General features: G+C 73.1%; 49 protein-coding genes and 3 pseudogenes (1 of these 52 running past the window's edge). 25 read left to right on the top strand and 27 right to left on the bottom strand.

The genetic code is table 11. From position 1 onward, the window contains the following. On the top strand, positions 1-270 hold the final stretch of the coding sequence (locus ABZ464_RS25605) for a ubiquinol-cytochrome c reductase cytochrome b subunit (protein ID WP_359280270.1). The gene continues 1,191 nt to the left of window position 1, outside the view; 270 of the gene's 1,461 nt are visible here — the last part of the coding sequence; its start codon lies beyond the left edge, outside the window; it ends in the stop codon at positions 268-270. Here the strand turns inward: ABZ464_RS25605 and ABZ464_RS25600 are convergent. The 3 genes and pseudogenes from ABZ464_RS25600 to ABZ464_RS25590 form a co-directional block, all read right to left on the bottom strand. Then, on the bottom strand, positions 188-592 hold the full coding sequence (locus ABZ464_RS25600) for a cytochrome c oxidase subunit 4 (RefSeq protein WP_359280106.1): 405 nt from the start codon (positions 590-592) through the stop codon (positions 188-190). The two genes, ABZ464_RS25605 and ABZ464_RS25600, sit on opposite strands and share 83 nt — an antisense overlap. Further along, positions 589-2,169, bottom strand: a complete 1,581-nt coding sequence (locus ABZ464_RS25595; RefSeq protein WP_359280268.1) for a cbb3-type cytochrome c oxidase subunit I — start codon at positions 2,167-2,169, stop codon at positions 589-591. Before ABZ464_RS25595 ends, ABZ464_RS25600 begins: the two co-directional genes overlap by 4 nt. 313 nt (positions 2,170-2,482) lie before the next feature. Beyond that, positions 2,483-2,863: pseudogene (locus ABZ464_RS25590) on the bottom strand (iron-containing redox enzyme family protein); the annotation flags it as partial. Positions 2,864-3,099: 236 nt separating this feature from the next. Here ABZ464_RS25590 and ABZ464_RS25585 point away from each other — a divergent pair. After that, positions 3,100-3,683 (top strand): annotated as a pseudogene (locus ABZ464_RS25585) (YihY/virulence factor BrkB family protein); the annotation flags it as partial. On the opposite strand, the gene ABZ464_RS25580 reads toward ABZ464_RS25585, so the two are convergent. Together ABZ464_RS25580 and ABZ464_RS25575 are read right to left on the bottom strand one after the other, a co-directional pair. Then, positions 3,587-3,883, bottom strand: coding sequence for an FAD-dependent oxidoreductase (locus ABZ464_RS25580; protein WP_359280266.1), 297 nt, complete (start codon positions 3,881-3,883; stop codon positions 3,587-3,589). The pseudogene ABZ464_RS25585 and the gene ABZ464_RS25580 sit on opposite strands and share 97 nt — an antisense overlap. 87 nt (positions 3,884-3,970) lie before the next feature. After that, positions 3,971-4,675 carry a GNAT family N-acetyltransferase gene (locus tag ABZ464_RS25575; RefSeq protein ID WP_359280105.1) on the bottom strand — a complete coding sequence of 235 codons (705 nt, stop codon included), beginning with the start codon at positions 4,673-4,675 and terminating at the stop codon, positions 3,971-3,973. A gap of 187 nt (positions 4,676-4,862) precedes the next feature. Between ABZ464_RS25575 and ABZ464_RS25570 the strand changes: the two genes are divergently transcribed. Both ABZ464_RS25570 and ABZ464_RS25565 read left to right on the top strand, forming a co-directional pair. Next, entirely contained in the window at positions 4,863-5,393 is a 531-nt protein-coding gene (locus ABZ464_RS25570; RefSeq protein WP_359280104.1) for a DinB family protein, read from the top strand. Between the two features lie 17 nt (positions 5,394-5,410). Beyond that, positions 5,411-5,710 (top strand): sulfurtransferase TusA family protein, encoded by a 300-nt coding sequence (locus ABZ464_RS25565; protein WP_359280103.1) that lies wholly within the window; start codon positions 5,411-5,413, stop codon positions 5,708-5,710. 18 nt (positions 5,711-5,728) lie between these two features. Here the strand turns inward: ABZ464_RS25565 and ABZ464_RS25560 are convergent, their stop codons facing one another. The 3 genes from ABZ464_RS25560 to ABZ464_RS25550 are packed head-to-tail and all read right to left on the bottom strand — an operon-like array spanning position 5,729 to position 11,333. Next, entirely contained in the window at positions 5,729-8,623 is a 2,895-nt protein-coding gene (locus tag ABZ464_RS25560) for a hypothetical protein (RefSeq protein WP_359280101.1), read from the bottom strand. 17 nt (positions 8,624-8,640) lie between these two features. After that, on the bottom strand, positions 8,641-9,954 hold the full coding sequence (locus ABZ464_RS25555; RefSeq protein WP_359280099.1) for a hypothetical protein: 1,314 nt from the start codon (positions 9,952-9,954) through the stop codon (positions 8,641-8,643). Continuing rightward, positions 9,954-11,333 (bottom strand): hypothetical protein, encoded by a 1,380-nt coding sequence (locus tag ABZ464_RS25550; RefSeq protein ID WP_359280098.1) that lies wholly within the window; start codon positions 11,331-11,333, stop codon positions 9,954-9,956. Before ABZ464_RS25550 ends, ABZ464_RS25555 begins: the two co-directional genes overlap by 1 nt. A gap of 135 nt (positions 11,334-11,468) precedes the next feature. Between ABZ464_RS25550 and ABZ464_RS25545 the strand changes: the two genes are divergently transcribed. Further along, positions 11,469-11,894 carry a hypothetical protein gene (locus ABZ464_RS25545; protein ID WP_359280097.1) on the top strand — a complete coding sequence of 142 codons (426 nt, stop codon included), beginning with the start codon at positions 11,469-11,471 and terminating at the stop codon, positions 11,892-11,894. 34 nt (positions 11,895-11,928) lie between these two features. Continuing rightward, positions 11,929-13,356 carry a hypothetical protein gene (locus ABZ464_RS25540; protein WP_359280096.1) on the top strand — a complete coding sequence of 476 codons (1,428 nt, stop codon included), beginning with the start codon at positions 11,929-11,931 and terminating at the stop codon, positions 13,354-13,356. 8 nt (positions 13,357-13,364) lie between these two features. Here ABZ464_RS25540 and ABZ464_RS25535 read toward each other — a convergent pair. Further along, positions 13,365-14,822: pseudogene (locus tag ABZ464_RS25535) on the bottom strand (glycosyltransferase family 39 protein); the annotation flags it as partial. 127 nt (positions 14,823-14,949) lie between these two features. On the opposite strand from ABZ464_RS25535, the gene ABZ464_RS25530 reads away from it, so the two are divergent. After that, on the top strand, positions 14,950-15,630 hold the full coding sequence (locus tag ABZ464_RS25530; protein ID WP_359280095.1) for a response regulator transcription factor: 681 nt from the start codon (positions 14,950-14,952) through the stop codon (positions 15,628-15,630). After that, the gene (locus ABZ464_RS25525) at positions 15,617-17,080 is read left to right on the top strand and encodes a HAMP domain-containing sensor histidine kinase (protein ID WP_359280094.1); all 1,464 of its coding nucleotides are present in this window, start codon (positions 15,617-15,619) and stop codon (positions 17,078-17,080) included. Before ABZ464_RS25530 ends, ABZ464_RS25525 begins: the two co-directional genes overlap by 14 nt. 27 nt (positions 17,081-17,107) lie before the next feature. Here ABZ464_RS25525 and ABZ464_RS25520 read toward each other — a convergent pair whose 3' ends face one another. Then, positions 17,108-18,247 carry a magnesium and cobalt transport protein CorA gene (locus tag ABZ464_RS25520; protein WP_359280093.1) on the bottom strand — a complete coding sequence of 380 codons (1,140 nt, stop codon included), beginning with the start codon at positions 18,245-18,247 and terminating at the stop codon, positions 17,108-17,110. Between the two features lie 153 nt (positions 18,248-18,400). Between ABZ464_RS25520 and ABZ464_RS25515 the strand changes: the two genes are divergently transcribed. Continuing rightward, a complete protein-coding gene (locus ABZ464_RS25515; protein WP_359280091.1) occupies positions 18,401-19,516 on the top strand; it encodes a winged helix DNA-binding domain-containing protein in 1,116 nt (371 codons plus the stop codon). A 117-nt stretch (positions 19,517-19,633) separates the two neighbouring features. Here the strand turns inward: ABZ464_RS25515 and ABZ464_RS25510 are convergent, their stop codons facing one another. From ABZ464_RS25510 to ABZ464_RS25500, 3 genes are all read right to left on the bottom strand, one after another. Then, positions 19,634-20,425, bottom strand: coding sequence for a serine protease (locus ABZ464_RS25510; RefSeq protein ID WP_359280089.1), 792 nt, complete (start codon positions 20,423-20,425; stop codon positions 19,634-19,636). 236 nt (positions 20,426-20,661) lie between these two features. Next, a complete protein-coding gene (locus ABZ464_RS25505; RefSeq protein WP_359280088.1) occupies positions 20,662-23,481 on the bottom strand; it encodes an AAA family ATPase in 2,820 nt (939 codons plus the stop codon). 266 nt (positions 23,482-23,747) lie between these two features. Next, positions 23,748-24,587 carry a helix-turn-helix transcriptional regulator gene (locus ABZ464_RS25500; protein WP_359280087.1) on the bottom strand — a complete coding sequence of 280 codons (840 nt, stop codon included), beginning with the start codon at positions 24,585-24,587 and terminating at the stop codon, positions 23,748-23,750. A 150-nt stretch (positions 24,588-24,737) separates the two neighbouring features. On the opposite strand from ABZ464_RS25500, the gene ABZ464_RS25495 reads away from it, so the two are divergent. Further along, positions 24,738-26,408 carry an AMP-binding protein gene (locus tag ABZ464_RS25495; RefSeq protein ID WP_359280085.1) on the top strand — a complete coding sequence of 557 codons (1,671 nt, stop codon included), beginning with the start codon at positions 24,738-24,740 and terminating at the stop codon, positions 26,406-26,408. Further along, positions 26,405-27,991, top strand: coding sequence for an AMP-binding protein (locus ABZ464_RS25490; RefSeq protein ID WP_359280083.1), 1,587 nt, complete (start codon positions 26,405-26,407; stop codon positions 27,989-27,991). Before ABZ464_RS25495 ends, ABZ464_RS25490 begins: the two co-directional genes overlap by 4 nt. A gap of 21 nt (positions 27,992-28,012) precedes the next feature. Here ABZ464_RS25490 and ABZ464_RS25485 read toward each other — a convergent pair whose 3' ends face one another. Continuing rightward, positions 28,013-28,783 carry a hypothetical protein gene (locus ABZ464_RS25485; protein WP_359280082.1) on the bottom strand — a complete coding sequence of 257 codons (771 nt, stop codon included), beginning with the start codon at positions 28,781-28,783 and terminating at the stop codon, positions 28,013-28,015. A 127-nt stretch (positions 28,784-28,910) separates the two neighbouring features. On the opposite strand from ABZ464_RS25485, the gene gcl reads away from it, so the two are divergent. Next, entirely contained in the window at positions 28,911-30,695 is a 1,785-nt protein-coding gene (gcl, locus tag ABZ464_RS25480; RefSeq protein WP_359280080.1) for a glyoxylate carboligase, read from the top strand. Between the two features lie 181 nt (positions 30,696-30,876). Here gcl and ABZ464_RS25475 read toward each other — a convergent pair whose 3' ends face one another. The 3 genes from ABZ464_RS25475 to ABZ464_RS25465 all read right to left on the bottom strand — a co-directional run bounded on the left by ABZ464_RS25475 (position 30,877) and on the right by ABZ464_RS25465 (position 33,328). Further along, positions 30,877-31,122 (bottom strand): hypothetical protein, encoded by a 246-nt coding sequence (locus ABZ464_RS25475; RefSeq protein WP_359280079.1) that lies wholly within the window; start codon positions 31,120-31,122, stop codon positions 30,877-30,879. Between the two features lie 445 nt (positions 31,123-31,567). Then, positions 31,568-32,464 (bottom strand): 2-hydroxy-3-oxopropionate reductase, encoded by an 897-nt coding sequence (locus ABZ464_RS25470; RefSeq protein WP_359280077.1) that lies wholly within the window; start codon positions 32,462-32,464, stop codon positions 31,568-31,570. A 24-nt stretch (positions 32,465-32,488) separates the two neighbouring features. Next, positions 32,489-33,328, bottom strand: a complete 840-nt coding sequence (locus tag ABZ464_RS25465) for a TIM barrel protein (protein WP_359280076.1) — start codon at positions 33,326-33,328, stop codon at positions 32,489-32,491. Between the two features lie 173 nt (positions 33,329-33,501). Between ABZ464_RS25465 and ABZ464_RS25460 the strand changes: the two genes are divergently transcribed. From ABZ464_RS25460 to ABZ464_RS25435, 6 genes are all read left to right on the top strand, one after another. Continuing rightward, complete coding sequence (locus ABZ464_RS25460; protein WP_359280075.1) at positions 33,502-33,765, top strand: hypothetical protein; 264 nt, start codon at positions 33,502-33,504, stop codon at positions 33,763-33,765. Beyond that, positions 33,762-34,127: a helix-turn-helix domain-containing protein gene (locus tag ABZ464_RS25455; RefSeq protein WP_359280073.1), complete on the top strand. Its 366-nt coding sequence runs from the start codon at positions 33,762-33,764 to the stop codon at positions 34,125-34,127. The genes ABZ464_RS25460 and ABZ464_RS25455 overlap by 4 nt, the downstream gene beginning before the upstream one ends. Positions 34,128-34,188: 61 nt before the next feature. Continuing rightward, positions 34,189-34,698 (top strand): 2-oxo-4-hydroxy-4-carboxy-5-ureidoimidazoline decarboxylase, encoded by a 510-nt coding sequence (gene uraD / locus ABZ464_RS25450; RefSeq protein WP_359280072.1) that lies wholly within the window; start codon positions 34,189-34,191, stop codon positions 34,696-34,698. A 7-nt stretch (positions 34,699-34,705) separates the two neighbouring features. Beyond that, the gene (gene uraH / locus ABZ464_RS25445; protein WP_359280071.1) at positions 34,706-35,119 is read left to right on the top strand and encodes a hydroxyisourate hydrolase; all 414 of its coding nucleotides are present in this window, start codon (positions 34,706-34,708) and stop codon (positions 35,117-35,119) included. Between the two features lie 6 nt (positions 35,120-35,125). Then, positions 35,126-36,022 carry a factor-independent urate hydroxylase gene (gene pucL, locus ABZ464_RS25440; protein WP_359280069.1) on the top strand — a complete coding sequence of 299 codons (897 nt, stop codon included), beginning with the start codon at positions 35,126-35,128 and terminating at the stop codon, positions 36,020-36,022. 10 nt (positions 36,023-36,032) lie between these two features. After that, positions 36,033-37,415 (top strand): 8-oxoguanine deaminase, encoded by a 1,383-nt coding sequence (locus ABZ464_RS25435; RefSeq protein ID WP_359280067.1) that lies wholly within the window; start codon positions 36,033-36,035, stop codon positions 37,413-37,415. Between the two features lie 121 nt (positions 37,416-37,536). On the opposite strand, the gene ABZ464_RS25430 is transcribed toward ABZ464_RS25435, so the two are convergent. From ABZ464_RS25430 to ABZ464_RS25415, 4 genes are all read right to left on the bottom strand, one after another. Next, positions 37,537-38,352, bottom strand: coding sequence for a chitosanase (locus ABZ464_RS25430; protein WP_359280065.1), 816 nt, complete (start codon positions 38,350-38,352; stop codon positions 37,537-37,539). Positions 38,353-38,466: 114 nt separating this feature from the next. Further along, positions 38,467-38,889 carry an acyl-CoA thioesterase gene (locus tag ABZ464_RS25425; RefSeq protein ID WP_359280064.1) on the bottom strand — a complete coding sequence of 141 codons (423 nt, stop codon included), beginning with the start codon at positions 38,887-38,889 and terminating at the stop codon, positions 38,467-38,469. A gap of 63 nt (positions 38,890-38,952) precedes the next feature. Next, complete coding sequence (locus tag ABZ464_RS25420; protein WP_359280063.1) at positions 38,953-39,582, bottom strand: hypothetical protein; 630 nt, start codon at positions 39,580-39,582, stop codon at positions 38,953-38,955. A gap of 49 nt (positions 39,583-39,631) precedes the next feature. Then, positions 39,632-40,225, bottom strand: coding sequence for a histidine phosphatase family protein (locus tag ABZ464_RS25415; protein WP_359280061.1), 594 nt, complete (start codon positions 40,223-40,225; stop codon positions 39,632-39,634). Between the two features lie 164 nt (positions 40,226-40,389). Between ABZ464_RS25415 and ABZ464_RS25410 the strand changes: the two genes are divergently transcribed. Then, positions 40,390-43,236: a hypothetical protein gene (locus ABZ464_RS25410; protein ID WP_359280059.1), complete on the top strand. Its 2,847-nt coding sequence runs from the start codon at positions 40,390-40,392 to the stop codon at positions 43,234-43,236. A gap of 9 nt (positions 43,237-43,245) precedes the next feature. Here ABZ464_RS25410 and ABZ464_RS25405 read toward each other — a convergent pair whose 3' ends face one another. Then, a complete protein-coding gene (locus tag ABZ464_RS25405; RefSeq protein WP_359280058.1) occupies positions 43,246-44,454 on the bottom strand; it encodes a pyridoxal phosphate-dependent aminotransferase in 1,209 nt (402 codons plus the stop codon). 87 nt (positions 44,455-44,541) lie between these two features. Here ABZ464_RS25405 and ABZ464_RS25400 point away from each other — a divergent pair, with 87 nt between their 5' ends. Then, positions 44,542-45,195 carry a winged helix-turn-helix transcriptional regulator gene (locus tag ABZ464_RS25400; RefSeq protein WP_359280056.1) on the top strand — a complete coding sequence of 218 codons (654 nt, stop codon included), beginning with the start codon at positions 44,542-44,544 and terminating at the stop codon, positions 45,193-45,195. Between the two features lie 57 nt (positions 45,196-45,252). Here the strand turns inward: ABZ464_RS25400 and ABZ464_RS25395 are convergent, their stop codons facing one another. From ABZ464_RS25395 to ABZ464_RS25385, 3 genes are all read right to left on the bottom strand, one after another. Continuing rightward, a complete protein-coding gene (locus ABZ464_RS25395) occupies positions 45,253-46,056 on the bottom strand; it encodes a hypothetical protein (protein WP_359280264.1) in 804 nt (267 codons plus the stop codon). A 29-nt stretch (positions 46,057-46,085) separates the two neighbouring features. Next, complete coding sequence (locus tag ABZ464_RS25390; protein ID WP_359280055.1) at positions 46,086-47,348, bottom strand: VWA domain-containing protein; 1,263 nt, start codon at positions 47,346-47,348, stop codon at positions 46,086-46,088. Positions 47,349-47,465: 117 nt separating this feature from the next. Then, on the bottom strand, positions 47,466-48,992 hold the full coding sequence (locus tag ABZ464_RS25385) for an IucA/IucC family siderophore biosynthesis protein (RefSeq protein ID WP_359280053.1): 1,527 nt from the start codon (positions 48,990-48,992) through the stop codon (positions 47,466-47,468). A 113-nt stretch (positions 48,993-49,105) separates the two neighbouring features. Here ABZ464_RS25385 and ABZ464_RS25380 point away from each other — a divergent pair, with 113 nt between their 5' ends. The 3 genes from ABZ464_RS25380 to ABZ464_RS25370 are packed head-to-tail and all read left to right on the top strand — an operon-like array spanning position 49,106 to position 51,869. After that, positions 49,106-50,626, top strand: coding sequence for an IucA/IucC family protein (locus ABZ464_RS25380; RefSeq protein WP_359280262.1), 1,521 nt, complete (start codon positions 49,106-49,108; stop codon positions 50,624-50,626). A gap of 20 nt (positions 50,627-50,646) precedes the next feature. Continuing rightward, positions 50,647-51,561: a HipA family kinase gene (locus tag ABZ464_RS25375; RefSeq protein WP_359280051.1), complete on the top strand. Its 915-nt coding sequence runs from the start codon at positions 50,647-50,649 to the stop codon at positions 51,559-51,561. Next, positions 51,558-51,869: a SelT/SelW/SelH family protein gene (locus tag ABZ464_RS25370; RefSeq protein WP_359280049.1), complete on the top strand. Its 312-nt coding sequence runs from the start codon at positions 51,558-51,560 to the stop codon at positions 51,867-51,869. Before ABZ464_RS25375 ends, ABZ464_RS25370 begins: the two co-directional genes overlap by 4 nt. A gap of 3 nt (positions 51,870-51,872) precedes the next feature. Here the strand turns inward: ABZ464_RS25370 and aceB are convergent, their stop codons facing one another. Together aceB and ABZ464_RS25360 are read right to left on the bottom strand one after the other, a co-directional pair. Further along, the gene (gene aceB / locus ABZ464_RS25365) at positions 51,873-53,498 is read right to left on the bottom strand and encodes a malate synthase A (protein ID WP_359280047.1); all 1,626 of its coding nucleotides are present in this window, start codon (positions 53,496-53,498) and stop codon (positions 51,873-51,875) included. Positions 53,499-53,591: 93 nt separating this feature from the next. Continuing rightward, complete coding sequence (locus tag ABZ464_RS25360; RefSeq protein ID WP_359280045.1) at positions 53,592-54,212, bottom strand: nucleotidyltransferase family protein; 621 nt, start codon at positions 54,210-54,212, stop codon at positions 53,592-53,594. A 182-nt stretch (positions 54,213-54,394) separates the two neighbouring features. Here ABZ464_RS25360 and ABZ464_RS25355 point away from each other — a divergent pair, with 182 nt between their 5' ends. Together ABZ464_RS25355 and ABZ464_RS25350 are read left to right on the top strand one after the other, a co-directional pair. Further along, positions 54,395-54,709, top strand: a complete 315-nt coding sequence (locus ABZ464_RS25355) for a DUF5955 family protein (RefSeq protein WP_359280044.1) — start codon at positions 54,395-54,397, stop codon at positions 54,707-54,709. A 145-nt stretch (positions 54,710-54,854) separates the two neighbouring features. Then, complete coding sequence (locus ABZ464_RS25350; RefSeq protein WP_359280042.1) at positions 54,855-56,546, top strand: hypothetical protein; 1,692 nt, start codon at positions 54,855-54,857, stop codon at positions 56,544-56,546. Positions 56,547-56,636 lie beyond the last annotated feature (90 nt).

Here is a 56,636-nt window from a genome sequence, read left to right as displayed (position 1 = left end):
CTGGTCGTCGGCCCCGTCCTCGCCTTCTTCGTCACCCGTGCGCTGTGCCGCGCCCTGCTGCGCGCCGAACAGGAGCGGCTGGCCGAGGGCGAGGAGACCGGGGAGGTGCGGCAGAACCTCGCCGGCGGCTACGAGAGCGACCACCGCCCGGTGACGTCGTTCCGGCCGGGCGCCCCGCGCACCCCGCTCAGTCCCCCTGACCGGCCCCCCGGTTCACGTACTGGAACACCAGCCCGGCGACCCCCCGGGCCAGAACACCGAAGCCGATGAGGAACAGCCACAGCCCGAACACCACCCCGGTCGCCGCGACGGCGAACCCCAGGGCCGTCACGATCGGCCACAGGCTGTGCGGCGGGAAGAACTCCAGCGGCCCGGCGCCCGCCACGACCTCGGCGTCCGTACGGTCCTGAGGACGCGGTCCGTGCCGTACGTACTGGACCGCGCAGAAGAACGACACCAGCGCCGCCATCCCGAACGCGACGACGAGCGCCGTCGTACCCGTCGGATCGGCGTGCGACCACACCCCGTAGAGCACGGCGGTGGCGCCGAAGAAGACGGCCACACCCCCGAAGAGCACTGCCTCGGCCTTCACCGCGGACCCTCCCCTTCCACCCCTTCCACCGTTTCCACCTCTTCCCTCGCGGCGCGCACGATCTCCGGATGGTGCAGGTCGAAGGCCGGGGACTCCGACCGCACCCGGGGCAGCGCCACGAAGTTGTGCCGCGGCGGCGGGCAGGAGGTCGCCCACTCCAGGGCGCGCCCGTACCCCCACGGGTCGTCCCGCTCGACCCGCCGCCCCCGTTGGGCCGTCAGCCACACGTTGTAGAGGAACGGCAGCGTCGAGACGCCGAGCAGGAACGCGCCCGCCGTCGACAGCGTGTTGAGCAGGGTGAACCCGTCGCCCGGCAGATAGTCGGCGTACCGGCGGGGCATCCCCTGCTCACCGAGCCAGTGCTGCACCAGGAACGTCAGCTGGAACGCGGGGAAGAGCAGCCAGAAGTGCAGCTTGCCGAGCCCCTCGTCGAGCAGCCGGCCGGTGAACTTGGGCCACCAGAAGTAGAACCCGGCGAACATCGCGAAGACCACCGTGCCGAAGAGCACGTAGTGCAGATGGGCGACGACGAAGTACGAGTCGGTGAGATGGAAGTCGAGCGGCGGCGAGGCGACCAGCACCCCGCTCAGCCCGCCCAGCAGGAACGTCACCAGAAAGCCCACCGACCACAGCATCGGGGTCTCGAACGAGAGCGAGCCGCGCAGCATGGTCCCGGTCCACGCGAAGAACTTGATGCCCGTGGGCACCGCGATCAGGAACGACATCAGCGAGAAGAACGGCAGCAGCACCGCGCCCGTCGCGAACATGTGGTGCGCCCACACCACCGCCGACAGCATGGTGATCGCGATCGTCGCCCCGATCATCGGCAGATAGCCGAACAGCGGCTTGCGCGAGAACACCGGGAGGATCTCGGAGACGATCCCGAAGAACGGCAGCGCGACGATGTACACCTCGGGATGCCCGAAGAACCAGAACAGGTGCTGCCACAGCAGCGCGCCGCCGTTCGCCGCGTCGAAGACGTGCGAGCCGAACTTGCGGTCCGACTCCAGGGCGAGCAGCGCGGCGGTCAGCACCGGGAACGCGGGCAGCACCAGGATCGACGTGAACAGCACGTTCCAGGTGAAGATCGGCATCCGGAACATGGTCATGCCCGGGGCGCGCAGACACAGGATCGTGGTGATGAAGTTGACCGCGCCCAGCGTGGTCGACACACCGGTGACCACCAGCCCCATGACCCACAGATCACCGCCCGCGCCCGGGGAGTGGTACGAACTGTTGAGCGGTGCGTAGGCGAACCAGCCGAAGGCCGCCGCGCCGCCCGGCACCAGGAACCCGGAGACCACCATCAGACCGCCGAACAGATACATCCAGTACGACAGCGCGTTGAGCCGGGGGAACGCCACGTCCGGGGCGCCGATCTGCAACGGCATCACGGCGTTGGCGAACCCGGCGAACATCGGGGTCGCGAACAGCAGCATCATGATCGTGCCGTGGACGGTGACGAACTGGTTGTAGCCGAGGTCGCTGAGGAACTGCAGCCCCGGCCGGGCCAGTTCGGCCCGCATGCCCAGGGCCAGCAGCCCGCCGAGGAGGAAGAAACAGAACGCCGTCACCATGTACAGCCGGCCGATCACCTTGTGGTCGGTGGTGCCGGCCCAGGCCAGGAGTTTCCGTCCCAGTGGCGGAGCGGGAGCGGCGGTGGGCGCCGAGGTGTCGCCGACGCGGTGCGACAGATCGCTCAATGATCCTCCTCAGCGTGCCGAGCGCGCACAGCGCCTCGCGGATGCCCTGTCCGCCGCCCGGTGACGCTACCGGCGCCCCGGCCCGCGCCCGGTCCGCCACGCCTCGCACCCCGGCATTCGACGCCGGGTGGCGGGTACCCGGCGCCCTGCGCACGACATCCACGCCGTCGCACGCCGTCCGCCCCGCTCACCGCGTGCGCAGCACCCGGTCCGCGAGCCGGTCCTCCAGCCGGCCGGTGGTCCGGATCCCGAACACCACGTCGGCGTCCAGCCACGGCTCGCGGGCCGGCAGGCCGGCGACGACCTCGTGCCGTACGACCTGCTCGCGCACCGCGTCCGCCTCCACGTGCTCGGTGTGGAACCGGACGGCCGCCGGGCCCGCGCCCAGCCGGCGGGAGGCCGGGGAGGAGGTGACCTCGACGGCCGCGAAGTGCCCGACCAGCGCCCCGCGCAGGGCCCGGTGCAGCCCCGGCAGGGACATCGGGTTGACGGTGGCCAGCGCCGCGTCCAGATAGTGGCCGTACGAGGTGTTCAGGCGGCCCAGGTCCGCCATGAGGCGGGCGAACAGCTCCACGGCCACCATGGCGGCCTTGGCCCGCCCGCGCAGGAAACACGACAGGCCGCCGCTGTCGCCGCCGTCGTCGCCGACCGGTTCGCGCTGGAGCTCGTCCAGCGTCCGCTCTACTCCGGCTCCTTCGGCGTCTCCGGCTTCTTCAGCTTCTCGGCGGACGGGTACCCCTGGGCAGCCGACGTACGACCTTTCCGGCGCGTTACAGGTGCCGTCGGGCCGGATACCCGGGGGCCATGGTGCGAACAGAGAAACGGCAGGGGCGCCCCGCCGGGCGCGGACCGGCCGACCAAGAGGACGAGACCGTCCGGGGCCCGGAGACCGGCCCGGACGAACAGGCGGAGCGACGAGCCCCGGACAGTCCGACGGACCTGTCGAAAGGCTCCTGGGGGGCGGCGCTCAGAGGCACCGTGAAGTGCTCAAGAGAGACGAGCTGACCGATCGTGCGGCGGCCCTGACCTACTACGGGATCCTGGCGTTGTTCCCCGCGCTGCTCGCGCTGGTGTCGCTGCTGGGCGTCGTCGGACGGTCGGCCACCCAGCAGGTGCTGGACAACATCGAGACCCTCGCCCCGGGCCCCGCGCAGGACATCCTGCGCGACGCGGTGCGCCAGATGCAGGGCCGGGCCGGGCTCGGCTCGGCCATGGCGGTCGTCGGCCTCGTGCTCGCGGTGTGGTCGGCCTCCGGCTATGTCGCCGCGTTCATCCGCAGCGCCAACGCCGTCTACGACGTCCCCGAGGGCCGGCCGCTGTGGAAGGTGCTGCCGGTGCGGGTCGGGATGACCGTGGTGCTCATGGTGATGGCCGTGATCAGCGCGCTGACGGCGGCGATCCGGTCTGCCTCCAGCACGGCCACCTCATGGCCGCGCCGGGCCGGCTCCCGGGCGGTGCCGAGCCCCGCGACACCGCCGCCGACCACCGCGACCTCGACGGAGAGGTCCCTGGAGGGCGGGGGCGCGGGGGCACTGCCCGGCGCGGTCTCGATCCGGTACGGTCCGCGGATTCCTCGCTCGGCGTTCATGGCCGCCGGGTTCCCCCCGCCACCCCGTGACACGCACGAGGGCGCGGACGGCCCGGGTCCTCGCGCGGGGCCCCGGCGCCGCAGCCGTCACGGGGTGCGGAACCCGCGGAACGTCACCTGCTTCCGGCTGTCGAAACCGAGCCGCTCGTAGAGGGCGATCGCGGCGGTGTTCGTCTCGGCCACATGCAGGAACGGGCGTTCGTTCCGGGCCAGGACGCGGGCGACTAGGGCGCCGACCAGACGGATGCCGTGGCCCCGCCCGCGTGCCTCGGGGGCCGTGCAGACGGCGCTGATCTCGGTCCAGCCCGGGGGCCGCAGCCGTTCGCCCGCCATGGCCACCAGCCTGCCGTCGGCGCGGACGCCGAGGTAGGTGCCGAGCTCGTGGGTGCGCGGCCAGAACGGGCCGGGGCGGGTCCGTCCGACGAGGTCGAGCATCTCGGGCACATCGGCCGGCCCCAGCTCGACCACGTCGGCGTCGTGCGCGGCCGGTGCCCGACCGGGACCGCGGCCGGCGGGAAGGATCATCTGCCGGCCTTCGAGGACGAACACCTGTTCCCAGTCCGGCGGCGGGGTCGCCGCAGAGCTGAACAGGTCGGCGAACCCGCCCGGGCCGAGCAGCCGCGCCAGGTCGGCCCAGTCCTCCGGGGCCGGATCGGTGGGGACGGCCGAGAAGGTCGCGACGTCCGGCAGATAGGTGGCGGCCCGGCCGAGCCGGCGGGCGAGCGCCGCGTGGTGCCCCCGCAGCGACCGGCCCACGGGGTCGTCGAGCACGGCGGTGTCACCGCTCGTCATCGTCGTGTGGCTCCTTCTCGTCGTGCGGCTCCTGCCCGCGGGCCCGGGCCATAACGGCTCCCTATGCCGTCATTCGCCATGATTCTCTACCGCGGGCACCCGGGACACCCTACGGTTCGAGCGGAACCAGGCACTGGGGCGCCGACCGACGCCAGGGCGGCACCCCGAGCACAGATGAGGCGACCGCATGCACGAGATAGCGGCACTGCTGCGCGAGTACGACCGCGCCCGCGCCTACACCGACGACCTCTGGAAGGACCTCACGCCGGACGAGGTGATCTGGCGCCCGCACGAGAGCTCCAGCGCCATCGGCTGGCACCTGGGGCACCAGGCCCATGTCGCCCACTTCATGATCCGCAACCTCACCGCGGCCGAACCCAGCCCCGACCCGGAGCTGGACGCGCTGATGGACTCGGCGAACCCCGAGCGCTTCCGGGGAGCCCTGCCCACCGTCGAGCGGCTCACCGCCTTCCGCGACACCGTCGCCGAACGCGTCCACGCCCGGATGGGCGACATCGCCGCCGGCCGGGTCAAAGCGCCCGCCCAGCTCACCGTCGTCGCGACCCACCTGCTCACCACGCTCGTCAACCACGAGTACCAGCACGACCAGTGGATCGGCGAGGTCCGCGCCGGCGACCTCGGCCACGCGCTCCCGCCGGACCCCGACGGCGAACTCGTACGCCGTGTCGACGGCTATCTCGTCGTCGACTGCCTGTAACCGGCCCCGGAGACCGCATGCCCCCTCGGCCCGAGGCGGAGCGCCGCGTCCTCACCGTCGACGGCACCGGCCTGCTCTGCGTCACCCTCCTGCTGCGCCTGCGCAAGGCCGTCGACGGGGCGGCGCCGGGCACCGTCGTCCACGTCGTGGCGACCGACCCCGCCGCCCCGCTCGACCTGCCCGCCTGGTGCCACCTGACCGGCCACCGGTACCTGGGCCCCGTCTCCGGCACCGACCGCGACGTGTACGCCCTGCGCCTCGCCGCCGACGCCCACCCCACCCGCCCCGACACGCCGTGGCGACGGGCGGACCGCTGAGCCGCGACTGCGCCGTCCTCACACGACGATGCAGGTCATGGCCGCCCAGAGGAGGGGTGCGTGCTCGATCCGGCCGTCGGCACGCCAGCGGTCCAGGCGCTCGCGCTGCCAGCGGCCGAGTCGTCGCACGGGGTCGTCGTCCTCATGGGCGGCGTCGACGGCGACGATCGCCTCCGACAGCGGCCGTACCTGCTCGGGCAGGCCGGCCAGCCGGTGGAAGGCGAAGCTGGTCGGCAGCGCCCAGCGGGTGGCGGTGACCAGCTCGGCACCGTTGTGGAGCATCGCCGTGGCCAGGCCGAACGACTCGGCGAACCGCAGATCGCCGCCGCTCTCGCAGCCGATCAGGGCGACACGCGGGGGCGCGGGCCAGATCCGCGACCCCGGCTCGCCGTCGCCGCGCAAGGGCAGCGTGCCCAGCAGGAGATCCTTCGCCGAGAGCGGCCGATGGGTGCGGACCGGCTCGGTCAGGCCGGCGGTCTGCGCACCGCAGCACAGGTGGAGGGCGCCGTCCTCGCTCTGCCCGCCTTCGACCGGTGCGCCGCTCACGTGCCCGACGTACATCAGCCGGCGTGCCCCGTTGCGCAGCACGTCGCTCAGCCAGTCCCGGTTCAGGTCGGTGCGGCGGAACGCCTCCGCCGGGGCGGCGAGGGACGGTTCCACGGCGCCCGCGCCCAGGTGGCGCTCGACCAGGCAGAGCAGGTCCGGATCCGAGCCGGGCGGCCCCAGGACCGAACCGAGCGGGGAGGCGGCCCGAAAACCGGGCACGCGGGGGTCGAGCAGGAGGACGACGGGGCCGGAGGCGCCGGGACGATCGGAAGTGCCCGGACGGTCGGGCGTGTTCCGTCGCCGCAGCGAGGTCGGCGCGGTGGTCGCCACGTCCGCCAGATCGATCAGCCGGGTGTCGCCGTCGTCGACGGCCAGCAGCTCCCAGGGGACCTGGGCGACCCGGGGCGAGGGCTGGATGCGGACCAGCGGCCGGCCCGCGCGCGCCGACACCTGCCGTAGCTGCGCCGTCAGCCCGTCCGGCCACAGCGCCTCGCCCAGCGTCCGCGCGAGCCGTCGCTCGGCCCCTCGGTCGGCCAGCGCACCCGACGCGAACGCGCGGCGCATCCCGGTCGCCCCCTCATCCGCCCCGGGCAGCGCCGCGGCCAACTCCCGCACGGAAGCGTCGACTTCGGCAGCGGGACCGTGTCCGGTGCCGAACCCCCGGGCGCCGCCGACCCAGGTCCACGTCATGAACAGGTCGCCCGCGTCGGCCAGCCGGACCTGGACCACCGGTCGGCCGGTCGGCTCGTCGGCGTTCCAGAACGGCACCTCCTCCTCGGCGACGATCCGTCGGCCGTAGCGGAACTCGGCCGCCGCGACGAACTCCTGGAGCGCGACCCGGCCGGATTCCGCGGACATCCGCACCTTCGGCGGCGGCGCGACGCGCAGACCGGCGGACACGGCGGCCTCCGCGGCCACACTCCCGAGCGCCGTGGTCCCGCCGTCGCCCTCGCTGTAGGCCTTCATGGCCGGGTCCGGGAAGACCGGCGCCCCGACCACGCGGGAGGAGCCCTGCGTACCGTCCAGGGCCAGGGTGGCGCCAGCGCAGCGGTGTTCCACCAGTTCGAAGAGGAGCCCCTGGTCCTGACGGCGTACGGCGAGACGGAAGGCCAGCCGCATGGCGTCGTCGGCCAGTTCCAGCCACTGACTGCGGGCGTGGGCGGTGACGAAGTCGTGGCGTGCGGCGGCCAGGGCCAGCGCGGCGGGGAGGGCGAGGGAGAGCGCGGTGTCGACGGACGCCGTCTCGTGGTCGCCGTGGTCCGTCCGGTTCAGGTTGTCCTCGAGGGCTCTCGCGAGCATGAGGTCGACCTGCGCGCACCGCTCGTGGATCCCCCGTTCCCGGTAGACGTCCCGGGCCTCCTGGGCCAGCCGCCGCATCTCCTCGATGTCGCCCCGTTCGTAGGCGTGTTGAGCGCCCAGCAGCAGGGTGTCGGCGGCGGCGACCGAGGCGCCGAGCCGTACGAAGCGTTCCCTGCTCGCCGTCATGAGGTCGTGCGCGTGCGCCGTCTCCCCGCGCAGCCCGGCGAGATGGCTGCGGGCCTGCTCGCAGACCGCCAGGTCTCCGTACCGCCGCTGTCGTTCGAAGAGGGCGGAGGCCTCGGCGAACAGGCGCTCCGCGTGGTCGGGTTCACCCCGGTGCAGCGCGAGGAACGCCCGGTGCGCGATCAGTGTCTGCCGCTCACCGGTGTCGCCCAGCGCCCGGAAGCCGTCCTCCGCGCGGGCGAAGTGGTCCTCGGCCGGGTCGTACCGCCCGGTCGCGGAACAGATCGAGCCCAGCGCGACCAGCAGGCGCGGAAGGGCCTCCGCCGCGGTCGCCGGGGTGGTGGACAGCAGGAGCGTGGCGTGTTCCTCGGCGGTTCCCCACTCACCGCGCTCCATCAGCAGGAGCACCCGGTTCAGGCCGAGTTCGGCGGCGCGCAGCCCGTCGGGGTCGTCGAACCCGGGCAGTGTGGCCGCCGCCTCGTCGAGACAGGCCAGGGCCTCGTCCAGGCGCCCGGTCTTCCCCAGCAGGTCGGACTTGGCGATCAGGGTCCGCAGTACGGTCTCCCGCCACAGCTGACGGCCCCGCGGCCCCATCGGCGCCGACGCGATGCCGTCGAGCAGGGCGCGGGACCGCTCGACGGCGTCCTCCGCCCGGGGCAGGTCCGAGGCGGCGAGGAGGACGCTCGTGAGGTCGGCCAGCAGGTGCGCGCGCAGGAACCGTACGTCGGGGGAGTCCTCCAGGGACTCGGCCAGGGTGAGCAGCTCCTCGTAGCCGGCGCACGCGGCGCCGAACTCGGCGGCCAGGTGATGCGCGTGGGCCCGGGCGAAGCCGCTGTCGAAGGGTTCCCCGTACAGCCGCACCGGTGTGTCCCTCCCGTCCGTCATCGGTCGGCCGCCATCGGTCAGTAGTCCTCACGGGCGGCAGTGGCGGCGAGGATCTCGGCGAGGAACGGTCCCGGTACGCCGTCGTGGGCGCCGTCCGCGACGGGCCGTGCCGCGTCGGCCAGCCGCCGCCGGGCCAGGGCGCGGACCGCGTCACGGTCGGCGCGGTTCCCGGGGCCCGCGCCCGGGTCGAAACCGGGGAGCAGGACCTCGACGTCGATGCGCGGCGCCGCGGTCGCGTCCGACGGATCCGGCGGCAGCTCCACGTCCGCCCGGCCGGTCCACAGGTCGTCCCGTCGGGCGAGGGGCACCCGGCCCACGCGGTTGCCGTTCACCCGGACCTCCGCGACGAGGAAGTCACCGGTGCCGGGAGCCGCGAGGTGCGCGACGGCCTCGACCTCGACCTGCCGTCGCGCACCGAGCGCGCGGGCGGTCCAGGACACCGCGTCCTCGGCGGCGTCGACGAGCCCCGGCGGGTAGCGGCGCCAGTCGTTGGTCCCCGAGCCCCGGGCGATCACCCGGCCGCCCGCGACGCGCGCGTCGCCCGCCGCGAGGGCGTAGCCGTCCTGCCGGGCGAACAGCGTGCCGGGGTCGGCCGCGGTGGCCGTGCGCGCGGGCTCCGGACCCCGGTCGAGGGCCGTGCGGAGCCGCCGCAGCTCCGGCCCGTCCAGCCCCGCACCGTCCGCCGCGTCGTCGATCAGTCGCAGGACGCCGTCCAACTGGCGTGCCGTGTCCGCCGGTTGCGGCACCGCCCGCCACCACCGCAGCAGTGGGGCGAGGGCGGCCCGATGCTCCTCGATCAGTTCGGCCACGCAGTCGTCGGGCTGGTCGCCGACCTGGTCGAACAACTGCTGGCACCGGTGGGTGAGCGCGGCCGACTCCAGCCCGAGCACGTCCGGTTCGAGCGCCGCGATGCCGTCCGGGTACGAGGCCGGCCACCACCGGGCCGCCCAGTGCGCGAGGCCGAGCCGGGCGGCGGCGCCCGCGAGCGGGGCCGGGCGGTCCGCCGTCTCCCGTACCGTCACCGGCTCCTGCGCCCCCGCCCCGCGGGCGCACGCGTGCACGGCGGCGGCGGTGCGCTCGCCGTAGACCGCCCACAGCCACTGCTGGGCCCGCCCCGCGTCGTGGACCTCCGCCACCGGCAGGACCGGGTCCTCCAGGACGGGCCAGAGCAGAACGGCCCCCGCGACGTCGAGAACGGAGCGCGTGAAGTCCGCGCCCCCGCTGCCCCCGTCGTCGTAGGCCCCCAGGAGCCCGGGCACGGAACCGGCGGCTATCCGGACCGCGCCGTCCGCGCCCCGTGCGACCTGGACGTCCGTCCCGGCCCCCGCCATCACGCGCTCCTCGGCTCGGCCGGTTCCACCGCGGTCGCCGATGGCGCCGTCAGGGTGCGCAGCGCCGACCGGACCCTGGCGCGGTGGTCCATCATCACCGAGCGGGCGACGCCGTCGAGCACCGTCCAGGCCTCCGCGAGGTCCGCCGGCGGTGCGCCGTGCGCGTCCCGTCCGTGCAGCCGCACCCACAGCCGCCGCATGTAGGCCGCCCAGGGGGTGCGGAGGTCCCGGGCGAGGGCCTCCAGGGCGCCGCCGTCCGGGTCGGGCCGGGGGGAGACGGTCATCCTGCGGGCGCGCAGGACCGAAGCCTCCCTTCGCCAGCGGCTGTTGACGGCCCGGTGCGCCGCGGTGCGGCCCGGCGCGGCCGCGCCGGTGCCCAGTGGGTCGAGGCCGACCGCGAGCCGTCCGCCGAGGACGAGGGCGACGCGCAGGCCCTCGTCGTACAGGCCCAGCGGGGCACAACTGCGGCCGACCTCCCGCGCGACGAGCTCCGGCACGGTCGGCAGCTCCTCGCGCCGGGCGGACGACTGGAGCACGACGAAGAGCCGTTCGAAGAGGGTGCGGTCCAGCGGTGCGGGAAGCGTGGCGGTCGAGGCGCCGTGGCCGGTCTCCGGCCGTGGCGGCACCTGGCGCGCGGTCAGCCCCAGATGCGCCGGCGGCCCCTCGGCGCCCCAGACCCCGCTCGCGGATGCCCACAGGGCCCGGCCGAACAGAGCGCCGTGTCCCGCCTCGACCAGGGAGGCGTACGCCGGTGAGTCCCCGGCCCGCCCCGGCGCACCGCAGGCGTCCAGGGCCTCGGCCGCCAGCGTGACCGCCACGGCCACACCGGTGGCCGGGACCGTCGGACGGCTTTCCCATACGACGGCCAGCTCCCCGTCGAGCCGGGCGCGCCGGCCGGCGTCCGCGAGGTGTGCCTTCAGCGCTTCGACGGTGCGTCCGCCGCCCGCGTCCGCCACCTCCTCGACCACCGCCCGCGCCACCGCGTCCGCGCCGGCCGCGGGCGCCCCGTGCTCGGTGGCCAGCTCGAAGCAGCGCTGGAAGTACAGGTCCTGGGGGTTCCCCGCCACGACGCGCAGCGCTCGGCGGGCCTTCTTGAGCAGCGTGAACCAGTGTGCGGTCGCCGCCAGTCGCGCACCGGACTCCCGGATCAGCGCGTCGAGGCGCGCGGCCTGCTCCGGTGCGAGGAAGTCCGCCGCGAGGTCGGGGCGGAGCGCGGGCCTGACGACCAGCGGCAGCACGATCAGCTTGACGGTGCGGGTCAACGGGGCCCCGCCGGGGCCGCTCAGCGGCTCCAGCCCCGGCCCCAGGTCTCGCCAGGCCCGGTCGATGACCAGGGCACGGGACCGGGACGCGTCGGTCGGCTGGCGCGGGGGCGGCATGCGGGGAGCCTACGTCGTCCCCGAACAGGCGGGCGAACCTGGGATCGGTAGACGTCCCGGCCCGCCTAGCGTCCCCACCGTGCACCGCACCGGCTCACCACAAGGAGAACCGGCTCACCACAAGGAGAAGTGGTCATGGGAATCTTCGGGAAGCGTGGCGGGAACCGCGAGGAGCGGGCGGCCGAGATCGCCGGCAAGGTGGCGAGCGGCAAGGGGTTCTACGGCCGTGTCACGCGCGCGTTCCTCGGCCAGGAGGACTTCGCCGCGGTCCAGCAGTCGATCGGAGCGTACGAGTCCGGCCACGAGGTGCAGCGGTTGCTGGCCGCGGGCGCGCCGACCCTACCGGCCGTCCTCGTGTCGATCACCGACACCGGCCGACTGGTCAACCACGACCCGGTCGTCGACCTGGTCCTCCAGCCGTCCGGAACGACCGTCCCGGTCACGCTCCGCACCCTCGTCTCCAAACTGCGCGTCCCCCGCCCCGGCGACCAGGTACTCCTGATCGCCGACCCGGCCCGGCCGGGCGGCTACCTCTACGCCGGGGACGGAGTGAACCCGTGACCCCGGCTCGGCCGCACCACCCCAAGGAGAGACAGTGCCCAGCCAAGTCGGTGTGTTCGTCGGGAACCTGCTGTTCGCCGCGCTCTGCGGTTCGGCCGGCCCGGTCTTCCTCTTCGTGGCGTACGCCGCCTGGCGCGACGGCGCCGACCCGCTCTGGGTGGTGGCCTCGTTCGGCATCGGGCTGGCCGGTACGGTCATGATCCCCGGCACGGCCGTCACGGCCACGCGGCAGGAGTACCCCCGGATCACGCGGAGGCACCGCGTGAAGGGCGGGAGCGGTGCGTACGGGGACGACACCTTCGTGATGTGGGCGCCCCGGTCCGCACCGGGCCCGGTGGACGCGCGGTTGGTGCGGGCGGACGTACGGGAGGCCCGGCTCGTGCGGTACAGCCCCGACGGGGAGGCGACGTTCACGACGTACGGCGGCGACTACGCTCCCGCGGAGTTCACGCCGGTGGTCGGGATGAGGCTGTGGGTGCGCACCGGCGACGAGACCGGCGACGAGGCCGACGAGGCGGGCGGGCGCGCCGGGTTCGAGGTCACGGGCGAGTGGCGGGTGCCGCCCCTGTGCCTGTCGGCGATCACGGCGGGCCGCCTGGCCGTCCTCGTCGGCCCGGCCGGTCCCGACGGCCCCGGCGGGGTCACCGTCCAGTGGCCGCGCAGCGCCCTGCTGGCGGGTACGCGGACCTGCCGGGTGATCGACCTCGAGGGCCGGCTGACCGATGTGACCAGACGCCCCGGCCGCCAGCTGGCGCAGATGCGGATCTCGCGGTCGGTCGGAGGCGTCGAGATGGCGGGGGACACGATCGACCTGCGACTCCTGGACCGGGAAACGGCGGCGCGCTACAGCGCCGTGGCCGACCACGCCCGCGCCTTCCCCGAGGACCGGGCGCCGGTCACCGAGCCGGGGGAGGAGGCACGGCTGCCGGCCGACCGGCTCCCGGGCGAGGAGGGAGGCTTCGGCTCCGTCGGCCGACGGTGGTCGCGCCGCGGTGGCCATCTGGTGCGGGGCAGGTTCCTGGAGATGCGCGGCAGGACCACCTTCCAGGACCACGGCCCAGTCCTGGACACGGTGCTGCGCATCCGGCCCGCGGACGGCACACCCCCGTTCGACGCCGCCCGGCGGCTGACGGTGCCGATGAACTACCTCGCGGTCCTGCACCACACCAGGGAGGTCGTCCTCCGTGTCAGCCCGAACGGCCGCTCGTACGACGTCGACTGGACCCGCACCAATCTCCTCGCCGGCGTCACCACGGCCGAGGTCATCGCCCCGGACGGCCGGGAATTCCCGCTGCCACGACGCTCCGAGGTCCTCTGGCCCCTGATGCACCTGCTGGCGTCCCACGCCCTCTCGAACCCGTCCCGCGTCCTGGACCTCCGCAGGCCCCGGACGGGGGCGGTGGCGGGGGCGGTGCTGGACGTGTTGCGGGACGCGGGCCTCACGGGCACCGGGGCCCGGTGAGCCGTTGCTCGGACATAGACGGTGACGCGCGCCCCGTTGACATGGGTTGTTCCGTGCGCGCGGAAGTAGCGCCGCAGGGTGCTTGTCTTCGCCTCCTCCTGCGGGTCGGACGGAGAGTACGCACCCGCCGCGCGGACCGCGACGATCCGGTCGAACTCCAGCATGCGTGCCGCGATGTCCCGGGCGGGAAGCTCGACACCTGCGAGCGTGTTCGACGAAACGGGATCCTGTGCCAGGGCGAGATCCGTCAGAGAACGGGTGTCCTCGGGGTGGGCCCCGGTCAGGATCCGGTGCCGGCCGGAGAGATAGAGCAGCCCGTCGCCGGGACGGCCTTCCTTGCGTATGGCGGCGCCGATGGCGGTGACGTCATTGCTCCGGCTCTGGGGCGTCCTCAGTGAAAGGCTCGGCGGGACGAGCGCGGCCAGTACGGCAACCGCCGCGATCCATGCGATGCGGGAGGACCGCTGCCGCCGGAGGAAGTGATCCGTCCAGGCGCCCAGCAGCAGGGCGATTCCGACAGTGCTGTAGAGCACGTACCGGTCGACGAAAAGGGGTTTGGCCAGTGAGGCGATCAGCAGCAGCAGGCCCGGAAGCACAACGATCGGCACAGCCAGCGCGGAAAGCCGGACGGGCCCCCTCACCCCCAGGGACGGTCGGGCACACGCCACGCCCACGACCGCCACGGCCAGGACACCGGGAAGCCGCACCGGTCCGCCGATCCAGGCCACCTGCTCCGACTGCCCCGCACTACGGATCGCCAGCGGCAACAGCCCGGCCACCACGCCCGCGGCCGTCACACTCCACGCCTTCAGCACCGGTCGTGGAACACGGGAGACGACCAGCGTGACGCCGTGTGCGACCAGGGCGAGGACCGCGAACTCATGGAGCAGACAGGCCAGCAGCATGGTGGAGCCGTAGACCGCCCACCGCCACCGGGCGCGCTGCGGGACACTGACCACGAGCGCATGGGTGGCCCAGGTGACCAGGGCACAGACCATGGCATACGAGCGGCCCTCCTGCGCGTACTTCTGTACCTGGGGAAGGAGCGCGAACACCAGCCCGGCCAGCAGCCCGGCACGGGGTCCCGCCAGGCGTAGCCCCACAAGTCCGACTCCGCTCGCCGCCACGGACATGGCCAGCACGGACGGCAGCCGCAACGTGAGCAGTCCTCCGCCGAAGAGACCGAAGATCTCGTGCATCACGGCGTAGTAGAGGGCATGGACCAGATCGATGTGCTGGGCGGTGAGCCATATCTGCGAGAGGTCGCGGTGTGCGAGCTGATAGGTGACGGACTCGTCCCCCCACATGGTGTTCTGCCTGCGGATACCCCAGAGCCCCAGAGCGACGGTCAGCGCCGAGGGCGCGATGACGACGACGGCTGTGGCCGGGCTCGTTGATCGTCGACGGGCGGGTACGGGAGGGGAAACCGCCCGGGCCACAGCGGGGCCACGTTCAGCAACGGACATCGGTGACAGGGCCTTTCAGAGTGGCGGAGACGTTCCGCCAGCGTGCCCGGACCTCGTTGACCGGTTGCTGACCCAACCTGACCGGCCGATCAGGAAGGCGGGCCGGCGCTGTGCGAGGCTGCACCGCATGCGCATCCTGGTGGTCGAAGACGAGGTGGACCTTGCCCACACGCTGCACACCGGTCTGACCGCCGAGGGCTACAGCGTCGACCTCGCCCATGACGGCCGGCAGGGACTCTGGATGGCCCGGACCGGCGAATACGCCCTGGTCGTCCTGGACTTGATGCTGCCCGGACTCAACGGTTACAAGGTCTGCGCCCAGCTGCGCCGGGAGGGCAACGCGACCCCCATCCTGGTACTCACCGCCAAGGACGGGGACTGGGACCAGGCAGAGGCCCTGGACACGGGGGCCGACGACTACCTGGCCAAACCCTTCTCCTACCTGGTGCTCGTCGCACGGCTGCGGGCCCTGGTCAGACGAGCCGCCACGGTCGCCCCGCCCGTCCTCGCCGTGGGCGACCTCTCGTTGGACGTCGCCGGCCGGGTCTGCCGCCGGGCCGGGGCCCGGGTGGACCTCACGCCCAGGGAGTTCGCCGTGCTGGAGCTGCTGGCCCGCCGGGCGGGCCAGGCGGTCTCCAAAACGGATCTGCTCTATCACGCGTGGCCCGACGAAGCCCAGGATCCCAACCTGGTGGAGGCGCGCGTCAGCGCCCTCCGCAAGAAGGTGGACGCCGCGTTCCACCGGCAGTCCCTGCAGACCGTACGGGGCACCGGCTACCGGCTGGTGGACGACCGTGAACGCGACTGAGCCGCGGCGGCGCCGCTGGTGGCCGCGTTCGGTACGGGCCCGCGCGGCCCTGGCCGTCGCCTCGGCCACCGCTGTCGTCCTGGCCTCCATCGGCTGGTGGGTACACCGCGACGTCTACCACGAGGGTACGCAGATCGCCCGGGAACAGGCCCTGGAACAGCTCTGGACTCTCGTCGACCAGCTGAAGGAAGGTGTGGTTCCCGTCCGTGACAGCACCGTGCCGTACGAGGTCGTCGCCACCGGTCGGCGCACCGCTGTCGCCTACGGCGGGGGCATGGCCGCCTTCGATCCCGGGACCCGCCACGTGCTGCCCGCCCCGACGGGGGAAGGTACGCCCAGTTTCTTCCGCCTGCCGGTGAACCGCGACTACAACCCCGGACTCAGGGGCGATATGGCCGGCGGGGTCTACGAGGTCTTCACGGCCGACATCAGAGCCGGTGAACTGAGCAGTGACAAAGCCGCCGCTCTGGGCGTCGCCGCCGACGCCAGGATGCGGGTCTACGTAGTGGTGCTCCCGCACACGGCCGAGGTGATCTCCGCGACCACCGACCGCCTGCTGCTGCGGGCCGGGCTCGTCAGCCTCGTACTGATCGCCGCCGTCGCCTACTTCGCCGTACGGATCGCGCTGCGGCCGGTCGAGGCCATCCGTGTCCTCACCGCCTCGGTCACCGCGAGCGACCCCCGCGAACGCGTCACCGTCCCCGCCACGGGACACGAGATCACCGCCCTGGCCACCACCATCAACACCACCCTCCAGCGCCTCGACAACGCCGCCGCCCAGCAACGCCGGTTCGTCGCGGACGCCGCCCACGAACTGCGCAGCCCCCTCACCACACTGCTGGCCAGCCTGGAAGTCGCGCTCGCCTACCCGGAACGCACCGACTGGCCCGCCACGGCCACCACCGCCGCCCGGCAGACCCGCCGCCTCCAGGCCCTCGCCGAGGACCTGCTGCTCCTCGCCCGCCTCGACACCCGCGCCCCCACGGCCGACCCCGACACCGTCGACCTGACAGCCCTCGCCTCCCGGCTGACCGAGCAATACCCTCTCACCGGACGGCCGTTGACCCTCACCTGCGACAGCACCGCCCCCGCACACGTGCACGGAAACCCCGGCGAATACGAACGGCTGCTGCGCAACCTCGTCGACAACGCCGCCCGCCACGCCGCACACCGCATCCAGATCACCGTACGGAACCAGGACGCCTGGATCGTCCTCACGGTGCACGACGACGGACCGGGCGTGCCCACCGAGGACGCCGAGCGCATCTTCGAACGCTTCGTCCGGCTCGACGACGCCCGCTCCCGCGACCACGGCGGCACCGGCCTGGGCCTCGCCATCGCCCGCGACCTGGCCCACCGCCACCGAGGCACCCTCGCCCTCACCCCCCGAACCCTCGGAGCCTGCTTCCGACTACGCCTCCCCCGAGCGCCCACCCCAGCCGAGAAATGACGCGCTTCACCACGCCGGCCTCTGCGTTCAGAGCCAGTCCCGCCGCTTGAAGACGAAGTACAGGCTGGTGCATACGACGGCCATCAGGACGATCGCAAAGGGATATCCGAACACCCAGTGCAGCTCCGGCATGTGCGAGAAGTTCATCCCGTAGATCGTCCCCACCAGCGTCGGCGCGAACAGGATCGCCGCCCACGACGAGATCTTCTTGATCTCCTCGTTCTGTTCGAACCCCGCCTCCGCCAGTGCCCGCATCTCCGCGTTCTGCTGCTGGGTGACCAGGGTCGCGTTGACGGTGAGGATCTCGGTGAGGGCCTGGCGGAAGCCGTCGACGCGCTCGCTGGTGTGGGTCACGTGGTCGGCGACGTCACGGAGGTAGCGCTGGAGTTCCTCGTCGGTGCCGTACTTGGAGAAGCCGGCCATCAGGCCGTGCAGCATGCCGACCAGCGGGCGGGTCGCGCGCTGGAACTCGACCATCTCGCGGGAGAGTTCGTAGATCCGGCGGGAGACCTCCGGGTCGCCCCGGAAGACCTCCGTCTCGATCTCGTCGATGTCGTTCTGGACGCCCGACACGACCGGCGCGTACCCGTCGACGACCGCGTCGAGTATGGCGTACAGGACCGCCTCGGGCCCGAGCTTCAGCAGGTCGGGGCTGTCCTCCATGCGCCGGCGGACCGCCGAGAGGTCCGGCGCCGCGCCATGGCGGACCGTGATCACGAAGTCGGGGCCGATGAAGATGTGCAGCTCGGCGAAGTCGATCTCCTCGGGGGCGTCCAGGTAGCGGGCCGCGCGCAGGACGACGAAGAGGGTGTCGCCGTAGCGCTCCAGCTTCGGTCGCTGGTGCGCCTCCTTCGCGTCTTCCACCGCCAGAGGGTGGAGGCCGAACTCGGCGGCCAGGGAGTGCAGTTCGCCCTCGGTGGGGCGGGCCAGGCCGATCCACGCCATGCCGGCCGGCTGCTCGCGCAGTGCCCGGTAGGTCTCCGCCAGTCCGGCGGGGGCGTACACGCGGACGCCGTCGCGGTACAGCACCGCCTGGACCACGCTGGCGACCTCGCCGTTCTCCGGCTGCTCCGGGGGCACGGGGACGGGCGGGTCGGGCCGGGGCGGCTCGGGCGGGGGCGCGGTGCGGCGCCAGACGGACTTGCGGGTACGGGGGCGATCCGGCATCGCGGCTGCCTCTCGGTCGCGTGGGTCGAGCCTACGTCCGCGTGATCACAGCGCAGGATATACCGGGCATACGACGTCCAGGGCGGCCCCGGGGCACGGGTTCGGTGTGTATTGAGGACGGGAACCGTCCTAGATCCCCGCTAGCTTGCCTTCATGACGAACAGGACGTCCGCGCCCGGCCCCGTGCTCTCCGCCCGCGCCCTCAACCGGGCGACCCTCGCCCGGCAGCTGCTCCTGCGGCCCGCCGCGCTGCCGGTGAAGGCCGCCGTGGAGCATCTGCTGGGTCTCCAGGCACAGAACGTCAAGCCGCCGTACTACGCCCTCGCCGCCCGGTTGGAAGGCTTCGCGCCCGAACAGCTGTCGGCGCCGATGGCGGACCGGGAGGTGGTGCGGATCGTCACCCTGCGCTCGACCATCCACACCCACACCGCCGACGACTGCCTCACCCTGCGGCCGTTCGTCCAGGCCGCCCGGGACCGCGAGCTGACGCACTTCCGCACCGGGCTCGCCGGCGTCGACCTCGACCGGCTCGCCGCCCTGACCCGTGACCTGGTCGAGGCCGAGCCGCGCACCATGAAGCAGCTGCGGGAGGCCCTCTCCGCCGAGTGGCCCGGCGCCGACCCGCAGTCCCTGGCCGTCGCCGCCCGCTGCCGGCTGCCCCTGGTCCAGGTCACCCCGCGCGGACTGTGGGGCCGCAGCGGACAGGTCGCCCTCACCACCGCCGAACACTGGCTCGGCCGGCCCGCGCAGGCGCCGCCCGCCCCGGAGACCGTCGTCCGGCGCTACCTCGCCGCCTTCGGCCCCGCCTCCGTCAAGGACCTGCAGACCTGGGCGGGACTCACCCGGCTGCGCGAGGCCTTCGAGCGGCTGCGGCCCGAGCTGCTGACCTTCCGGGACGAGCAGGGCACCGAACTCTTCGACCTCCCGGACGCCCCGCGCCCCGACCCGGACACCCCGGCCCCGCCCCGCTTCCTCCCCGAGTTCGACAATCTGCTGCTCTCGCACGCCGACCGCACCCGGGTCGTCCCGCCCGCCCTGCACGGCCGCGCCTGGCAGGGCAACCAGGCCTACCGCACCCTCCTCGTCGACGGCTTCCTCGCCGGCCTGTGGAAGCTGGAGGAGGACACCGGCGCCGTCGTCGTCGAGCTCTTCGGGCGACTCGACAAGGCCCGGCGGGAGGCCGTGACGGGGGAGGCGGAGCGGATGCTGCGGGTGCTGCACCCGGGGCCGCCGCGCGACATCCGGTTCGGCACCGTCGTACCCCGGTAGATCCGTACGAATGCAGGGCATGGAGAGGGGGCGCTGCGGGCCGCTCGTGGAGGCTCGCAGCGCCCCCTGGTCATTCACCTGAGGGGTGCTCAGGACTTCTTGCGGGTCACCCGTTCGCTACGAGTTGACCTGCGCGGTGACGAGGCTGGAGAAGGTGGTCAGCCGGGTGTACACACCCGGGTAACCGGCCTCCGCGCAGCCCTCGCCCCATGAAGTGATCCCTGCCAGGACGCCCCCGATGAGCAGGGGACCGCCGCTGTCGCCCTGGCAGGTGTCTACGCCGCCGGATGTGTATCCGGCGCAAACCATGTCGGTCGCGACGAAGTCGGAACCGTAGGAGGAGCGGCAGCTGGAGTCGGACACGATCGGGACGGTCGCGGTCCGCAGCTGGTTGGAGGAGCTGCCGTTCTCCGAGGTGGTGCCCCAGCCGAGGATGCGGGCCGTGGTGCCGGCCGCGTACACGCCGGTCTGGGACGAGGAGACGTACGACGCCGGGGTGTACGACATCGAGGTCGCCAGGGTCAGGACGGCCACGTCGTCGCCGTTGGTGGCGTCCGTGTAGTCCGGGTTGATCCAGATCTTGCTCACCCGGCTGACCGTGCCGTTGGTGCCGTTCAGGTAGGTGCGGCCGCCGACGACCCGCACGCTGCTGGTGGTCTCGCCGACCATACAGTGCGCCGCCGTGACCACCTTGGTCGCCGAGACCAGGGTGCCGCCGCAGAACTGGTTCTGCGAGGCGTCCGTGATCTGCATCATGAACGGGTACGAGGTCGTGGTGGTGGTCGTGCCGCCGACGATCGGCTGCGGCGCTGCGACAGCGGTGGGGGCGCTGAGCAGAGCCGTCGCCGCCGCGGCGGCGACGGCCGCGACGACGGCCGCGGCCTTCTTGGCACGGTTGAGCCCGAACATGCGTCTCCTCGTGGGGGATTAGCCGGTGGGGGGTCGCGCGGGTGTGGGGGGTGATGCACGGGGGTCGCGGGACCGACCCCCGTGTGCCCGGGCGAGCGGCACATCCCCAAAGCTAGGGGCCGCACAGCCTCCTCCCAATGAGGGAACCCCCTAGGGGCGTCGGGGCAGGGAAAACCCTCGGTCGACCCGCGGGCGCCCCTCGTCAACCCGCGTACGGCAGTTAACCCCCGGGTGGCTCACTTCGCGTGACGCCCCGCCGCCAGTCGGACGATGTCCACCCGGGAGCGGATCCCCAGCTTGCGGTAGACCCGGGTGAGGGTCGCCTCGACCGTCTTGACGCTGATGAACAGCCGGGCCGCGATCTCCCGGTTCGTCGCGCCCTCCATGACCAGCGCGGCGACCTGACGCTCCATCGACGCCAGGCCTTCCAGGGCGTCGGAGGCGGGCGGCGCCTGCGGGGCGAGCGGCGCCGGTTCGACGGCGCCCGCCGCCGCTGCCGCGTCGACCTGCCGCAGCCAGGGCAGCGCCCGGCACCGCCGGAACAGCCGTGCCGCCTCGTCGTACGACGTCGGACCGGGCCGTGCGGTGCGCAGCCGGGCCAGGGCGAACGCGGCCCGCGCCTCCTCCAGGCCGTATCCCAGCTTGGCCAGCCGGTCCTGAACGGACGTCAGCCGGGCCAGGGCCCCCTCGTGGTCGCCGTGCGCGGCACGCACCAGGGCCTCCGCCCGGTCGAGGACGGCGAGCACGCTCTCCCGGCCGAGCCGCAGTGCCTGCTCGCGGGCGACGTCGATGACGTCCTGCGCCTCGCCCGGTTCGCCCACCCGGACCAGGGCCTCGGCGAGGTCGCCGTGCCAGCGGCCGCGCGCCGGGTCGGTGATGCGCAGACCCGTCTCCAGTTCCCGCACCCGGCGCAGCGAGGCGACCGCGGCCGCCGCGTCGCCGGCCACGAACTGGGCGTGGCCCAGCGCGGCCAGGGCGCGCGAGAGGTACATCTGGTCGCCGTCCTCCTCGGCGCGGTCGGCGGCCTCCCGGGCGAGGGCGAGCGCCCGGTCCGGATCGCCGCCGGAGGCCTCGGCGAGGGAGGCGAGCATCGCGGACGCGCCGAGGCCGATGCCGGAGTCGCGGGCCAGCCGGAGGCTCTCGCGGGACAGGTCGAGGGCGCGTCCGCAGTGCCCGGAGCGCAGTTCGGTCTCGGCGAGGAACCGCTGGAAGTGCACCTCGCTCTCCACCATGCCGCGCCGGCGCACCTCGCGCAGCAGCGCGGTGATGGTGGCGCGGGCCTCGGGCAGCTGGTCGCTCATCAGCAGCCAGCGGAACCGGGCGGCGCCGACGCCGTTGTGATGGCACGCCACATACGGGTCCTGAGGCTCTTTCAGCGCCCGCTTGATGGTGGTGGGCGCGTTCGGATGGCCCATCAGGGTCTCGGTGGAGGCCTGGAAGGACAGCGACATCAGCTCGGTGCGGCGGTCGCCGCCGCGCGCGGCGAGCTCCGCCGCGTGCGCGGCCTCCTGGCGGGCCTCGGAGAAGTCGGCCTCGACGATCAGCTTGCGCCAGGCGAGGTGGTAGTGGACCAGGGCGAGCAGCCGGGGGTCGTCGCCGGCGTCGGCGAGGGCCTGCGGGAAGACGGCGTCGACGTCGCCGAGGGCCTGTCCGGCGGCCTCGATGACCACTTCCCAGGCGCGGATCCGGTCGGCGGGCACGGTGGCCCGGGTGAGCACCTCGCGCGCGATGTCCCGCGCCAGGTCCACCTCGCCGGCCGTGATCGCGTCCTCGGCGGCCTTCAGCCGGTGCTCGTCCGGGGGCGGGGTGCCGTCCGGCGGGGTGTGCCGGGCGGCGAGCAGTCCGAGGGAGGCGGCGACGGACGGGGCGCCGCGGTCGCGGGCGAGGGCCGCGGCCTCGGCGAGCCGGGCGGCCACCTCCGGGTCGGTGCCGGTGGTGGCGAGGGCGAGGTTGCGGGCCCGCTCGATCGGGTCGGAGGCGGCGGTGGACAGCGCGGCGTGCGCGGCCCGGCGCTCCGTCACGGGCGCCTCGGCGTACAGCGCCGCCGAGATCAGCGGATGCGCGAACCGTACGGCGGGGCCCTCGGGCTCGGTCGCCAGCAGCCCGAGTTCGGCGGCCCGGGCGGTCTCGGCCTCGGCGTTCTCCCGGCCGGCCGCGTGCAGCAGGGCCAGGGTGGGGCGGGCGCCGGCGCTGGCCACGAGCAGGGTGCGGCGGGCGTCGTCGGAGAGCATGTCGAGGCGGCTGAGGACCAGGGCGCGCAGCGAGGTCGGCACCGGCAGCGGCTCGCCGGGGCGCGGCGGGGTCGGGTTCTCGCCGAGGGCGCGGCCGAGTTCCAGGGCGAACAGGGGGTTGCCGCCGCTGGTGCGGTGGATCTCGCGGACCGTGGAGCGGGGCAGGTCGGTGTAGCCGCGGTGGTCGAGCAGGGCGGAGACCTGGTTGCGGGAGAGCGGGTTGAGGCGGACGGCGAGGGTGTCGGGCGGGGACGCGCGTAGATGGCGGTCGTACTCCTGGCCCTCGGTGCGGACCGCGCAGAGCAGCTGGACGGGGGTGTCGCCGAGGCGGCGGGCGGCGAAGCCGAGGAGTTCGGCGCTGGCCGAGTCCAGCCACTGGAGGTCGTCGGCGACGAGCAGGACGGGGCCGGAGGCCGCGAGGGCGCGCAGGGCGGAGAGCACGGCGAGGCGCAGGGCGAGTCCGTCGCGTTGCAGGGTGGACTCGCCGCGGCCGGTCAGGGCCGATTCCAGTGCGGTGCGCTGGGCCGTCGGCAGCCTGTCCGAGATCTCGTCGAGGACCAGGCCGAACAGATCGGCCAGGGCCAGGAAGGGGAGATGGGATTCGGACTCGGTCGCCGAGCAGCGCAACACGGTGTGCGCCGCGTCGCCGTAATCCGCGGCCAATGCCCGCAGCACGGTCGACTTTCCTATTCCGGCGGGGCCGTGGAGCAGCACACTGCCGCCGCGCGCCAGCTGGTCACGGGCGGAGGTGAACAGTTCCTCCCTGCCGATGACCAGGTCGGGGCGGCATCGGGCAGGCTCCTTGAAGTCCCGTCGCACGGTCACCGCTCCCCTCCGAGTGTCGTGTTCGGGCCAAATTCTAGGCAACGTCTCTTTGAAATTCGGAGGGACGGCGTGGTGAGGGAGATAACAACGTGACGCATAGGGAAATTCACTGTGGCGGCAGGTGAATGAGTAGTTGTCGTGGCAGCCCCTCCCTGGCTTGATCCGATCGGTTCGCACCCCCCGCGCGCCGGGCGCCGCGACAGGTGTGGGAGCACTCTTCCATGGCCTTGTTACCGACGGGAACCTCCCGTGTCGGGCAAGACCGACTAGGGCAAGAGCCCCGACCGGCGGGCCGTGGCCACCGCCTCGCCGCGGGTGTGGGCGCCCAGTCGGCGCATCGCCGAGCGGAGATAGGCCTTGACGGTCTCCGGGCGCAGACCGAGGCGGTCGGCCGCGACCGCGTTCGTCGCGCCGGCCGCCACACACGCGAGGACGTCCAGCTCACGCGGGGCGAGCGCGGCCTGCCCACCGGCCGCGCCCGGCGTCAGCAGACCGCAGGCCTCGAGAAGCTCCGCGCGCAACTCAGGGTCGCCGATCCTCGGGGCCAGCGCCCGCAGCGCGGCATGCGCCTCGCGCACCTGCTCCCAGCCCGGCCCCCGCCCGGCAGCGGAGGCGGGCGCGGACCCCGGCAGGGCCTCGGCCAGCAGCCCGCGCGCCTCGTCCTCGACGACCAGCGCCTGCTCCACGTCCCGCGCCACGTCGACGGCCGCGCTCAGCGTGCGGTCACCCAGCGGCTGGGCGGTGCGCAGGGCGCCGTAGAGCACTCCGCGCACCCGGCGCCGTACCACCACCGGGATCGCCAGCACCGAGCGCAGTCCCTCCTCGGCGACCGCCGCGTCGTACTCGTGGCTGATCTGCCGGGAGAGCGAGTAGTCGGTCACCGCGCACGGCCGGGCCCGCGCGACCGCCTTGCCGCCCAGCCCGTTGCCGGACGTCACCACCACACTCTGGAGCGCGAACGTGGTAGCACCGCTGAACTCGCTGATCCGCATCCGGGCACGCCCCGGCTCCACCAGGCCGCCGAAGGCGACCGGCAGCCCCGTCATGCGCCGCAGGCGCGCCAGCGCCCCGCGAATCTCCGCCGTACCGGCTGGGTCTGCTGCCACGTCCTCGCCCTTTCCGCGTGGCTGGGGATGATCCCACATGTCACCCCCGTGCACCGCACTCCCCCCGTTCGGGGGTAGTGAGACCTGCATCACGGATTACACGATGGCAGAGAGCCGCCCGGCAATGGCCCGGCACCTAGGAGGACACCGATGACGACGGCCACCGAGCAGTTCCGCAGGGCCCGGGATTTCCTGCTGGAACACCGTGAGGACTACACCGCCGCCTGCGAGGGCTTCACCTGGCCCCGCCCCGAGCACTTCAACTGGGCCCTCGACTGGTTCGACGTCATCGCGCGCGACAACGACCGCACCGCCCTGCACATCGTCGAGGAGGACGGCACCGAGACCCGGCTGACCTTCGCCGAGCTGTCCGAGCGCTCCGACCGGGTCGCGAACTGGCTGCGCGGGCGCGGGGTCACCGCCGAGGACCGGATCCTCGTCATGCTCGGCAACCAGGCCGAGCTGTGGGAGACCGCGCTGGCCGCGATGAAGCTGCGCGCCGTCGTCATCCCCGCCACCCCGCTGCTCGGCCCCGCCGACCTGCGCGACCGCGTGGAGCGCGGCCGGGTCCGGCACGTCCTGGTGCGCTCCGAGGACACCGGCAAGTTCGACGAGGTGCCCGGCGACTACACCCGGATCGCGGTCGGCGGCGCGCTCGGGGGCTGGCAGGCGTACGAGGACGCGTACGCCGCGCCCGCCGGCTTCACCCCCGACGGCCCCACCCTCGCCGACGACCCGCTGATGCTCTACTTCACCTCCGGCACGACCGCCCGCCCCAAGCTGGTCGAGCACACCCACACCTCGTACCCGGTCGGGCACCTGGCGACGATGTACTGGATCGGGCTGAAGCCCGGGGACGTGCATCTGAACATCTCCTCGCCGGGCTGGGCCAAGCACGCCTGGTCGAACCTCTTCGCGCCCTGGAACGCGGAGGCGACCGTCTTCATCCACAACTACACGCGCTTCGACCCGGCCCGCCTGATGGCGGAGATGGACCGGGCCGGCGTCACCACCTTCTGCGCCCCGCCCACCGTGTGGCGGATGCTCATCCAGGCCGACCTGACCCAGCTCGGCACCCCGCCGAGGGAGGTGGTGGCGGCCGGCGAGCCGCTCAACCCCGAGGTGATCGAGCAGGTCCGGCGGGCGTGGCGGGTGACGATCCGGGACGGCTTCGGCCAGACGGAGACGGCCGTACAGGTCGCCAACAGCCCCGGGCAGGAGCTGAAGACCGGCTCGATGGGCCGGCCGAGCCCCGGCTACCGGGTGGAGCTGCTCGATCCCCTCTCGGGCGCGCCCGGCGCGACGGAGGGTGAGATCGCGCTCGACCTGTCGGCCCGCCCGGTGGGCCTGATGACCGGCTACCACGGCGACCCCGACCGTACGGCGGAGGCGATGGCCGGCGGCTACTACCGCACCGGCGACATCGGCGCCCGCGACGCCGACGGCTACATCACCTATGTGGGCCGCGCCGACGACGTGTTCAAGGCATCCGACTACAAGATCAGTCCGTTCGAGCTGGAGAGCGCGCTGCTGGAGCACGAGGCGGTGGCCGAGGCGGCCGTGGTGCCCGCGCCGGACGAGCTGCGCCTCGCCGTGCCGAAGGCGTACGTGGTCCTCGCGGAGGGCTGGCAGCCGGGTCCGGACACGGCGAAGGTGCTGTTCGAGCACTCCCGTGAGGTCCTCGCCCCCTACAAGCGCATCCGCCGCCTGGAGTTCGCCCCGCTGCCCAAGACCGTCTCCGGCAAGATCCGCCGGATCGAGCTGCGCGAGGCGACGGCGGCGGGCTCGGCCGACGAGTTCCGCGAGGAGGACTTCCGGTGACGGCGACCTCCTACACGCACGGGACCGGTGGGACGGCCCTGCTCGGGGACACCATCGGCGCCAGCCTGGACCGGGCCGTCGCCGCCTGGCCGGACCGTGAGGCGCTCGTCGACGTGCCCTCGGGACGGCGCTGGACCTACGCCCGGTTCGCCGCCGACGTCGACGAACTGGCGTACGCGCTGCTCGCGAGCGGGATCACCAAGGGCGACCGGGTGGGCATCTGGGCGGTCAACTGCCCGGAGTGGGTCCTCGTCCAGTACGCCACCGCCCGCATCGGCGCGATCATGGTGAACATCAACCCGGCCTACCGCACCCACGAGGTGGAGTACGTCCTCAACCAGGCCGGCGTCCGGCTGCTCTTCGCCTCCCTCAGCCACAAGACCAGCGACTACCGGGCCATGGTCGAGCAGGTGCGCGGCAGGTGCCCGGAGCTGCGGGAGACCGTCTTCATCGGCGATCCGAGCTGGGAGGCGCTGATCGCGCGGGGCACGCCGGCGCCGTTCGAGGACCTGTCCTGCGACGACCCGATCAACATCCAGTACACCTCGGGGACGACGGGCTTCCCCAAGGGGGCCACCCTCTCCCACCACAACATCCTCAACAACGGCTACTTCGTGGGCGAGATGATCGCCTACACCGAGCAGGACCGGATCTGCATCCCGGTGCCCTTTTACCATTGTTTCGGGATGGTGATGGGGAATCTGGCCGCCACCTCCCACGGCGCCTGCATGGTGATCCCGGCCCCCTCCTTCGAACCGAAGGCCACCCTCGAGGCGGTCCAGCAGGAGCGCTGCACCTCCCTGTACGGCGTGCCGACCATGTTCATCGCGGAGCTCAACCTCCCCGACTTCGCCTCGTACGACCTCTCCACCCTGCGCACCGGCATCATGGCGGGCTCGCCCTGCCCGGTGGAGGTGATGAAGAGGGTCGTCTCGGAGATGAACATGGCCGAGGTGTCGATCTGTTACGGCATGACCGAGACCTCGCCCGTCTCCACCCAGACCCGCCGCGACGACGACCTGGGACACCGCACCGGCACGGTCGGCCGGGTGCTCCCGCACATCGAGGTGAAGGTCGTCGACCCCGCGACCGGGGTGACGCGGCCGCGCGGCACGGCGGGCGAGTTGTGCACCCGCGGCTACAGCGTGATGCTCGGCTACTGGAACGAGCCGGAGAAGACCGCCGAGGCCGTCGACGCGGGCCGCTGGATGCACACCGGGGACCTCGCCGTGATGCGCGAGGACGGTTATGTGGAGATCGTCGGCCGGATCAAGGACATGATCATCCGGGGCGGCGAGAACATCTACCCGCGCGAGATCGAGGAGTTCCTCTACGGCCACCCGAAGATCCAGGACGTCCAGGTCGTCGGCGTCCCGCACGAGCGGTACGGCGAGGAGGTCCTCGCCTGTGTCATCCCGCGCGACCCGGCCGACCCGCCGACCCTGGAGGAGCTGCGCGCCCACTGCGAGGGGCGGCTCGCGCACTACAAGGTGCCCAGCAGGCTCCAGGTGCTGGAGGCGTTCCCGATGACGGTGTCCGGGAAGGTGCGCAAGATCGAACTGCGGGAGACGTACGGCCGGTGAGTCCCGGCCGCGGCCGTCGCCTCAGGCGCCCCGGGCGTCGAGGGCGGCGGCCGCCGCGTTCACGGGCTGCGGGGTGCCCGTCAGGTCCAGCAGGAACAGCGGGACCCGCAGCCGGTCGGCGCCGGCCCGGGCCTCGTCGGCGTACCCGGCGAGGGAGAAGTACACACAGTCCGCGGACTCGGTCATCGCCGTCAGCCACAGACACTCCACGTCCCGCAGCGCGGCCGGGCGCACACTCGGGTCGACCTGGGCCAGCAGCCCGGGGGCGGCGAGACCGATCCCCGAGGTGGGCCGCTGATCGGCCCGCCGGACCTCGCCGTGGCCCAGCCAGCGCAGATAGAGGGCGGCCGCGGTGACCGCGTCGAGGGCGGTCCGGATGGCGACGGACCGGAAGGCGGGGCGGTGCGGCGCGGCCGGCACCGGCAGCGGCTGCGGCTCTGGCACCGGTTCCGCCTCGGCTTCCGGCTCCGGTTCCGGTGCGTCGGGTTCGGGTGCGTCGGGTTCCGCGCGCCGGGGGCATGTCCCGCCCGTCACCGGCAGCCGCAGCGCCGTACCGCACGGGCAGCCCAGTTCCGGGTGCGGCCACTGGCCCTCGCGGCCGCAGGAGCCGCAGCGCAGGGTGACCCAGTCCTCGTCCCAGGCGCGGTGCACGACGGCCGTGGGCTCGGCCCCGGGATCGAGCGCCAGGGCGACGGGGGCACCACACGCGCACAGATAGGACGGCACGGTGTAGAGGCGCTCGCGCCGGCAGGCCGGGCAGCGCACCGGCACGCTCTCGGACATGGCCCCCATCGTCCTCCTTCGGACCGCCGTTGTCCGTCTCTTGACGACCTTCGTGCACCGACCTACATTGCTTCCAGATAGTAGAAGTTTATTTCCGTATCGTGGAAGTTGGCGACAGTCGAAGCAGGAGTACTCGATGGCTCGCATGACCGCTGCCCGCGCGGCAGTCGAAATCCTCAGGCGCGAGGGCGTCACCGCCGCGTTCGGCGTCCCCGGCGCGGCGATCAACCCGTTCTACGCGGCCCTCAAGGCCTGCGGCGGCATCGACCACACCCTCGCCCGCCATGTCGAGGGCGCCTCGCACATGGCCGAGGGCTACACCCGCACCCACCCCGGCAACATCGGCGTCTGCGTCGGCACCTCCGGACCGGCCGGCACCGACATGATCACCGGGCTCTACTCCGCGATCGGCGACTCGATCCCGATCCTGTGCATCACGGGCCAGGCCCCGACCGCCGTGATCCACAAGGAGGACTTCCAGGCCGTCGACATCGCCTCGATCGCCCGGCCGGTGACCAAGATGGCGGTCACCGTCATGGAGGCGGCCCAGGTCCCCGGCGTCTTCCAGCAGGCCTTCCATCTGATGCGTTCCGGCCGGCCCGGTCCGGTCCTGATCGACCTGCCGGTGGACGTCCAGCTGACCGAGATCGAGTTCGACCCCGACACCTACGCACCGCTGCCCGTCCACCGGCCGGCCGCGACCCGCGCCCAGATCGACAAGGCGCTCGGCATGCTGAACGCCGCCGAGCGCCCGCTGATCGTCGCGGGCGGCGGGGTCATCGGCGCCGACGCCTGCGCCCTCCTCGTGGAGTTCGCCGAACTGACCGGCACCCCGGTCGTGCCGACCCTGATGGGCTGGGGCGCGATCCCCGACGGCCACGAGCTGAACGCCGGAATGGTCGGCCTGCAGACCTCGCACCGCTACGGCAACGCGACCTTCCTGGAGTCCGACTTCGTCCTCGGCATCGGCAACCGCTGGGCCAACCGCCACACCGGCCGGCTCGACGTCTACACCGAGGGCCGCACCTTCGTCCACGTCGACATCGACCCCACCCAGATCGGCCGGATCTTCGCCCCCGACTACGGCATCCCCTCCGACGCCGGGGCGGCCCTCGCCCTGTTCGTCGAGGCGGCGAAGGAGCTGAAGGCGGCGGGCCGGCTGCCCGACCGTTCGGCCTGGGCGGCGGCCGCGCAGGAGAAACGGGCCACCCTCCAGCGCCGTACGCACTTCGACGACGTCCCGATCAAACCGCAGCGCGTCTACGAGGAGATGAACAAGGCCTTCGGCCCCGAGACCCGGTACGTCACCACCATCGGCCTCTCCCAGATCGCCGGCGCGCAGCTGCTGCACGTCCACCGGCCGCGGCACTGGATCAACTGCGGCCAGGCGGGCCCGCTCGGCTGGACGATCCCGGCGGCGCTCGGCGTCGCCAAGGCCGACCCGGACGCGCAGGTCGTCGCCCTCTCCGGCGACTACGACTTCCAGTTCATGATCGAGGAGCTGGCGGTCGGCGCACAGCACCGGATCCCGTACGTCCATGTCCTCGTGAACAACGCCTACCTGGGCCTGATCCGCCAGGCCCAGCGGGCCTTCGACATCGACTTCCAGGTCAGTCTGGAGTTCGAGAACCTCAACACGCCGGAGCTCGGCGTCTACGGCGTCGACCATGTGAAGGTCGCCGAGGGCCTCGGCTGCAAGGCGATCCGGGTGACGGACCCCGGCGAGCTGGGGGCGGCCTTCGAACGGGCCCGCAAGCTCGCCGCCGAGTTCCGGGTGCCGGTCGTCGTCGAGGCGATCCTGGAGCGGGTCACGAACATCGCGATGAGCGTCACCAACGACATCGGCGCGGTCGTGGAGTTCGAGGAACTCGCCACCGAACCGGGCCACGCCCCGACCTCGATCAGACCGCTGACGGGCTGAGCCGGCAGCGCGTGAGGGGACGGCCGCGCCGCGGCCGTCCCCTCACGTCGTCCCCCGTCACGGAAAGCCCGCCACCCCCGTGCCGGCGGGCCCCCGTGTGACCACAATGTGCCCGCACCCGGGCCCGGTTGAAGCCTGCTGAACCATGTTCAGAGGTTGATTTGAGGTTTGCCCGCCTCGGCTAGGCCGGCTGCTGCGGGTGGTGCTCCGACAGCCCCGGCCAGTCGTCGGGTCCGCCGCCCTGCCACTCGATGAAGTCGCTCTCCTCGAGATCGGTCACATACAGATCGGCCAGGCGCAGGATCTCGCTGACGTCGTCCGCGTGTGTGGCGATCCCCAGCGTCTCCTCGCCCTCGGTCACCCGCCGGGAGCCGTCGAGCGCCGGCGGATGCACCACGACATGCGGATGCTCCGTTGGATGTGCCATGCCTTCAGCGTCCTGCGGGCCGGACGGATCCGCACGCGGAAAGGCTCCCGCGCCGGCCGGGAGGCGGCCTGCGGGGGAGCTCGGGAGACGCCGGTGCCGTCCGACGGCGCGAGGCCGCGCGCGTGGGGCCGTCGCGCCGCCGGACGGGCTCGGGGGTGGGCGGGGACCGCGGTGGCGGCGACGGACCGGGGGTGCTCTTCCCTCGGGTCGGGAACAGGATCCGGATCCTTGCGCCACCGCACTGGCGCGCACGCCGCCGCGGTCCCCGCCCCGCCCGCACCGGATCCCGGCCGGCCACCCCTCAATCCGGGCCGGCCGTCCGCTGCGGGCCGCTCTTCTCGATGTTCCCCCGTCGGTTTCCGGTGGTGTCCGGGCGGTGCCGCCGCCTGGGCGCGACACGACAGATGTCGGCGGCGGCGCCGCCCGGAGTTCTCGGGGGCGGGTGTCAGACCCGGGCGCCGGAGAGGCGCTCCACGGCCCGCAGCAGCGCCGAGTGGTCCAGGCCGCCGTCGCCCTGGGCCCGCAGCGAGGCCACGAGCTGGGCCACCACGGCCCCGGCCGGCAGGGCCGCGCCGACGGCACGGGCCGCGTCGGTGACGATGCCCATGTCCTTGTGGTGCAGGTCGATGCGGAAACCCGGCCGGAAGTCGCGCCGGAGGAAGTTCTCCTTCTTCCGGGTCAGGACCGTCGAGCCGGCGAGACCGCCGTTCAGCACGTCCAGCGCGGCCGTCAGGTCCACGCCCGACTTCTCCAGGAAGACCACGGCCTCGGCGCACGCCTGGAGGTTCACGGCGACGATCAGCTGGTTGGCGGCCTTCACGGTCTGCCCGCTGCCGTGCGGTCCGCACAGCACGACGGTCCTGCCGAGCGCCTCCAAGAGCGGCCGCGCGGCGTCGAAGTCGGCCTGCTCGCCGCCGACCATGATGGACAGCACGGCCTCGATCGCCCCGGCCTCGCCGCCGGACACGGGGGCGTCCAGGACCCGGATCCCCTTCTCCCGCGCCGCCCGCGCCAGCTCGACGGAGGTCTGCGGGGTGATCGAGGACATGTCGATGAGGAGGGCGCCGGGGCGGGCGTTCCCCAGGATGCCGTCCGGGCCGTACGCGACCGCCTCGACCTGGGGGGACGCGGGCACCATGGTGACGATCACGTCGGCACCTCGCACGGCCTCGGCGATCGAGCCGGCGGCAGTGCCTCCGGCGGCGGCCAGCCGGTCCAGCTTGTCCTGCTCCAGCGTGAATCCGGTGACGTCGTAACCCGCTTTGACCAGGTTCTCGGACATGGGGGAGCCCATGATGCCGAGACCGATCCAGGCGACCTTGGGCAGGGGTGCGTTGCTCATGGAGGGATGCCTCTCGTACGGGGGTCAGCGGGCGGCGCGGGCCTCGCGGGGGAGCCAGTCGAAGGCCTCGGCGCTCGGGCGGTCGCCCGGCTTGTACTCCAGGCCGATCCAGCCGTCGTAGCCGGCCTTCGTCAGCCGGTCGAGGAGGTCGGTCAGCGGCAGCGAGCCGGTGCCGGGCGCGCCGCGGCCGGGGTTGTCGGCGATCTGGACATGGCCGGTCCGCGCCGCATGGGTCTCGATCACCCGCGGCAGGTCCTCGCCGTTCATCGCCAGGTGGTACAGGTCCATCAGGAACATCGCGTTGCCGAGGCCGGTCGCCTCGTTCACCCGGTCGGCGACCTCGACCGCGGCCTCCGCGCTCACCAGCGGATAGAGCGGCGACTCGGGCCGGTTCAGGGCCTCGATCAGCAGGATCGCGCCGACCCGGTCGGCGGCCCGGGCGGCGAGCGCGAGGTTCTCCAGGGCGAGCGCGTCCTGCTCGGCCGGGTCCACGCCGTCGACCCGGTTGCCGTAGAGGGCGTTGAGCGCCGTACAGCCCAGGGAAGCGGCGAAGTCGGCGGCCACCTCGATGTTGGCCCGGAAGCGCTCCGACTCCTCGCCGGGCAGGGAGAGGGCGCCGCGGTCCGGGCCCGGGAGCCGGCCGGCGTAGAGGTTCAGGCCGGTCAGCCGCACGCCCGCGGCGTCGATCGCGCCCTTGAGGGCGTCGAGCCGCGACCGGGCGGGGGCGGGGGAGTCGACCCAGGGCCACCACAGCTCGACCGCGGAGAAGCCGGCCGCGGCGGCGGCCGCGGGGCGCTCCAGGAGCGGGAGTTCCGTGAAGAGGATCGACAGGTTGACGTCGAAGCGCCGGTCTTCGCTTCCCATGGGATGCCGCGCCCCTTTCGCTCTCTGGACTACTGGATTTCCGTATCATGGAACTTGTTTTCTGCCTACTGGAAGAGTGTCGGGATGGTTGTGGCTTGTCAAGGGCGTGCGCCTTCCCGGTCCGTTAAGGTCGGGGTCCTGGTGAGGCCGGTCGGAGAAGGTGTGGGGGCGCGATGCGACTGAAAGTGGAGTTCACCACCGAGCCCTTCGACCTGGACGAGGCACCCGCGCACGCGCTGGTCGCCCGCGAGGTGATCGAGGCCGCCGATCTGGACGCGGTCGACGTCGGGCCGTTCGGCAACACCGCGGAGGGCGGCGCCGAGGCCGTGATCGCCGCAGTGGACGCCCTGCTGCGCCGCTCGCTCGGCGCGGGCGCCACCCGGATCACCCTCCAGGTCAACGTCGTCGAGGCGGCCGGCGCAGGGGAGGGCGTGTGACCGGCACCGGCGACGAGCCCTTCATCGCGGCCGTGAAACCGCTGGTCGACGCGATGGGCGGGGAGATGCTCCCGCCCGACGAGGCCGGCCCGGACGATGTGGTCCTCGCCTGGGAGGGCGCCGATGTCGTCGCCGTGCGGCTGCCCCAGCTCGCCGACTCCCTCGACCACATCCTGGCCGCCATGGAGCGCAAGAAGGGCAAGCCCCTCGCCGACCTCGACCGCAAGGCCAAGCAGGAGGTCGTCCGGATACTCGAGGCGCGCGGCGCCTTCTCCGTACGGCACGGCGTGGAGACCGTGGCGGGCGCGCTCGGGGTGAGCCGCTTCACGGTCTACAACTACCTGAACCGGGAGAAGGGCTGAGCGGCCCGAAGTTTTCAACAAAGTGTTGACGTCGGGTCGTGGGGAGGCGTTAGCTGACCCTGTGACGTCGAACTCCACGCCCCCGGGCCTGACCCGGTTCAACGAACTCGGGGAGTCCGCGGGGCTCGCCGCCCTCCGCGAGGTGTGCGCCTCCACGGTGTGGGCGGCGCGGCTGCTCAGGGCCCGCCCCTACGCCACCCCCGACGAGCTGTACGCCGCCAACGACACCGCCATGGCCGCACTGACCGCGGCCGACCTGGAGGAGGCGATGGCCGGGCATCCGCCGATCGGCCGCCCCCGTCCCGGCGACCCGACCTCGTCCCGCGAACAGCGCGGCATGGCCGGCGCCTCCGAGGAGCTCAGGGCGGAGATGCTCGAACTCAACCTGGCCTACCAGGAGAAGTTCGGCCATGTCTTCCTGATCTGCGCCACCGGCCGCACCGGCGAGCAGATGCGCGACGCCGTGCGGGAGCGCATCGGCAACACGCCGGAGCGGGAACGCGAGATCGTCCGCACCGAACTGGGAAAGATCAACCGTATCCGCCTGGCCCGACTCGTCGCAGAGGACTGAACCCGCCATGAGCACCAGCACCACCGCCTCGGTGTCGACGCACATCCTCGACACCAGCGTCGGCCGCCCCGCCGAGGGCGTCGCCGTCCGGCTCTCCGCCCGTGCGGGCCGGGACGCGGACTGGCGGGCCCTCGGCGGCTCCGCGACCGACGCGGACGGCCGGTGCAAGGACCTCCCGGCCCTGCCGGAGGGAACCACCCTGGTACGGCTCGACTTCGCGGTCGCGCCGTACTTCGAGAACCAGCGAGACGTCGAGAACCAGCGAGCCGAGGCGCAGCAGGACGCCCCCGCGAATCGGGACGGCGGTGCCCCGGTGTTCTTCCCGGAGGTGGCGATCACGTTCGCCGTCGTACCGGGCGAGCACTACCACGTACCGCTGCTGCTCAACCCGTTCGGCTACTCCGTATACCGAGGGAGCTAGCTGCCCATGCCCACGTTTCTGGGACAGAACCAGTACGGCAAGGCCGAGAACCGCGTCGTCAGGATCACGCGGGACGGAGCCACCCACCACATCAAGGACCTGAACGTGTCGGTGTCGCTCTCCGGCGACATGGACGAGGTCCACTACTCGGGCTCCAACGCCAGCGTCCTGCCGACCGACACCACCAAGAACACGGTGTTCGCCTTCGCCAAGGAACACGGCATCGACTCCGCCGAGCAGTTCGGCATCCATCTCGCCCGGCACTTCGTCACGAGCCAGGACGCCATCCACCGGGCCCGCGTCCGTGTCGAGGAGTACAGCTGGGAGCGCATCGAGCACTCCGGTGAGGGCGCCCACTCCTTCGTCCGCAGGGGCCAGGAGACCCGGCTCGCCCAGATCACCTACGACGGCTCGTCCTGGGAGGTCGTCTCCGGCCTCAAGGACCTCACCGTCATGAACTCGACCGACTCCGAGTTCTGGGGCTACGTCAAGGACAGGTACACGACCCTCCCCGAGGCCTACGACCGTATCCTCGCCACCGACGTCTCGGCCCGCTGGCGCTTCGGCTGGAGCGACGACGCCGAGGACGCGCCGGACTGGGAGGAGTCGTACGCCCGGGTGAAGGGGCATCTGCTGCGGGCCTTCGCCGAGACGTACTCCCGCTCGCTCCAGCAGACCCTCTACGCGATGGGCGCGCGGATCATCGACCACCGCGACGAGATCGACGAGATCCGCTTCTCCCTCCCGAACAAGCACCACTTCCTGGTGGACCTCGAGCCGTTCGGCCTCGAGAACGACAACGAGGTGTACTTCGCCGCCGACCGCCCCTACGGCCTGATCGAGGCCACCGTCCTCAGGGACGGCTGCGAGGCGAAGATCCCGGCGGACCTCACCAACCTCTGAAGGACGGACCATGGCAGCAGCAGTCCAGCGCGTCGTCATCGAGAACTGCTCGATCGCCACCGTCGACGCCGACGACACCGAGTACGCGGCCGGACACCTCGTCCTGGCCGGCAACCGCATCGAGGCGGTCGGCGCGGGCCCCGCCCCCGAGGGCCTGCAGAACGTCGTACGCCGGATCGAAGCCGCCGGCCATCTGGCCACCCCCGGCCTGGTCAACACCCACCACCACTTCTACCAGTGGATCACCCGGGGCCTGGCCACCGACCACAACCTCTTCGACTGGCTGGTCGCCCTCTACCCGACCTGGGCGCGCATCGACGAGCCGATGGTCCGCGCGGCGGCCCAGGGGTCGCTGGCGATGATGGCCCGGGGCGGCGTCACCACCGCCATGGACCACCACTACGTCTACCCCCGGGGCTCCGGCGACCTCTCCGGCGCGATCATCGGCGCCGCCCGGGACATGGGCGTCCGCTTCACCCTGGCCCGTGGCTCGATGGACCGCGGCGAGCAGGACGGCGGCCTGCCCCCGGACTTCGCCGTCGAGACCCTCGACGGGGCACTCGCCGCCACCGAGGAGACCGTCGCGGAACACCACGACGCCTCCTTCGACGCCATGACCCAGATCGCCGTCGCCCCCTGCTCGCCCTTCTCCGTCTCCACCGAACTCATGCGCGAGGGCGCCGGGCTGGCCCGTCGGCTCGGGGTGCGGCTGCACACCCACGGCTCGGAGACGGTCGAGGAGGAGAAGTTCTGCCACGAGCTGTTCGGCATGGGCCCGACCGACTACTTCGAGTCCACCGGCTGGCTCGGCGAGGACGTGTGGATGGCGCACTGCGTCCACATGAACGACTCCGACATCGACGCCTTCGCCCGCACACGGACGGGTGTCGCCCACTGTCCGTCGTCCAACGCCCGGCTGGCCGCCGGCATCGCCCGCGTCCCCGACATGCTCGCCGCCGGCGTCCCGGTCGGCCTCGGCGTCGACGGCACGGCGTCCAACGAGTCCGGCGAACTCCACACCGAACTGCGCAACGCGCTCCTCGTCAACCGCCTCGGCGCACACCGGGAAGCGGCACTGAACGCCCGCCAGGCGCTGCGCCTCGGCACCTACGGCGGCGCCCAGGTCCTGGGCCGGGCGAGCCAGATCGGCTCCCTGGAGCCGGGCAAGCTCGCCGACCTGGTGCTGTGGCGGCTGGACACCCTCGCCCACGCCTCCATCGCCGACCCGGTCGCCGCGCTGGTCCTCGGCGCGGCGGCCCCGGTCACCGCCTCCTTCGTGAACGGCCGCCAGATCGTGGAGGACGGGCGGCTGCTCACCGCCGACGAGGACGCGATCGCCCGCGCGACCCGCGAGGAGGCGCGGCGGCTGGCCCGGATCGCCGGGCGGGACTGACCCGCCCGCCCCGAACTCCGGCCGAGGGGGACGGCCCTCGGCCGGTGGCTCCGGACGACTGTGCGGTGTCCGGAGCGGCCGGCCCGGGCGCGCCGCGCACGCGCGCCCCGGGCCGGTCACCTCAGTCGATCTCGTAACTGTCGCCGTACACCTTCCACTTGAGCGGCGGTTCCAGATCGAGGTTCCCCTTCTTCAGGAACACCCGCTGGGCCGTCTCCACCCGGCTCACGTCACGGTGCGCCGCCTCCTGCTTCATCGCCCACACCCGCGCGTCGAGGAAGGCGTGCAGATACGTCGTCTCGCCGCCGCCGTCCGCCGGGGTGTCCGCGTGGGCGCGGGCCCGCTTGCGGATGCCGCCGAAGCTCAGGGCGTCGGTGCCCGGGCCGTGCATGACGAGGGCGTCGTAGTAGGCGAACTGGCCGAGCGTGCCCACGCCGTCCTTCTTGCCCCGCGCGACCGCCGGGTCGAAGTACACCCGGTCCCGCTCGTCGCGCTGGGCCTTGCGGAACCCGGCCGTCTTCGCCGCCGTGCGCCAGGCGGCCGGGAAGCCCGGGTCGAGACCGTCGTGGGAGTCGGTGCCGTTCACCGCGCGCAGGGCCGGCAGATACGCGGCCAGGGCGTTGTCCGGGTGCCGCCCGGTGTACAGCTCGACGAGGGCCGGCATGTCGCTCGTGCCGGAGCAGAAGCCGATGATCCCGCCGGTGTAGCCGCGGCCGTCGCCGATGTCCTCGAGGTACTTGTACTGCGCCTTCCAGTTCAGTGACGAGTTCTCCGCGCTGGACACCAGCCGCATCGCGATGTCCTTCTTCTCCGGATCGGCGAGTCCGGTCGCGGTGGCGGCCTCGGCCGACGGCCACTGCGTGGCGAGCGCCGCGGCGCCGAGGGCGGCGAGCAGGGTGCGGCGGGCGGCTCGTGCGTGCGGGAAGGGCAACGTCATCTCCCAAGTAGGGCACGGTCAAAGGCAGCTGAGCCTGCCGCAGGATCTTGGGAAAGCCCTGGGTCGCGGTGGGGAAGGTGCTGTGAGTTGGACACGACAAAGAGCCGGCGCGCGCTACAGCCCGAACAGGCCCGGATCACTCGCCAGCTCCTTGAAGTAGCCCTGCGGATTCGCCACCATCCGCCGCTCCTTCAGATCCAGCAGCCCGCCGACCGCGGTGAGTTCGGCGGCCACCGTGCCGTCGGCCCTGCTGATCGTCTGCCGGATCCGGAACGTCTTGCCGTCGCCCCACTCGAACACGCAGGAGACGTCGATCTCGTCGCCCGCGAGGAGTTCGCGCCGGTAGCGGATGGTCGTCTCCAGCGCGACGGGCCCCACCCCCTGGCCGGTCAGCTCGGTCTGGCTGATGCCCGCGGCCCGCAACAGGGACCAGCGGGCGTGTTCCGCGTAGTTGATGTACACGCTCTGATTGACGTGTCCCTGTACGTCCGTCTCGTACCCGCGGACGGTGATCCGGACGGAAAACGGCTCGCTCACTGCGTGCTTCCCCTTCTCGTCGACGAGAGATCGGTGCGCCGGGCATCGATCCTGGCATGTCCCTCACACGCGGCGTGGGGAAGCCAGCAGATAGCGCGCTCTGGTCCGGGGATCGGTGTGCTCGCCGACCTGCCAGCCCGCCTTCTCCAGTGTCGCCGCACACGCTCTCAGCGTCGCGTCGTCCGGCCCGCGCACGGCGACGGCCTCCGGCTGGGGCGTCGCCCGGACCCGGTAGCCGTCGGTGTCCGGCCCGGCGGGGCGGTGTCCCGCGGCCTCCAGGGCGAGGGCCGCGGCCCGGACCAGGTGGGTGCGCTCCCAGCCGCAGGGGCGGGCCACCGATCCGTCCGGATTCGTCATCCGGCGCAGCTCCAGCAGACCCTGCCAGGCGCTGTGCACCTCCCGTGCGCGGGCCGGGCCGTCCGCGCCGGTGTCCTCCTCGCCGCCGACCCGCGCGGCGAACACCCCGGTGCCGGGCTCCTCCTTCGGGGGCTCGGGAGCAGGAGCGGCCTCGGCGTCCCGTAGGCGATGGCCCGCCGGGGTGAGGAAATGGTCGTGCGGCGGCCGCGGATGCCGGAAGGCGAGCCCCCGCCGCACCAGCGCCGCGAGCTGCGCCTCCGTCCCCCTGAGGCGTCCCGTGACGGGCTCGGCGGCGTCGATCACCCGCCGTTGCGCGGCGGTCGGCGGTCGGGTCACGGCATGCTCCCCCTGTCGAGTCCGGCCCTGCGGCGGGCCCACTCGAAGGCTACGACCCGGGTGTGACATTCCAGGCGGCGATCACCGGCCGCCCGTGCTCCGTGCCCAGCCGGCCCAGCGTGCCCGTGGCGAGCCGGAACAGCGCCCCGGCCGACGGCGCGAGCCCGAGGTAGCGGGCGGTCAGCACCCGCAGGAAGTGCCCGTGCGCCACCAGCGCCACGTCCCCGTCGGCACCGGCCTCCCGCACCCTCGCGAGCACCCGGTCGGCGCGCTCGCCGACCTCCTCGGGCGTCTCCCCGGGGTGCTCGGGCGGCCCCGGCGCCACCCCGTCGTCGAACAGGAACCAGTCGGGCCGGGCCCGCTGGATCTCGGCGGTCGTGACGCCCTCGTACCCGCCGTAGTCCCACTCCCGCAGCTCGGGGTCGACCAGGGCGCCGTACAGCCCGGCCAGTTCCGCCGTCTCGCGGGCCCGCCCCAGCGGGCTGACGTACGCGGCGCCGATCCGCAGCGACCCGACGAGCGTCGTCAGCCGCCGTGCCTCGTCCCGCCCGTGCTCGGTCAGCGGAACGTCCGTCCAGCCCGTGTGCCGTCCGGACCGCGACCACTCGGTCTCACCGTGCCGGACCAGGAGGAGATCGGCCATGTCCGTCAGCGTACGACAGTGATCAGCGGCGTACGACACGAGGACGGCCCGGCGCCGGCTGCACTCGTGCGGGTGAAGTCCTCGGCCGTCCGGTCCGGGCGGGCCTCCCGTCGCCCTACCTTCGGAGGCCTGCGCGGGGAGCACGAGCGGACGCGGGAGGCCATGTGGCGACGTGGGGACAGCGCACGGGCGGGACGGACTACGCGCCCAACAGCGCGACGGACCGGGTGGTGAGACTCTGCACGCAGCTGGTGACCGCATTCCATCCGCTGCGCACCCCGATGCCGCTGCTCGCCCTGCACGCGGTGGCGGAGCCGGGCGAGGAGACGGAGGCGGACGACCGGGTCCGCAGGGGGGTGGAGTTCCTGCGGGAACTGCACCTGCGGCGCGGGCTGCGGTGCCGGGTGGTCGAGACGGAGCAGGAGGGGGACGACTTCGAGCGGGGTCTGGCGGTCCTCGGCGACCTCGCGGGCAAGCCGTGGGAGAGCCGGCACCGGCCGCACTCGGAGCCGTATGTCTTCCCGCGCTCCGCGCTGCTGGAGGCCGTCGAGCAGGCCGTGGCCGCCGAGGACGAGCACGCTGTCCTGGCCCGGCTGGAGCGGATGCGGTGGCGGCCCGCCCCGGCGGGCGGCGCCGGTGAGGGCTGGGCGCAGCAGGCATTGCGGACGGCCATGAGTCCGGCCAACCTCGTCGGCGCGGCCTTCGTCGCGACGCTCGGCGGGGTCGCGGCGGCGAACGGCGAACTCGTGTTCGGCCTGCTCGCCGGAGTGCTGCTGGTCCTGCTCGGCGGGGCCTGGTCGCGCCGGCACGAGGGGCTGCTGCCCTGGCACGGTCCGGCCGGCCGCTGGCTGTCCACCACCACGTTCGTGGCCGCCGCGAGCGACGCCGCGCCGGTCTGGTCGCTCTGGCGGCCCCGGCGGTCCCGTCTCACCCGGGTGGCCCGGGCGCAGGAGGTGGCCCGCACCCTGCGGCTGGCGCGCGGCGGGGCCGCGGGGCCCGAGCGGGAGCGGGCCCGCCAGTTCTACCTCGAACTGCGCACACTGGCCTTCCTGGACGACCTGCGCCACAACTTCCGGCCCCGGTCGGTGCTGCGGGGCCGTCGGCATGTGACCCCGCCGGTGGTGTTCGTCCCGCGGGCCTCGGGCGCGAACGGCGGGATCACCCTGCTCCGCGTCATCAGCGACGTGCGCAGCCGCCGCAGCGAACTCGACCCCCTGCTCGTCGTGGCCGGTCTGACCCGGGAGGACGAGGCCGCACTGCACGCCCGTACGGCGGTGCCGCCGGCGTTCGCCGACCCGGACGCCGACCCGGACCCCTCCGCCCTGTACTGGGCCTGGGTCCGCGACCATCTGAGGGTCGGCCAGTCGCCGAGCGTCGCCGCCAGTCTGCCCTGGGTGCTGCCGATCCGCCTGCCGGCCACCCTGCTCCGGCCGACCGGGACGCAGCCGCACGACGCGTCGCCGATCGGCCCGCCCGCCTGGGTGCGCGGCGCCCCGCGTGCGCTCGCCGTGCTGGTCGTGACGGGCCTGCTGACCGGCGCCGGGGTGTACGCGGGCACCCGGCCGGAGAACTGCGACGACCGCCGGTTCCACACCTTCGACCGCGACACCGAGGTCGTCGGCGTCGAGTGCGTGGGCATCTCGGACGGCACCGTGCTGTTCACCCCGGACGGCGGCGTGCGGCTGGACGGCAGGACCGACGAACACCCCGGCGACGGCAAGGGAGCCGCCGGGACCGGCCTGTCGCAGCTGATGGCTTCCATCGCCGTCGAGAACGACGACGCCCGGTCCGGGCCGCACGTGGTCGTGTTCTACGCCGGCGAGCTGACCACCGGCAGCGAGAAGCGGTCGGCGACGGCGCTCAACGGACTGCGGGAACTCACCGGTGTCCACGCCAAGCAGAAGGCCCTCAACGCCACGGACGGCGCGGGCGGGCCCGGGCTGCCCAAGGTCGTCGTCGAGGTGGCCAACGGCGGCCATCTGATGAAGCAGCAGCACAAGGCGGTCACCCGCATCATCGACTACACGCGGGCCCACCCGGACGAGGTGCTGGGGGTGGTGGGGTTCAGCCGGGACGACGAGCACATGGAGGGCTCGGTGCGGCGCCTGCGGGACGCGGGGCTGAACGTCCTGGCCCCCCAGAACTCCGACGACCGGCTCGCGGCCGGGAACCCGAACTACTTCGGTCTCGCGGCCACCAACCAGGAGGAGGCCCGCGCCTTCCAGGACGCCGTCGACACGGGGAAGGTGGCCGTGGAGCCCGGCGAGGTCCTGATCCTGACGCCGCGCGGCACCCGGGACGCCTACAGCACACAGCAGGCGCACGACGCGGAGGAGGCCCTGGACAGGACCGGGAAGCTCACCGCCCGCAGGATGACGTACGGCACGCTGGCCGAGGTGGGCGAGGCGTTGTGCCGCCCGAAACTGACCGCTCTCTACTTCACGGGCCGGGCCGAGAAGCTGACCGAACTGGCCGGCGCGGTGTCGAGTTCGCGATGCGCGCCCGAAAAGCTGACGATCATGACCGGGGACGACTCGACCAAGACCCTGGCCACGGCGGGCCAGGAGCGGCTCACCGGCGATGTGACGCTCTACTACGCCTCGCTGGCGGATCCCAAGCACACCCTCCCCTCCTCGCCGCTGGCCACGCACGTCGCGGCCGTCCTGGACATGGAGGCGCCCGGGAACGGCGACCCGCTGTTCGAGGACGGCACGATGGCGCTCGCGTACGACGCGATGACGGTCCTGTACGACGCGGCCCAGAAGGCGTCCTTCCGGCCGGAGTTCGTCAACGGGGAGCTGCTGAAGAGGAAGGGAACGGGCGCCGGAGGGCCGATCGATCTGAGCCCCGAGCGACGCAAGAAGCCGTGCGGGCACACCGTGGCCCTCTTCAAGGTGTACAAGGAGGCCGGGGGCGAACAGAGGACCGACAAGGTCTTCTCCGCCGAGCCCCCCGAGCCCGCCGACGCCGAGGCGGACAAAGCCGACGCCGACGGCTGCCCGGCCTCCTGACGGGGCCCGCTACTGCCGATAGCCGCTCAGGAACCGCCCGATCCGCCCGATCGCCGTCTCCAGGTCCTCCGCGTGCGGGAGCGTCAGGATGCGGAAGTGGTCGGGCGTGGGCCAGTTGAAGCCCGTGCCCTGGACCACCTGGATCTTCTCCTGGAGCAGCAGGTCCAGGACGAACTTCTCGTCGTCGTGGATCGGGTGGACCTTGGGGTCGATGCGCGGGAACGCGTACAGCGCGCCCTTCGGCTTCACACAGGACACCCCCGGGATCTCGTTGAGCCTCTCCCAGGCCACGTCACGCTGCTCGTGCAGTCTGCCGCCGGGCGCGGTGAGGTCGCGGATGGACTGCCGGCCGCCGAGCGCGGCCTGGATGGCGTACTGGGCCGGTGCGTTGGCGCACAGCCGCATGGAGGCCAGCATGGTCAGGCCCTCCAGGTAGTCGCGCGCGTGCTGCCTGGGGCCGGTCACCACCAGCCAGCCCGAGCGGAAGCCCGCCACCCGGTACGTCTTCGACAGCCCGCAGAAGGTCAGCACCACCAGGTCGGGGGCGAGCGCGGCGGCCGAGTGGTGCACGGCGTCGTCGTACAGGATCTGGTCGTAGATCTCGTCGGCGAAGACCATCAGGCCGTGCCGGCGGGCGAGGTCGAGGATGCCCTCGACGATCTCCTTCGGGTAGACCGCGCCGGTGGGGTTGTTGGGGTTGATGATGACCACGGCCTTGGTGCGGTCCGTGATCTTCGACGCCATGTCGTCCAGGTCGGGGTACCAGTCGGCCTGTTCGTCGCAGAGGTAGTGGACCGCCTTGCCGCCCGCGAGGGTGGTCACCGCCGTCCACAGGGGGAAGTCGGGGGCGGGGATCAGGATCTCGTCCCCGTCCTCGATCAGCGCCTGTACGGCCATGGAGATCAGCTCGGAGATGCCGTTGCCGAGGAAGACGTCGTCGACGCCGACCTCCAGGCCGAGGGTCTGGTAGCGCTGGGCCACGGCCCGGCGGGCGGAGAGGATGCCGCGCGAGTCGGTGTAGCCGTGCGCCTTGGGCAGCATCCGGATCATGTCCTGGAGGATCTCCTCCGGCGCCTCGAAACCGAAGAGCGCGGGGTTGCCGGTGTTGAGGCGGAGCACGCTGTGGCCCGCCTCCTCCAGTGCGTTGGCGTGCTCGACCACCGGGCCGCGGATCTCGTAGCAGACCTCGCTGAGCTTGTTCGACTGCCGGAACTCCATGCGCGCTCGCCCCTCCGGTTTCGTGTGTTGCTTGGTTTTACCAAGTTCCAGCTTGGAAAGTCCAACGACATGTCTAGACTGCGTCGCATGTCACCTCGTCGAAGCTACGACCAGTACTGTTCCGCCGCCCGCGCGCTCGACGCCGTCGGGGACCGCTGGACCCTGCTGATCGTCCGGGAGCTGCTCGCGGGCCCGCGCCGGTACACGGACCTGCACGCCGACCTGCCGGGCGTCAGCACGGATGTGCTCGCCGGACGGCTGAGGGACATGGAACGCGACGGCCTGGCCACCCGCCGCCGGCTGCCCCCGCCGGGCGCGGCCTACGTGTACGAACTCACCGCGCGCGGCCGGGAGTTGCTGCCGGTCCTCCAGGCGCTGGGCCGCTGGGGCGAGGGGGAACTCGGCGAACGCCGCCCCACCGACGCGGTCCGCGCCCACTGGTTCGCGCTGCCGCTGCTGCGGGGCCTGGCGGGCGAGGACCTCCCCGAACTCCGTTCCGAGGGGGGACTGCTCGAAGTCCGCCTGGACGAAGGGGACTTCCACGTGTACGTCGGCGCGCAGGACGGTCCCGTCCACGGCGCCGGCCCCGCTCCCCACGAACCCGACGCCCGCCTCACCCTGGACGCCGGCACCTGCGCGGCCGTGGCCCGGGGGGAGCTGGGCGTGCGGGACGCGGTGCGCACCGGCCGGATCGAGGTCACCGGCGAGGGGACGCTCGCGAAGGCGCTGCGGGAGGGCTGAGGCACGCCGAAGGCCCACCACCGGGTGGTGATGGGCCTTCTGAGTGGGCGTGAGCGATCAGGCGGACGGCGGTACCTGGCGCGGTCGTCCCGAGCCGCGGGTCAGCGTGTAACCGCCGATGCCGGCCAGCGCGGCCAGGATCGCGCCGATCCCCGTCCACACCCAGCGGTCGGACCACCAGCCGGAGGCCCAGCCGTCGTCCGGCTCGATGCTCGACAGCACGGCCGTCGCCGAGGAATCGTCGTCCTCCGCCTTCGACGTGACCGCGATGCCCGGGACGAGCGGCTTCGCCAGCGAACCGTCCACGGCCGCCGCACCGCCGATGTCCTTGGAGGTGACCTGCAGTCCGGCGCTCACCGGCTGCCCCAGGTCGGCCGCCTTCAGACCGACGGCCGTCAGCCGGACGTAGTACGTGCCCGGCAGCGGGTCGTTCGCCCACGGCTCCGACCAGGCGCGGACCGTGCGCAGCACACACGCCAGCTCCACCCGGTCGGCGTCCTGGGCGGCGGTGCGGGTCTGGGCGCCGTACTGGCAGGCCTGACGGCGCCGCAGACCGTCGTACACATCGATCTGCCACGTCTGGGCGAGATGCGTCTCGGGCAGCTTCACCTCGGCCTTCACGGTGGGCCGCTGCCCCGAGTCCGCCGGGAACGACCAGTACAGGTAGTCACCCGTGGAGGCGCTCGCGGTGGCCGTCTGCCCCTGCTCGACCTCCGTCGCCGTACGGAAGGAGGTGCCCGCCGAGGTCGGCGCGGCACTGTCCCCGGAGGGGCTCGCGGAGGGCGAGGAGTCGGCGGCGGCCGGTCCGGCCGCCAGGCCCAGCGCCAGCAGCGCGCCGCCCAGCACTCGTGTGAGCCGCATCGGTCGGGCCCGCATCAGTTGGATCCGCATCAGTTGGTCCTCCAGACCGCGACACGCCAGCGAGACAGCCAGCCCCAGATCAGACCCGCGAGGAAGCCGACCAGCACCAGCAGGCCGAGCAGCCACCAGCCGCGCCCGAGACCGAAGGACGCCACATCGCTCGCCTGCGACGGCGCGTCGACCACGTCCACGGTCAGCTCCACCGGCATACCGGGGGTGGTCTTCACCCCGGCGCCCGCCGAGAAGGAGTTCGTCACCTGGAGGCAGACCGTCTCGGCCGGAGCGTCCTCGTCGTCGCTCTCCGCCTTCGGGTAGCGCAGACCGGTCGAGACGACGTCGGTACGGCCGTTGCCCGCCGCCTCACCGCGCACGATCTCCCGGCCGTGCGCCGTGACCGCCCGCAGCAGCACCCCGTAGCCCGGGTTCATCGCCCGGTCCGAGGCCACGCTCACCGAGGCCCGCAGCTCCTGGCCCGGCTCCACGTCCACCCGGTACCAGCGCTCCTGGCCGAACTCCTCGCGGTCGGTGTACAGACCCGACTTCAGGGTGGGCGCCGCCGAGCAGGAGCCGGTGCCCTCGGTGGCGACCGGCGTGACCACCGGGTCGGCCGCCCGGTCCACCAACTGGTTGACCTTGTCGGTGAGTTCCTCGGTGTGCTCGACTGAGGTGTAGGTGCCGCCGGTGGCCTCGGCGATGCAGCTGAGCTGCTGGCGCATCTTCGTGTTGGGCACCAGGCCCAGGGTGTCGATGGTCAGCCCGATGCCCTTGGCCGCGATCTCCCGGGCCACCTCGCAGGGGTCGAGCGGGGCGCAGGTGTCCTCGCCGTCGCTGATCAGCACGATCCGCTTGGAGCCGGTGCCGCCTTCGAGGTCGTCGGCCGCCTTCAGCAGCGCGGGGCCGATCGGCGTCCAGCCGGTGGGGGACAGGGTCGCCACCGCCGCCTTGGCCTCGGTACGGTCCACCTGGCCGACCGGGTAGAGCTGCGCGGTGTCCTTGCAGCCCGTCTTCTGGTCGTCGCCCGGATAGTTGGCGCCGAGGGTGCGGATGCCGAGGAGGACGGTCTCCGGGGTCGCGTCCAGCACCTCGTTGAACGCCTGCTTGGCCGCGGCCATGCGGGTCCCACCGTCGATGTCCTTCGTCCGCATCGAGCCGCTGACGTCGAGGACCAGGTCGACCTTGGGCGCGAGGGCGGTGGTCTCGTCGGCGACCGCCCCGGCCGGGAACGCGAGCCCGGCCGTGAGCGCGGCGAGCAGGGCGCAGACGCCCGCCGCCAGCCGTTGTGTTCTGATCATCGGCGGATCTTATTGATCAGGGGTGTCCCGCCACAAAACGGGGCCGACAACGGGGCCGACAACGGGGCCGACAACAACGCGTGAACGCACACCGCGGGAGCGGTCGGTGCGAAGTGGTCAGTTCTCCCTCGGCGCGAGCGGGTTGGGCAGCGCGGCCCACTGGTCCCCGGCCGTGCCGGGCGACAGCCGCATCAGCGTCAGCGCCTTCGCCGGCAGCGGCCGCTCGCACAGCGCCACCAGATCGGGGGTGCGCGGCAGCTCCCGTACGGCCGTGTCGAGCGCCGCCCGCAGCGCCGTACCGCTGCCCGCCGTCGCCGCCAGCGACCCCGCCACCAGCGAGCCGAACAGCTTGCGCCGCAGGGCCGGTTCCTCGTCGGTGAGGATCCGCGCGGGCAGGTCGTCCGGCAGCGCGAGGCCGTGCCGGGCCAGTCGGGCGGGGCCGACGCGGATGTCGGCGAGATCGCGGTAGACCAGCCGCAGCGGGGCGCCCGACGCCGACAGCACGACCAGCAGATTCTGGCCGTGCGCCTCCAGCGCCACCCCCCACTCCAGCAGCCGCAGCCCGACGGTGAGCGCGAGGCGCGCGAACTCCGCCGTCCAGGCCGGGGATTCGGGCAGCCGGGTGGTGGCCAGCGCGGCCACCGGCACGACCCGCTCGCCCGGCCCCGCGTACACCGCCGGCGACTCCCGCAGCACGGCGGCCAGTTCGGGGGAGTCGGGGGTGGCCGCGCCCAGCGTGCGGGTGATGTGCAGCAGGCCGTCCGTGCGCGCGGCGAGGGTCTCCGCGAACGCCGACAGGGCCGCCGAGGCCGCGACGGACCCCACCGAGATGTCCCGCACCGAGGACGTCAGCCGGGCGCTCAGCGAGGTCTTCACATGCGGCCCGCCGGGCAGCGCGAGCGTCCGCAGCGACATCAGCGGATGCGCCGGCATCGGCCGATGCGTCGCCACCTCCTGCCCGCCGGACCGCTTGAGGACATGCGCCGCCTGCCACGGATGCACCGGGATCAGCAGCCGCTCCCCGTCCCGCAGGTCCTGCGGCCATCCGCCCGACACCAGGCACTCCCGGGCCGGCACCGGCACCAGCCCCAGCCGCACCACCGGCCGGTGCTCCGGGCCGTACGCCAGCTGCTCGGCGACCGAGAAACCGGGCCGGGAACGGCAGTTGGGGTGATACGGATGCCCGTCCACGACCCGCTGCTCCCACTCCCAGTCGTGCGCCGGCCACGCCTCCGTCACGGGCTCCCGCGCCGCCCGCGACAGCGCCAACGACGCCGCGCTGTGCCCGAGTTCGGCGGCGAAGCCCCCGCCGTGGGGGACCGCAAGCGCCGTCATCAGACGCGCGGGATCGTCGTACGCCACCCCGTCCAGCCGTACCTCGGTCACATACGCGGCGGTCGCGTACGGGTCGGCCCGCGGCCCGTGCAGCAGACGGCCGTCCGCCAGCCGCAACGCCAGATCCTCCCGGCCGGACTCCCGGCCGGTGATCCACGGCAGCGGCTCATGGGCGAGGGCCCGCCACAGCCGGGTCAGCACGGCCGCCCGGGCGCCGGGCAGCGCGGCGGCGTACCGGGGGACGAGGTCCGGGCGCAGCGACGAGAGTTCGGCGGCCACCTCGGCCTCGGCGGTGGGAGGTCGGTCCACGGGTGGGCTCCTCGGGGTGCGGGTACGTGAGTCACGGAGGGGCCGCGACGACAGCGATACTGATCGTCTCCGCCCAGAAGAACCGTAGGGAACGAGTACAACGCGTGGACCTCATCCCCCCGCCCGCCGAGGCCGCCGGGCCCGCCGACCCCGCCGTGGACGACGGCCGGGCCGACGCCCGCGCCCTCGCGCCGCTGCTCAACTGCCTCCTGCGGGAGGTGGCCGAGCAGCTGCCCGAGCCCGCCGGGCGGGACGGCAGGCGCGTGTACCGGCTGCCCGGCACCGGCCGGCTGCTGCGCGTGCGCGGCACCCGCCGCCCCGCCGGGCCCGAGCTGCGCACGGCGGACCACTGGCAGCCGCTCGACCACCCGGAACTCGTCAAACTGGTCGCCGAGGAGCTGCGCCGCCACACCGGCCTCCCCAACCACGAGCTGCCCACCGAGATGATCGACAGCCGGGACGCGGTCGCCGCGCTGCTCTCCGCACGCGCGCGTGCCACCCCGCCCGCCGACGGCTATCTGCGCTCCGAGCAGTCCCTCCTCACCGGCCACCCCCACCACCCCGCCCCCAAGGCCCGCGGCGGCGGCCCGGTGGCCGGCTGGCTGCCGTACGCCCCGGAGGCGTACGCCCGCTTCCCCCTGACCCTGCTCGCGGTCCGCGAGGACCTGGTCGTCGAGGAGGGCGACACCTCCGCGCTCGACGCCCTCGGCGAGGCCCCGGCGGGCTACCGGCTGCTGCCCGCCCACCCCTGGCAGCTCGACCTGACGGCCCGGGAACTGGCCCCGGCGTTCGCCGACGGCCGCCTCCTGCGGCTCGGCGCGACCGCCTTCGAGGCCTGGCCGACGGCGGCCGTGCGCACCCTGTACGCGCCCGAGCGCGACCTGTTCCTGAAGTTCAGCCTCGATGTGCGCATCACCAACGACGTCCGCCGGCTGTGGCGGCACGACCTGCTGAAGCTGCGCCGCACCGACACGGCCGTCACCCGCGCCTTCGCCGCCCTCGACGGACCGGCGGCCTGGCTGAGCGACCGCGGCTACCGCACCGCGTCCTTCGCCTTCGAGGAACTCGCCGTCCTGGTCCGCGACGGCCTGCACGGCCCGGTCCTGCCCGGCGCCACCCCGCTGCTCGCGGCGGGCCTCACGGAGGGGTTCGCGGGCAGCCCGCTCGACGCCGCGACGGACCCGGCGGCCTGGTGGGAGGCGTATCTGCGGGCCGTCGTGCCGCCCGCGCTCACGGTCTTCGCCGAGCACGGCGTCGTCCTCGAGGCGCACCTGCAGAACACACTGGTCGCCGTCGACGCGGACGGCATGCCGGTGCAGGCGCTGTTCCGGGACGCGGAGGGCGTCAAGCTGCTGACGGACGTGGAGCGGGCGGCCGGCTGGGAGCGGCTGGTGTACTGCCTGGTCGTCAACCACCTCACCGAGATCGCCGCCGCCCTCGCCGAGCACCACCCGGGCCTCGACCCCTGGCCCGCCGTCCGCCGCGAGCTGGCCCGCCACGCCCTGCCCGAGGCGCACGCCCTGCTCACCGCGCCCACCCTGCCCGGCAAGACCAACCTGCTGCTGCGCTGGACGGGCGCGGACGGCGCCGACGCCCGCTACCTGCCCCTGCCGAACCCGCTGGCCCGCACATGATCTGAATTAGGCTGGCGTCCGTGCTGCGCGAAGTGACTGCCGTTCGATACGTGACCCCGCTGCGGTCCGGCGGCTCCGTCCCCGGAGTCGTGGAGGCCGACGACCTGGGGACCTACGTCGTGAAGTTCACCGGTTCCGCGCAGGGCCGCAAGGCGCTGGTCGCCGAGGTGATCGTGGGGGAGCTGGCCCGGGCGCTGGGGCTGCGCTTCCCCGAGCTGGTCCTGGTGCACTTCGACCCCGCGATCGCCGACGACGAGCCCCACCAGGAGGTGCGCGACCTGCACGGCGCGAGCGCGGGCCTCAACCTGGGCATGGATTTCCTGCCGGGCGCGCAGGACTTCACACCCGAGGTGGCGAAGACCTTCCCGGTGGATCCGTCGGAGGCCGGGAAGGTCGTCTGGCTGGACGCCCTCACGGTGAACGTCGACCGCACGGTCCACAGCTCCAACCTGATGGTCTGGCCCACCTTCGGCACCGTGCCGCCGCGCCTGTGGCTGATCGACCACGGCGCCGCCCTCGTCTTCCACCACCGCTGGGACGCCTCCGACCCCGCCAAGGCCTACGACTTCCGCCACCACGCCCTCGGCCACTACGGCCCGGACGTGCGCGCCGCCGACGCGGAGCTCGCGCCGAAGGTGACCCGGGAGCTGCTGCGGGACATCGTGGCCGAGGTCCCGGACGCCTGGCTGCTCGACGAGGAGGGCTTCGCGACGCCGGACGACATCAGGACGGCGTACGTGGACTACCTCCACGCGCGCGTGGAGGCCTCCGCGGCCTGGCTCCCCACCGACTTCCCCTCCCGGGAGGAACTCGCCGCCGAGGAGGCCCTCCGGGCGGCACGTACCCAGCAGGGCCGGCCGGGCTGGCTCAAGCGGGTCCCGGACCTGCACGGCAAGCCGGCGGCGGAACAGGATTGGTCGGTGCACCTCGGATGAGTGACAGGCAGCTGAGCGACAGGCAGCAGGTCGACAGTCGGCGCGTCGAGATCGAGTACTGCACCCGGTGCCGATGGCTGCCGCGCGCCGCCTGGCTGGCGCAGGAGCTGCTGACGACGTTCGAGTCCGAGCTGACGGAGCTGACGCTGAAGCCGGGCACGGGCGGGGTGTTCGTGGTCCGGGTGAACGACGAGGTGGTGTGGGACCGCCGTGAGCAGGGCTTCCCGGAGCCGACGGCGGTCAAGCGGCTCGTACGCGACCGAGTGGCCCCGGGACGGTCCCTGGGCCACTCGGACGGGCCGGAGTGAGCGTCAGCCCCTGAGCTGCCGGTACGCGGGCAGGGTGAGGAAGTCGACGTAGTCCTCGTCGAGGGCGACCTCCAGGAACAGGTCGTGGGCCTGCTGCCAGTGACCGGCGGCGAAGGCCTCCTCGCCCAGCTCGGCGCGGAGGGCGCCCAGGTCCTCGGCGGCGACCTTCCGGGCCAGCTCCGGGGTCGCCTTCTCGCCGTTCTCGAACTCCACGCCCGCGTTGATCCACTGCCAGACCTGCGAGCGGGAGATCTCGGCGGTGGCCGCGTCCTCCATGAGGTTGAAGATGGCGACCGCGCCCAGACCGCGCAGCCAGGCCTCGATGTACCGGATGCCCACCTGCACGGCGTTGACCAGACCCGGGTACGTGGGCCGCGCGTCCAGCGAGTCGACCGCGATCAGCTCGGCGGCCTCGACGTGGACGTCCTCGCGGAGGCGGTCCTTCTGGTTCGGCCGGTCGCCGAGGACCTTGTCGAAGGACTCCATGGCGATCGGCACCAGGTCGGGGTGGGCGACCCAGGAGCCGTCGAAGCCGTCGCCCGCCTCCCGGTCCTTGTCGGCGCGGACCTTCTCGAAGGCCACCTTGTTGACCTCCGGATCCCGGCGGGACGGGATGAAGGCCGCCATGCCGCCGATCGCGTGCGCGCCGCGCTTGTGGCAGGTGCGCACGAGGAGTTCGGTGTACGCGCGCATGAACGGGGCCGTCATCGTGACCGCGTTGCGGTCCGGGAGGACGAACTTCGAACCGCCGTCACGGAAGTTCTTCACGATGGAGAACAGATAGTCCCAGCGGCCGGCGTTCAGCCCCGAGGCGTGGTCGCGGAGCTCGTAGAGGATCTCCTCCATCTCGTACGCGGCCGTGATCGTCTCGATCAGGACGGTGGCGCGGACGGTGCCCTGCGGGATGCCGACGTGCTCCTGCGCGAAGACGAACACCTCGTTCCACAGGCGGGCTTCCAGGTGCGACTCCGTCTTCGGGAGGTAGAAGTACGGGCCCTTGCCGAGGTCGAGCAGCCGCTGCGCGTTGTGGAAGAAGTACAGGCCGAAGTCGACCAGGGCGCCGGGCACCGGAGTGCCGTCCGCGTCGACCAGGTGCCGCTCGTCGAGGTGCCAGCCGCGCGGGCGCATGACGACCGTCGCGAGCTCCTCGTTCGGCCGCAGGGCGTACGACTTGCCGCTCGCCGCGTCCGTGAAGTCGATGTTCCGGGTGTAGGCGTCGGCCATGCTGACCTGACCCAGGACCACGTTCTCCCAGGTGGGCGCCGAGGCGTCCTCGAAGTCCGCGAGCCAGATCCGCGCCCCCGAGTTGAGGGCGTTGATGGTCATCTTGCGGTCGGTGGGGCCGGTGATCTCGACCCGGCGGTCCTCCAGGGCGGCCGGACAGGGGGCCACCCGCCAGGAGTCGTCGGCGCGGATCGCCGCGGTCTCCGGCAGGAAGTCGAGCGTGGAGGTGCGGGCGATCTCGGCGCGGCGCCGCGCGCGGCGGGCGAGGAGTTCGTCGCGGCGCGGGGTGAACCGCCGGTGCAGCTCGGCCACGAAGGCGAGCGCGGCCTCGGTGAGGATCTCCTCCTGCCGGGGCAGGGGCTCGGCGTCGACGATGGCCAGCGGGGACGGCGCTGGTGCGGACATGAACGTCACTTCCTTCAGCGAGCGTGGCACCGGGTGCCCTGGTAAAAGTGGATACTAGTTTCCTCATCGTGGAAGTTCAATCGTTTGTTGATCTCAGGGCGCCTCCTCCGGGCCGGGGCTGAGCCGGGCCAGATCCCCGGGGGTGTCGATGTCGTACGGCAGGCCCGCGTCACCGCACTCGACGAGGACGACCTCCGCCGCATGCGCCTTCAGATACGCGCGCGCCCCCTGATCGCCTCGCGCGCCCTCCGCCACGCCCGCCCAGTGCGCCGAACCGAACAGGACGGGATGGCCGCGCACCCCGTCGTAGGCCGCCGCGACCAGCGACGTCTCGCCCTCGTACGCGGCGCGCACCCGGGCCGCCGCCTCCGGTCCGATGCCCGGCTGGTCGACGAGCGACACCAGCGCCGCCCGTGCCCCCGTCCCCGCGAGCGAGTCCAGCCCGGCCCGCAGCGAGGACCCCATGCCCTCCTCCCACCCAGGGTTCTCCACCACCACGCACCCGTCGAGCCGCGCCCGCTCCCGTACGGCCCCGGCGGCGGCCCCCAGGACCACGTGCACGCGTGTGCAGCCGGCCGCGCGCAGGACCCCCACCGCGTGCTCCACCAGCGGCCGTCCCCGGTGCGTCAGCAGCGCCTTCGGGCGCCCGCCCAGCCGCCGCCCGCCCCCGGCCGCGAGCACCAGACCGGCGATCTCGTCCCTGTCGTACGTCATGGATCCTGCATACCCCATCCGAGCGACGGCCGACGGATCACGCTGCGCAGCAAGTCGGTGACGCAGCGGACTGGCGCCCATGGCCCGAGGTGGCGTTAACTGGGCGCCCGCACCGTCCGGGGCCCGATCGGCACCCGGCGCGGGAACATGCGCGCGCACAACCGGGTGCGAGGGGGAGGACTGTGTTGCGGAGCGTGGAGCAGAGGCCTGTGACCGGCACCGACAAGGATCCGCGGGTGGTGGAGCTGCGCTCCGCCGTGTCCCGGCTGCGCCGGGAACTCGCCGCGCACCCCGCGGAGTTCCCGGACCGGGACATCGCGGAGGAGGAACTCGCCGCCCTGGACGCCATGGCCGCCGGCGGCGCCCCCGAGATACCGCACCTGCGCCGCTCCCTGCTCCTGATCGCCGGAGCCATCGGCTCGGTCAGCGCCCTGACCCGCGGCCTCGCCCAGGTCCACGAGGCGGTGGACCTGTTCGGCGAGCCTCCACGCCGCTGACCGCCCCCGCACCGGCCGACCGGTCCGGAACCGACCCGGTGGATTCCCGGCGGATTCGGGCCGAACCGCCGGGCGTCGAGCCGTAGACTTCGGCGGTGGCGCCGCCGACGTCGGCTGTCGCGCGCCTCGCGGGGGAGGACAACGCATGCAGGACCTTTCGGACTCCAGGGAGACCGCCGAGCCCGAGGACCCGGACCTCGACTCGTCGACGCCGTCGACGGTTCTGGCGGAGGTGCTCCCCGGGGTCGCCGTCGTCTTCGGGGAGGTCCCGGCGGAACTCCAGCCCGATCTGCTCGACTTCGGGCTCGTGCCGACCGCCGACCGGCAGCGGATCTCCACCGTCCTCGCCTCGATCGGCAACGCGGCGACCGTGGCCGGCAACCTCGGCAACGCCTTCGCCAGTGCGCAGGGGCTCTACAGGATCAGCGCCGCGACACAGGCCCTGCTGCAGTCCGGCGCGACGCTCGCCGTCAAGGACGGCGCGAACCTCGGCACGGTGATGGTTCCGGGCCGCTTCATCGCCCAGGCCCGCTTCATCCCCGTGACCGCGGTGAGCGCGGCGCAGACCGCGGCCGCGGTCGGCCCGGCGCTCGCCATGGTCGCCCTTCAGATGCAGCTGAGCGAGATCACCGGACTGGTCCGGACGAACATCGCGCTGACGGGCCAGGTGCTCACGGCGGTCCGGCACGGGCAGTGGGCCGAGCTGACGGCGCTCGTCACCACCGTCGACCACATGGTCGACCAGGCCCGGGAGATCGGATCGGTCCCGACGTCCCTGTGGGACACCGTCGCGGGCCGGAAGGCGGACCTGCGCAAGCAGCTCGACCTCTACCGGCTGAACGTCGGCAGTCACATCCGGCAGATCCACCAGCTGGACACACCACGCCGCCGTGAGTATCTCGAGACGAACGCCGAGGCGGTCGTCTTCGACGCGAACGCCCTCCTGTCCTCCGTCAAGGCATGGATCGGATACCAGGCGCTGCACGCCGCCCGGGCGAGAGCCGCCGCACCCGACGACCCCGGCGAGGCCCGGCTCGTCGACGCCATCGCGCGCGACGCCCGCGCGGAGCTCGACTCCGCCCTCGCCGAGACGAGCAGCCTCGTCGACTCGCTGACGCGGGAGCTGCGCATCATCGCCGAGCTTCCGGGACGCGACACCCTGCCACTGCCGGGGAAGCGGAAGGACGCGATGGCGGCCCGCCAGACCTCCGCCCGCCTGCTGGAGGCGATCGCGCCGCTTGCCGACGCCCTCCGTCCGCCGGCCCCTCCGCTCGAGGCTCCGGGCGTCGTCTGCGCACCCGGATCACCGGACCTGAAGCCGTACCTCCGCATCCTGCAATGGTTCCTGGAGGACGGAGAGACCCTGCGTGTCCTCGGCTTCCCCGATCAGCTCGACGCCCTCGGTCCCCTGTCCGCGATCTTCAACGGGGCCAAGGACAAGCTGGCGGCAGCCAGGGACAGGGCGACGGCGAAGACGCTGGTCGCCGTCACGGACCGCCGCATCATCACGGCCAGGGCGAACGCATTCCTCGAGCAGGGCGAGACCCGTCCGGACATCCCGGTCGACCGGGTGCGATACATCCGGGCGGCGACCGCACAGGACAAGGGCGGGCGCCCGGCCGTCGACCTCATCACGCGCGACGAGAACATCCGGTGGGTCTTCCCCACCGGCGTCGACACCGCCGAAGTGGACGCGCTCGCCGCCGTGCTCGCCGAGTCGATGACGATCCCGGACGTCGAACGCGACGCGCTGCGCCGCCGCCACGCCTCCCTCGAGGCGGGCGGGAACGGCGAGCGGACGGGCACGGGTCCTACGGAGCCGACACCGGAGGGCTAGTGCCGCGGCAGGCAACGTTTGCCCCGTCGCGACGCCCGGCACGCCCTCTCGCCGCACCGGCCGAAAGCCCAAGTACATCCAGTACGAGGG

This window comes from Streptomyces sp. NPDC005820, assembly GCF_040630255.1.
Taxonomy (GTDB): Bacteria; Actinomycetota; Actinomycetes; order Streptomycetales; family Streptomycetaceae; genus Streptomyces.
This window is presented reverse-complemented; position numbering and strand designations above follow the sequence as displayed.

Excerpts from the sequence above, each read along its gene's own strand:
- ABZ464_RS25550 (WP_359280098.1), bottom strand. The coding sequence starts at position 11,333 with ATGCCGCCCCCGCGCCAGCCGACCGACGCGTCCCGGTCCCGTGCCCTG.
- pucL (WP_359280069.1), top strand. The coding sequence starts at position 35,126 with ATGCCCACGTTTCTGGGACAGAACCAGTACGGCAAGGCCGAGAACCGC.
- ABZ464_RS25530 (WP_359280095.1), top strand. The coding sequence starts at position 14,950 with ATGCGCATCCTGGTGGTCGAAGACGAGGTGGACCTTGCCCACACGCTG.
- uraH (WP_359280071.1), top strand. The coding sequence starts at position 34,706 with ATGAGCACCAGCACCACCGCCTCGGTGTCGACGCACATCCTCGACACC.
- ABZ464_RS25515 (WP_359280091.1), top strand. The coding sequence starts at position 18,401 with ATGACGAACAGGACGTCCGCGCCCGGCCCCGTGCTCTCCGCCCGCGCC.
- ABZ464_RS25545 (WP_359280097.1), top strand. The coding sequence starts at position 11,469 with ATGGGAATCTTCGGGAAGCGTGGCGGGAACCGCGAGGAGCGGGCGGCC.
- ABZ464_RS25565 (WP_359280103.1), top strand. The coding sequence starts at position 5,411 with ATGCCCCCTCGGCCCGAGGCGGAGCGCCGCGTCCTCACCGTCGACGGC.
- ABZ464_RS25575 (WP_359280105.1), bottom strand. The coding sequence starts at position 4,675 with ATGACGAGCGGTGACACCGCCGTGCTCGACGACCCCGTGGGCCGGTCG.
- ABZ464_RS25415 (WP_359280061.1), bottom strand. The coding sequence starts at position 40,225 with ATGGCCGATCTCCTCCTGGTCCGGCACGGTGAGACCGAGTGGTCGCGG.
- gcl (WP_359280080.1), top strand. The coding sequence starts at position 28,911 with ATGGCTCGCATGACCGCTGCCCGCGCGGCAGTCGAAATCCTCAGGCGC.
- ABZ464_RS25560 (WP_359280101.1), bottom strand. The coding sequence starts at position 8,623 with ATGACGGACGGGAGGGACACACCGGTGCGGCTGTACGGGGAACCCTTC.
- ABZ464_RS25395 (WP_359280264.1), bottom strand. The coding sequence starts at position 46,056 with ATGCGGCTCACACGAGTGCTGGGCGGCGCGCTGCTGGCGCTGGGCCTG.
- ABZ464_RS25400 (WP_359280056.1), top strand. The coding sequence starts at position 44,542 with ATGTCACCTCGTCGAAGCTACGACCAGTACTGTTCCGCCGCCCGCGCG.
- ABZ464_RS25495 (WP_359280085.1), top strand. The coding sequence starts at position 24,738 with ATGACGACGGCCACCGAGCAGTTCCGCAGGGCCCGGGATTTCCTGCTG.
- ABZ464_RS25555 (WP_359280099.1), bottom strand. The coding sequence starts at position 9,954 with ATGGCGGGGGCCGGGACGGACGTCCAGGTCGCACGGGGCGCGGACGGC.
- ABZ464_RS25570 (WP_359280104.1), top strand. The coding sequence starts at position 4,863 with ATGCACGAGATAGCGGCACTGCTGCGCGAGTACGACCGCGCCCGCGCC.
- ABZ464_RS25430 (WP_359280065.1), bottom strand. The coding sequence starts at position 38,352 with ATGACGTTGCCCTTCCCGCACGCACGAGCCGCCCGCCGCACCCTGCTC.
- ABZ464_RS25470 (WP_359280077.1), bottom strand. The coding sequence starts at position 32,464 with ATGAGCAACGCACCCCTGCCCAAGGTCGCCTGGATCGGTCTCGGCATC.
- ABZ464_RS25510 (WP_359280089.1), bottom strand. The coding sequence starts at position 20,425 with ATGTTCGGGCTCAACCGTGCCAAGAAGGCCGCGGCCGTCGTCGCGGCC.
- aceB (WP_359280047.1), bottom strand. The coding sequence starts at position 53,498 with ATGTCCGCACCAGCGCCGTCCCCGCTGGCCATCGTCGACGCCGAGCCC.
- ABZ464_RS25360 (WP_359280045.1), bottom strand. The coding sequence starts at position 54,212 with ATGACGTACGACAGGGACGAGATCGCCGGTCTGGTGCTCGCGGCCGGG.
- ABZ464_RS25405 (WP_359280058.1), bottom strand. The coding sequence starts at position 44,454 with ATGGAGTTCCGGCAGTCGAACAAGCTCAGCGAGGTCTGCTACGAGATC.
- ABZ464_RS25520 (WP_359280093.1), bottom strand. The coding sequence starts at position 18,247 with ATGCCGGATCGCCCCCGTACCCGCAAGTCCGTCTGGCGCCGCACCGCG.
- ABZ464_RS25370 (WP_359280049.1), top strand. The coding sequence starts at position 51,558 with ATGAGTGACAGGCAGCTGAGCGACAGGCAGCAGGTCGACAGTCGGCGC.
- ABZ464_RS25485 (WP_359280082.1), bottom strand. The coding sequence starts at position 28,783 with ATGGGGGCCATGTCCGAGAGCGTGCCGGTGCGCTGCCCGGCCTGCCGG.
- ABZ464_RS25350 (WP_359280042.1), top strand. The coding sequence starts at position 54,855 with ATGCAGGACCTTTCGGACTCCAGGGAGACCGCCGAGCCCGAGGACCCG.
- ABZ464_RS25435 (WP_359280067.1), top strand. The coding sequence starts at position 36,033 with ATGGCAGCAGCAGTCCAGCGCGTCGTCATCGAGAACTGCTCGATCGCC.
- ABZ464_RS25390 (WP_359280055.1), bottom strand. The coding sequence starts at position 47,348 with ATGATCAGAACACAACGGCTGGCGGCGGGCGTCTGCGCCCTGCTCGCC.
- ABZ464_RS25580 (WP_359280266.1), bottom strand. The coding sequence starts at position 3,883 with ATGAACGCCGAGCGAGGAATCCGCGGACCGTACCGGATCGAGACCGCG.
- ABZ464_RS25460 (WP_359280075.1), top strand. The coding sequence starts at position 33,502 with ATGCGACTGAAAGTGGAGTTCACCACCGAGCCCTTCGACCTGGACGAG.
- ABZ464_RS25475 (WP_359280079.1), bottom strand. The coding sequence starts at position 31,122 with ATGGCACATCCAACGGAGCATCCGCATGTCGTGGTGCATCCGCCGGCG.
- ABZ464_RS25465 (WP_359280076.1), bottom strand. The coding sequence starts at position 33,328 with ATGGGAAGCGAAGACCGGCGCTTCGACGTCAACCTGTCGATCCTCTTC.
- ABZ464_RS25595 (WP_359280268.1), bottom strand. The coding sequence starts at position 2,169 with ATGGTGACGGCGTTCTGTTTCTTCCTCCTCGGCGGGCTGCTGGCCCTG.